Origin of the sequence: Corynebacterium sp. HMSC072G08 (assembly GCF_001809185.1) — a bacterium.
Taxonomy (GTDB): domain Bacteria; phylum Actinomycetota; class Actinomycetes; order Mycobacteriales; family Mycobacteriaceae; genus Corynebacterium; species Corynebacterium phoceense.
The window spans coordinates 57,033-104,338 of the sequence record NZ_KV796429.1; the positions used below are offsets into that span (position 1 = coordinate 57,033).

At 64.7% G+C, this 47,306-nt stretch carries 49 protein-coding genes, 1 tRNA gene and 1 pseudogene (1 of these 51 only partly in view); 26 read left to right on the forward strand and 25 right to left on the reverse strand.

The features are described from left to right. Positions 1-107, reverse strand: the 5' portion of a protein-coding gene (locus HMPREF2559_RS08365) for a pyruvate dehydrogenase (RefSeq protein WP_070540284.1). It extends 1,630 nt beyond the left edge of the window; 107 of the gene's 1,737 nt are visible here — the first part of the coding sequence; the start codon lies at positions 105-107; its stop codon lies off the left edge, out of view. Positions 108-290: 183 nt separating this feature from the next. Here HMPREF2559_RS08365 and HMPREF2559_RS08370 point away from each other — a divergent pair, with 183 nt between their 5' ends. After that, positions 291-1,859 (forward strand): MFS transporter, encoded by a 1,569-nt coding sequence (locus tag HMPREF2559_RS08370; protein ID WP_255356872.1) that lies wholly within the window; start codon positions 291-293, stop codon positions 1,857-1,859. Beyond that, positions 1,843-2,388: a TetR/AcrR family transcriptional regulator gene (locus HMPREF2559_RS08375; protein WP_068801329.1), complete on the forward strand. Its 546-nt coding sequence runs from the start codon at positions 1,843-1,845 to the stop codon at positions 2,386-2,388. Before HMPREF2559_RS08370 ends, HMPREF2559_RS08375 begins: the two co-directional genes overlap by 17 nt. Before the next feature lie 156 nt (positions 2,389-2,544). On the opposite strand, the gene HMPREF2559_RS08380 is transcribed toward HMPREF2559_RS08375, so the two are convergent. After that, positions 2,545-2,620, reverse strand: a tRNA-Thr gene (locus tag HMPREF2559_RS08380). 292 nt (positions 2,621-2,912) lie between these two features. On the opposite strand from HMPREF2559_RS08380, the gene HMPREF2559_RS08385 reads away from it, so the two are divergent. From HMPREF2559_RS08385 to otsB, 5 genes are all read left to right on the forward strand, one after another. Beyond that, positions 2,913-4,670: a threonine/serine exporter ThrE gene (locus tag HMPREF2559_RS08385; RefSeq protein WP_231732307.1), complete on the forward strand. Its 1,758-nt coding sequence runs from the start codon at positions 2,913-2,915 to the stop codon at positions 4,668-4,670. 68 nt (positions 4,671-4,738) lie between these two features. Further along, positions 4,739-5,074, forward strand: coding sequence for a hypothetical protein (locus HMPREF2559_RS08390; protein ID WP_066490152.1), 336 nt, complete (start codon positions 4,739-4,741; stop codon positions 5,072-5,074). Positions 5,075-5,083: 9 nt separating this feature from the next. Continuing rightward, on the forward strand, positions 5,084-6,499 hold the full coding sequence (locus HMPREF2559_RS08395; protein WP_066509690.1) for an alpha,alpha-trehalose-phosphate synthase (UDP-forming): 1,416 nt from the start codon (positions 5,084-5,086) through the stop codon (positions 6,497-6,499). Further along, the gene (locus tag HMPREF2559_RS08400; protein ID WP_066490145.1) at positions 6,496-6,987 is read left to right on the forward strand and encodes an META domain-containing protein; all 492 of its coding nucleotides are present in this window, start codon (positions 6,496-6,498) and stop codon (positions 6,985-6,987) included. Before HMPREF2559_RS08395 ends, HMPREF2559_RS08400 begins: the two co-directional genes overlap by 4 nt. 21 nt (positions 6,988-7,008) lie before the next feature. Further along, complete coding sequence (gene otsB / locus HMPREF2559_RS08405; RefSeq protein WP_070540287.1) at positions 7,009-7,779, forward strand: trehalose-phosphatase; 771 nt, start codon at positions 7,009-7,011, stop codon at positions 7,777-7,779. A 74-nt stretch (positions 7,780-7,853) separates the two neighbouring features. Here otsB and HMPREF2559_RS08410 read toward each other — a convergent pair whose 3' ends face one another. Continuing rightward, positions 7,854-8,945 (reverse strand): LacI family DNA-binding transcriptional regulator, encoded by a 1,092-nt coding sequence (locus HMPREF2559_RS08410; RefSeq protein ID WP_066490138.1) that lies wholly within the window; start codon positions 8,943-8,945, stop codon positions 7,854-7,856. Between the two features lie 96 nt (positions 8,946-9,041). Here HMPREF2559_RS08410 and HMPREF2559_RS08415 point away from each other — a divergent pair, with 96 nt between their 5' ends. From HMPREF2559_RS08415 to HMPREF2559_RS08430, 4 genes are read left to right on the forward strand one after another with little or no spacing between them, the layout of a single operon-like run. Then, entirely contained in the window at positions 9,042-9,962 is a 921-nt protein-coding gene (locus HMPREF2559_RS08415) for a metal ABC transporter solute-binding protein, Zn/Mn family (RefSeq protein WP_066509695.1), read from the forward strand. Next, positions 9,952-10,665 (forward strand): metal ABC transporter ATP-binding protein, encoded by a 714-nt coding sequence (locus HMPREF2559_RS08420; protein WP_066490127.1) that lies wholly within the window; start codon positions 9,952-9,954, stop codon positions 10,663-10,665. Before HMPREF2559_RS08415 ends, HMPREF2559_RS08420 begins: the two co-directional genes overlap by 11 nt. Positions 10,666-10,679: 14 nt before the next feature. After that, complete coding sequence (locus HMPREF2559_RS08425; protein WP_066509697.1) at positions 10,680-11,627, forward strand: metal ABC transporter permease; 948 nt, start codon at positions 10,680-10,682, stop codon at positions 11,625-11,627. Positions 11,628-11,636: 9 nt separating this feature from the next. Next, on the forward strand, positions 11,637-12,473 hold the full coding sequence (locus HMPREF2559_RS08430) for a CE1 family esterase (protein WP_068801336.1): 837 nt from the start codon (positions 11,637-11,639) through the stop codon (positions 12,471-12,473). Here HMPREF2559_RS08430 and HMPREF2559_RS08435 read toward each other — a convergent pair. The 7 genes from HMPREF2559_RS08435 to HMPREF2559_RS08465 all read right to left on the reverse strand — a co-directional run bounded on the left by HMPREF2559_RS08435 (position 12,470) and on the right by HMPREF2559_RS08465 (position 18,284). Then, complete coding sequence (locus HMPREF2559_RS08435) at positions 12,470-13,114, reverse strand: AAA family ATPase (protein WP_066490112.1); 645 nt, start codon at positions 13,112-13,114, stop codon at positions 12,470-12,472. The two genes, HMPREF2559_RS08430 and HMPREF2559_RS08435, sit on opposite strands and share 4 nt — an antisense overlap. Next, positions 13,111-13,845: an AAA family ATPase gene (locus HMPREF2559_RS08440; RefSeq protein WP_066490103.1), complete on the reverse strand. Its 735-nt coding sequence runs from the start codon at positions 13,843-13,845 to the stop codon at positions 13,111-13,113. The genes HMPREF2559_RS08435 and HMPREF2559_RS08440 overlap by 4 nt, the downstream gene beginning before the upstream one ends. Before the next feature lie 18 nt (positions 13,846-13,863). After that, the gene (gene rlmB / locus HMPREF2559_RS08445; RefSeq protein ID WP_066490093.1) at positions 13,864-14,814 is read right to left on the reverse strand and encodes a 23S rRNA (guanosine(2251)-2'-O)-methyltransferase RlmB; all 951 of its coding nucleotides are present in this window, start codon (positions 14,812-14,814) and stop codon (positions 13,864-13,866) included. Positions 14,815-14,851: 37 nt separating this feature from the next. Then, entirely contained in the window at positions 14,852-16,312 is a 1,461-nt protein-coding gene (cysS, locus tag HMPREF2559_RS08450; RefSeq protein WP_066490085.1) for a cysteine--tRNA ligase, read from the reverse strand. 98 nt (positions 16,313-16,410) lie between these two features. Next, a complete protein-coding gene (ispF, locus tag HMPREF2559_RS08455) occupies positions 16,411-16,899 on the reverse strand; it encodes a 2-C-methyl-D-erythritol 2,4-cyclodiphosphate synthase (RefSeq protein ID WP_066490082.1) in 489 nt (162 codons plus the stop codon). 14 nt (positions 16,900-16,913) lie between these two features. Next, entirely contained in the window at positions 16,914-17,690 is a 777-nt protein-coding gene (gene ispD, locus HMPREF2559_RS08460; protein ID WP_066509702.1) for a 2-C-methyl-D-erythritol 4-phosphate cytidylyltransferase, read from the reverse strand. 3 nt (positions 17,691-17,693) lie between these two features. After that, positions 17,694-18,284 (reverse strand): CarD family transcriptional regulator, encoded by a 591-nt coding sequence (locus HMPREF2559_RS08465; RefSeq protein ID WP_066490076.1) that lies wholly within the window; start codon positions 18,282-18,284, stop codon positions 17,694-17,696. A gap of 247 nt (positions 18,285-18,531) precedes the next feature. Here HMPREF2559_RS08465 and HMPREF2559_RS08470 point away from each other — a divergent pair, with 247 nt between their 5' ends. Beyond that, positions 18,532-19,125, forward strand: coding sequence for a hypothetical protein (locus HMPREF2559_RS08470; RefSeq protein WP_066490073.1), 594 nt, complete (start codon positions 18,532-18,534; stop codon positions 19,123-19,125). 112 nt (positions 19,126-19,237) lie between these two features. Next, positions 19,238-20,641 carry a DNA repair protein RadA gene (radA, locus tag HMPREF2559_RS08475; protein WP_066509711.1) on the forward strand — a complete coding sequence of 468 codons (1,404 nt, stop codon included), beginning with the start codon at positions 19,238-19,240 and terminating at the stop codon, positions 20,639-20,641. Between the two features lie 84 nt (positions 20,642-20,725). Here radA and HMPREF2559_RS08480 read toward each other — a convergent pair whose 3' ends face one another. Then, positions 20,726-21,448 carry a hypothetical protein gene (locus HMPREF2559_RS08480; protein WP_070540290.1) on the reverse strand — a complete coding sequence of 241 codons (723 nt, stop codon included), beginning with the start codon at positions 21,446-21,448 and terminating at the stop codon, positions 20,726-20,728. A 54-nt stretch (positions 21,449-21,502) separates the two neighbouring features. Next, on the reverse strand, positions 21,503-22,129 hold the full coding sequence (locus HMPREF2559_RS08485; protein WP_066490053.1) for a carbonic anhydrase: 627 nt from the start codon (positions 22,127-22,129) through the stop codon (positions 21,503-21,505). Between the two features lie 25 nt (positions 22,130-22,154). On the opposite strand from HMPREF2559_RS08485, the gene HMPREF2559_RS08490 reads away from it, so the two are divergent. After that, entirely contained in the window at positions 22,155-23,024 is an 870-nt protein-coding gene (locus HMPREF2559_RS08490; RefSeq protein WP_066490417.1) for an HhH-GPD family protein, read from the forward strand. On the opposite strand, the gene HMPREF2559_RS08495 is transcribed toward HMPREF2559_RS08490, so the two are convergent. Both HMPREF2559_RS08495 and HMPREF2559_RS12790 read right to left on the reverse strand, forming a co-directional pair. Further along, entirely contained in the window at positions 23,021-24,298 is a 1,278-nt protein-coding gene (locus HMPREF2559_RS08495; protein ID WP_141759230.1) for a threonine/serine exporter family protein, read from the reverse strand. The two genes, HMPREF2559_RS08490 and HMPREF2559_RS08495, sit on opposite strands and share 4 nt — an antisense overlap. A 78-nt stretch (positions 24,299-24,376) precedes the next feature. Further along, positions 24,377-24,547, reverse strand: coding sequence for a DUF4236 domain-containing protein (locus HMPREF2559_RS12790; RefSeq protein ID WP_077210016.1), 171 nt, complete (start codon positions 24,545-24,547; stop codon positions 24,377-24,379). 39 nt (positions 24,548-24,586) lie between these two features. On the opposite strand from HMPREF2559_RS12790, the gene HMPREF2559_RS08500 reads away from it, so the two are divergent. Genes HMPREF2559_RS08500 through HMPREF2559_RS13010 form a run of 3 tightly spaced genes read left to right on the forward strand, consistent with a single transcriptional unit; the run spans position 24,587 to position 27,387 of the window. Then, positions 24,587-25,807, forward strand: a complete 1,221-nt coding sequence (locus tag HMPREF2559_RS08500) for a lipase family protein (protein ID WP_070540294.1) — start codon at positions 24,587-24,589, stop codon at positions 25,805-25,807. Between the two features lie 48 nt (positions 25,808-25,855). Further along, the gene (locus tag HMPREF2559_RS08505) at positions 25,856-27,169 is read left to right on the forward strand and encodes a lipase family protein (protein WP_066490043.1); all 1,314 of its coding nucleotides are present in this window, start codon (positions 25,856-25,858) and stop codon (positions 27,167-27,169) included. 59 nt (positions 27,170-27,228) lie between these two features. Beyond that, complete coding sequence (locus HMPREF2559_RS13010) at positions 27,229-27,387, forward strand: hypothetical protein (protein WP_154666885.1); 159 nt, start codon at positions 27,229-27,231, stop codon at positions 27,385-27,387. 54 nt (positions 27,388-27,441) lie between these two features. Here HMPREF2559_RS13010 and HMPREF2559_RS08510 read toward each other — a convergent pair whose 3' ends face one another. From HMPREF2559_RS08510 to lysS, 6 genes and pseudogenes are all read right to left on the reverse strand, one after another. Continuing rightward, positions 27,442-27,978, reverse strand: coding sequence for a hypothetical protein (locus tag HMPREF2559_RS08510; RefSeq protein ID WP_148138799.1), 537 nt, complete (start codon positions 27,976-27,978; stop codon positions 27,442-27,444). Between the two features lie 246 nt (positions 27,979-28,224). Next, complete coding sequence (locus tag HMPREF2559_RS08515) at positions 28,225-30,930, reverse strand: ATP-dependent Clp protease ATP-binding subunit (protein ID WP_070540323.1); 2,706 nt, start codon at positions 30,928-30,930, stop codon at positions 28,225-28,227. A 372-nt stretch (positions 30,931-31,302) separates the two neighbouring features. Then, positions 31,303-32,709, reverse strand: a complete 1,407-nt coding sequence (locus HMPREF2559_RS08520; RefSeq protein WP_070540299.1) for an MDR family MFS transporter — start codon at positions 32,707-32,709, stop codon at positions 31,303-31,305. Between the two features lie 371 nt (positions 32,710-33,080). Beyond that, the gene (locus tag HMPREF2559_RS08525) at positions 33,081-33,977 is read right to left on the reverse strand and encodes a hypothetical protein (RefSeq protein ID WP_066490036.1); all 897 of its coding nucleotides are present in this window, start codon (positions 33,975-33,977) and stop codon (positions 33,081-33,083) included. After that, positions 33,974-34,171 (reverse strand): annotated as a pseudogene (locus HMPREF2559_RS08530) (hypothetical protein); the annotation flags it as partial. The pseudogene HMPREF2559_RS08530 and the gene HMPREF2559_RS08525, both read right to left, overlap by 4 nt. A gap of 109 nt (positions 34,172-34,280) precedes the next feature. After that, a complete protein-coding gene (gene lysS, locus HMPREF2559_RS08535; RefSeq protein WP_066490021.1) occupies positions 34,281-35,876 on the reverse strand; it encodes a lysine--tRNA ligase in 1,596 nt (531 codons plus the stop codon). Positions 35,877-36,257: 381 nt separating this feature from the next. Between lysS and HMPREF2559_RS08540 the strand changes: the two genes are divergently transcribed. Beyond that, on the forward strand, positions 36,258-38,354 hold the full coding sequence (locus HMPREF2559_RS08540) for a PhoX family protein (protein ID WP_070540302.1): 2,097 nt from the start codon (positions 36,258-36,260) through the stop codon (positions 38,352-38,354). A gap of 137 nt (positions 38,355-38,491) precedes the next feature. Here HMPREF2559_RS08540 and HMPREF2559_RS08545 read toward each other — a convergent pair whose 3' ends face one another. Together HMPREF2559_RS08545 and HMPREF2559_RS08550 are read right to left on the reverse strand one after the other, a co-directional pair. After that, positions 38,492-39,382 (reverse strand): DMT family transporter, encoded by an 891-nt coding sequence (locus HMPREF2559_RS08545; protein ID WP_066489999.1) that lies wholly within the window; start codon positions 39,380-39,382, stop codon positions 38,492-38,494. A 3-nt stretch (positions 39,383-39,385) separates the two neighbouring features. Next, complete coding sequence (locus HMPREF2559_RS08550; RefSeq protein WP_066509966.1) at positions 39,386-39,811, reverse strand: OsmC family protein; 426 nt, start codon at positions 39,809-39,811, stop codon at positions 39,386-39,388. A 32-nt stretch (positions 39,812-39,843) separates the two neighbouring features. On the opposite strand from HMPREF2559_RS08550, the gene HMPREF2559_RS08555 reads away from it, so the two are divergent. From HMPREF2559_RS08555 to HMPREF2559_RS08565, 3 genes are read left to right on the forward strand one after another with little or no spacing between them, the layout of a single operon-like run. Beyond that, on the forward strand, positions 39,844-41,172 hold the full coding sequence (locus tag HMPREF2559_RS08555) for a C1 family peptidase (RefSeq protein ID WP_070540306.1): 1,329 nt from the start codon (positions 39,844-39,846) through the stop codon (positions 41,170-41,172). Positions 41,173-41,184: 12 nt separating this feature from the next. Then, positions 41,185-42,498: a C1 family peptidase gene (locus tag HMPREF2559_RS08560; protein WP_070540309.1), complete on the forward strand. Its 1,314-nt coding sequence runs from the start codon at positions 41,185-41,187 to the stop codon at positions 42,496-42,498. A 4-nt stretch (positions 42,499-42,502) separates the two neighbouring features. Continuing rightward, a complete protein-coding gene (locus tag HMPREF2559_RS08565; RefSeq protein ID WP_070540312.1) occupies positions 42,503-43,045 on the forward strand; it encodes a GNAT family N-acetyltransferase in 543 nt (180 codons plus the stop codon). Between the two features lie 249 nt (positions 43,046-43,294). On the opposite strand, the gene rplL is transcribed toward HMPREF2559_RS08565, so the two are convergent. Next, positions 43,295-43,681 carry a 50S ribosomal protein L7/L12 gene (gene rplL, locus HMPREF2559_RS08570; RefSeq protein WP_066490407.1) on the reverse strand — a complete coding sequence of 129 codons (387 nt, stop codon included), beginning with the start codon at positions 43,679-43,681 and terminating at the stop codon, positions 43,295-43,297. Between the two features lie 79 nt (positions 43,682-43,760). Beyond that, positions 43,761-44,282, reverse strand: a complete 522-nt coding sequence (gene rplJ / locus HMPREF2559_RS08575; RefSeq protein ID WP_066509750.1) for a 50S ribosomal protein L10 — start codon at positions 44,280-44,282, stop codon at positions 43,761-43,763. A 376-nt stretch (positions 44,283-44,658) separates the two neighbouring features. Between rplJ and HMPREF2559_RS08580 the strand changes: the two genes are divergently transcribed. The 5 genes from HMPREF2559_RS08580 (at position 44,659) to HMPREF2559_RS12795 (ending at position 46,516) form a co-directional block, all read left to right on the forward strand. Next, positions 44,659-44,943, forward strand: a complete 285-nt coding sequence (locus HMPREF2559_RS08580; protein ID WP_070540315.1) for a hypothetical protein — start codon at positions 44,659-44,661, stop codon at positions 44,941-44,943. Between the two features lie 177 nt (positions 44,944-45,120). Then, the gene (locus HMPREF2559_RS08585; protein ID WP_233423533.1) at positions 45,121-45,348 is read left to right on the forward strand and encodes a YgaP family membrane protein; all 228 of its coding nucleotides are present in this window, start codon (positions 45,121-45,123) and stop codon (positions 45,346-45,348) included. Positions 45,349-45,376: 28 nt separating this feature from the next. Further along, complete coding sequence (locus HMPREF2559_RS08590) at positions 45,377-45,622, forward strand: hypothetical protein (RefSeq protein WP_070540318.1); 246 nt, start codon at positions 45,377-45,379, stop codon at positions 45,620-45,622. Positions 45,623-45,697: 75 nt separating this feature from the next. Further along, a complete protein-coding gene (locus HMPREF2559_RS08595) occupies positions 45,698-46,165 on the forward strand; it encodes a hypothetical protein (protein WP_141681457.1) in 468 nt (155 codons plus the stop codon). 12 nt (positions 46,166-46,177) lie between these two features. Further along, positions 46,178-46,516, forward strand: a complete 339-nt coding sequence (locus tag HMPREF2559_RS12795) for a hypothetical protein (RefSeq protein WP_141681458.1) — start codon at positions 46,178-46,180, stop codon at positions 46,514-46,516. 27 nt (positions 46,517-46,543) lie between these two features. Here the strand turns inward: HMPREF2559_RS12795 and HMPREF2559_RS08605 are convergent, their stop codons facing one another. Continuing rightward, entirely contained in the window at positions 46,544-47,065 is a 522-nt protein-coding gene (locus HMPREF2559_RS08605) for a DUF1990 domain-containing protein (RefSeq protein ID WP_230384086.1), read from the reverse strand. Positions 47,066-47,306 lie beyond the last annotated feature (241 nt).

Below are 47,306 nucleotides of genomic sequence, written 5' to 3' on the forward strand. Positions count from 1 at the left end.
ACCGCGTCGACGATGGGGTTGAGCGAGTCACCCACCAGACCATAAATGCGCTCGACGCCCTGGGCTTCGAGCACGGCGACGAGTTGTTCGGCGTAATTGCGTGCCATAAGAATAATCCTCGTTTTCTTCGTATTTAAGACCTAAATTTGCCTACGCCCGATTGTCCCCGTCTGTGATTGGAAAAGCCACTATCAGCTCGCTTCTCACAACCGAACGGGCAGCGTGATCCACGAGACAATGCAACCGCTCAGGTTGATTACTGTAACGACCGTTCGCTAAAGTAATGCGTCATGACCGAAGAACTCTCGACGCCCCCGACGCTTACCGAACGGCGCCGTGTAGCCCGCACTGAACGCGCCGCACGCCGCCACGATCGCCGCACCGCCCTGCGCTATGCAGAGGACTCCACGCCCGCGCAGCGCTGGACATTTCTTGCCGTGGTATCACTCGGCCTGCTCATGATTGGTCTCGACAACTCGATCCTCTATACGGCACTGCCGCGGCTCACCCACGTGCTTCATGCCTCCGCGCTTCAGTCGCTGTGGATCATCAACGCCTACCCGCTCGTCCTCGCCGGCCTACTGCTGGGCACGGGCACGCTAGGCGACCGCGTGGGCCACCGACGCATGTTCGTCACGGGCCTCGCGATTTTCGGACTTGCCTCGCTCGCGGCTGCGTTCTCACCGTCCGCGTGGGCGCTCGTGGCTGCACGTGCGTTCCTCGGCTTCGCCGCGGCCGTCATGATGCCCGCGACCCTCGCACTTATCCGACTCACCTTCGCCGACGAGAGGGAGCGCAACACCGCCATTGGCATTTGGGGCTCCGTCGCCGTCGTCGGTGCGGCCGCCGGTCCTGTCCTGGGCGGCTTCCTGCTGGAGCACTTCTACTGGGGCTCGGTCTTCCTCATTAACGTGCCCATCTGCGTCATCGCGCTCGGCCTCACGCTGCTCATCGCGCCGCCCAACGTCCCGCACCCGGACAAGCGCTGGGACTTTATCTCCTCGCTCTATGCTCTGTTCGCGCTGGGCGGATTCACCATGACCATCAAGGAACTTGCGCGCGGCTCCTGGACGCTCGCGGGCGTCGCGCTGCTCGTCGCGATATGCGGCGGCTGGGTCTTTGTCCGCCGCCAAAACAAGCTGGTCGACCCGCTCCTCACCTTCGATATCTTCCGTTCGCGCATCTTTGCTGGCGGCGTTGCTGCCGCAGCCGGCGCCATGTTCGTTCTCGCGGGCGCGGAGCTCACCACGACGCAAAAACTGCAGCTCGCCGATGAATGGACCCCGCTCCACGCGGGACTCGTGGTCGCCATCGCAGCGGTGTGCGCCATCCCCATGTCCGCCATCGGTGGCGCGGTGCTCCACAAGGTCGGCTTCCTGCCGCTCATCTCCGGCGGCTTCCTCTCCATTACCGCAGGCGTGTTGCTTGCCGCATGGGCGACGCATACGGGTCTGCAGCCGGCGCTGTATGCCGGCATGATGCTCGTAGGCCTGGGCGCGGGCTCGGCGATGTCCGTGTCCTCGACCGCGATCATCGGCGCCGCCCCGCTTAACCGCTCGGGCATGGCAGCGGGCGTGGAGGAGGTCTCCTACGAGTTCGGCACGCTTATCGCGGTCGCGCTCACCGGTTCGCTACTGCCCATGTTCCTCAGTGCCTACTTGCCGGAGGAGCTGCGCAGCCTGGGCCTTGCCATCATGGATTCGGCGGAGCATGCCTCCGTCGCGGCGCCGGCCTATGCGCAGGCCTACGTCTCAGTACTCATCATTCTGGGCGTCATCGCCGCCGCTTTCGCGGCATACACCGGCTGGGCTTTCCGCGATAATCCCACATCAGGAGGCAACGGTGGCACGCACGAGTAAAAAGAACGAGGCGCTCGTCGCCGCCCTCGACATCGTCCAGGACGCTGGCGTCAACGCCGTGACCTACGACTCCTTGTCGCAGGCGACCGGGATGACGAAGTCCGGACTCATCTACCACTTCCCCACTCGCCACGACCTGCTCGTGGAGATGCACCGCTTCTGTGCGCAGCGCTGGGAGGCCGAACTAGAAAAGCTCGGCGGCGGGCGCGCCGAAGAGCTCACGCGCACGCAGCGTCAGCGCGCGCTTGTGCTCTCCTTGTCGAAGAACGATCCGCTCGTCGAGCTACTCATGTCCATCCATGCGCAGTCCCACCCGGAATTCCAGGCCATCTGGAAAGAGGTCGACGATGAGTGGATGCCCGATCCCTCGCGCGACGTGAGCGACGAGGCCGAACTACAGGAGCTCATCGTCGCCGTGCTTAGCATGGGCTTGTGGGTTCACGACCACGTCTCAGAAACGCACCTGTCCGCGGGCAATCGAAAGAAGATCCTCGAGCACGTGCTGCGGATCCTCGACGCGGACGCCTAAAGGCCCGCCCCGAACACGTCGCGACGTCACTTTCGGGCGCTAGAGCTCTTTCCGCGCCAGAACTGCGCGCAACGCGCCCGAAAATACAGCAAAGACGGGCTCCACGGGCGACAAAGTTGAAGCCCCCTACCCGTCAGTGCAGGTAGAGGGCTTCTGTGGGGCTGGAGACGAGACTTGAACTCGCAACCTACGCATTACAAGTGCGTTGCGCTACCAATTGCGCCACTCCAGCCTGTGCGCGCGAAGCGCACTAGGGCTAAATCGTACAATATGGCGCCCGCTGGAACCTAAGCGGCGCGAGCATGGCGCGGCACAGGGGTACAGACACAGGGGTGCAGGTGCAGGGGTGCGCGGCGGTGGGCACTACGGATAGAGTTGCAGGCTAGATACGCATACGCAGTTATTCGACTCTCGACACACGCGGTGGTCGCGCCGGCTCACGGACGCGACCCCCATTTCAACGCAAGGCACACGTAGACACAGTGACACATGTAATAGATCAGTTCCGCGGCTGGGCTGGCAAGCTGGGCGGCGGTTTCTTCGGCGACGCCCGCACGCGCATCGCCACGATTGACGCGGCCCAGGCCGCACCCCCGCCGTCGCCGCTGGCGCCGGTCGATCTCACGGACCCGGCTCAGGTGACGGGCGTGATGGAAATCGCCGCGCGCATCGGCGAAATCCTCATCTGCGCGGGTTCCTCGAACGCGGACGCGCGCTCCCAGATTTACCTCGCGGCGGCGTCCTATGGCCTGCACTACTGCCACGTCGATGTCGTCATGAACACGATCACCATCCACACCAACGTGGGCACGGGCGCGGACCGCCGGCCGATCACGGTATTCCGCGTGGCACCGGGCATTGACGTGAACTTCTCCAAGCTCTCGGCCGTGGATAAGCTCATCCGCTCCATCCACTCCGGCGCCACGCCGCCCGCGCTGGCCGAGCGCATCCTCAACGAAATCGATCAGATGCCGCCGCCGCGCGGTATCCGCTCCGTCCTCGTCGGCTGGGGCGTCATGGGCGCGGCCTTCTCGGTCGTCCTCGGCGGCGGGCTGCTGGCCGCGGCGCTGACGTTTATCATCACCATCCTCATCATGGGAGTCAATGCTCTCCTCGCGCGTTATCGGGTTCCGACGTTTTATCAAAACATCGCCGGCGGATTCATCGCCGTATTCCCTGCCGCGTTGTCCTATAACCTGGCGGCGACGCTCGGCATCCACCTCGTTCCGTCACAGGTCATTGGTTCGGGGATCATCATCCTCGTGGCGGGGCTGACGTTGGTGCAGTCCCTTGTCGACGGCATCACCCGTGCGCCCGTCACCTCCACCGCGCGCTTTTTCGAGGCAGTGCTGGCGACCGGCGCGATCATCGGCGGCGTCGGCTTAGGGATTCAAACTGCCGATGCCCTGGGCTTCCCGCTGCCGCCTCTGGAAACGATGGCAGCGCCGGTCTATCACCAAATCCCACTGCTTATCACTATGGGCGCCATCGGCTCTGCCGCATTCGCGTACTCGCTGTATGCCGCGTGGAAAGAAGTTATCGTCTCCGGACTAACCGCCGGCGCCGGCATGGTCTTCTACTACTTCGTGGTCATCCCCTTCGGCGTGGGCACCGTCGTGGCCTGCGGCATCTCCGCCATCGCGGTGGGACTCGCCGGCGGTCTACTTGCTCGCCGCTACTACATCCCGCCGCTCATTACGATGATCATCGGCTACACGCCGATGCTGCCGGGTCTCATGCTCTACCGCGGCATGTACGCCACGATCAACGAGCAGGTCATCACCGGTTTCACCAACCTCGCCACGGCGATCGCCATAGCGGGCTCGCTGGCCGCGGGTGTCGTGCTCGGCGAGCGCGGCGCACGCCGCCTGCGCCGCCCGCAGTACTTCCGTCCGTACGAAGCCTTCAAGCGCCTGGGGCGCTTCTCCGCGCACCAAGCCCGCGCGCTGCGCCACCGCACCCCGCGTATTCCGCGCGTGCCGCTTTCCCCACGTGCCCCGCGCGTCGAGCGCCCCGTGCCGCCGCCCGTGCAGGCGCCGCAGCCAGCTCCGGCCGAGACCACGGGGGCATCGGAAAGCCCGAGCGTGGCACAGGTCCGTATGGAGCAGGACAAGACGGTACGCGAGCAGCTCAAACAGCTCAACAGCCACGAGGTGCTCGACCTCCTCGAGGCTCTCGACCCAGCCACGGAAACGTGGGAGGCCATCTCCAGCCCGTTGGCGGACGGCTCCTCCTCGCCGGACGACCCAGATTTCCCGCCCCGGATTCCTCACGGCGATTGAGCGGCCTGTCGCGCAATAGCGTAGAATTGCAAGGTCTAAGAACAATCCCGTCAAGCAGGAGGACATTCGTGCCACCCAAGGTCACCGACGTTCAACCCAGTGCGGATAACTCGCACGTCCTCGAGGAAGAGACCGCCCGCGCCGCGCGCCGCATTGTCGCGACGTACGCGGAAGACTTCCTCGACGGCGTCACCCTGATGTCCATGCTCGGTGTGGAGCCCAAGGGACTCATCCACCGCAAGGTCCTCGCGGAGCACGAAGAAGCGCAGCCGAAGAAGGCCACGCGCAAGAAAGCAACGAAGAAGGCCACCAAGAAGGCGACGAAGAAGTCGACCAAGAAAACCGCCAAGGCTGCTAAGAAGACCTCGAAAAAGGCCGCCAAAAAGACCGCGAAGAAGTCTTAAAGCGCAGGTATGAGCGACAACAACTTCGTCGTCGTAGCCAACCGGCTGCCAGTCGACCTCCACACCGCCCCCGACGGAACCCGGACCTGGACCCCGTCGCCGGGCGGTTTGGTCGCTGCGCTCACCCCCGTGCTCGAGAAGCACAATGGCTGCTGGGTCGGCTGGCCGGGCGTCGTGGGGGACGCGCCCGAGCCCTTCCGCACCGAGCGCGGCGTGCTACTCCACCCCGTCAAGCTCTCCCAAGCGGATTTTGAGGGCTTCTACGAGGGCTTTTCCAATGCCACGTTGTGGCCGCTCTACCACGACCTCATCGTCACCCCGGTCTATGACCGCGACTGGTGGCACGTCTACCGCGAGGTCAACCTCCGTTTCGCCGACGAGGTCGCTGCCGTCGCCGCCGAGGGCGCGACCGTGTGGATTCAGGACTATCAGCTCCAGCTGCTGCCAGGCATCCTGCGCCAGCTGCGCCCGGACCTCACCATCGGCTTCTTCCTCCACATTCCTTTCCCTGCGCCGGATCTCTTCGCGCAGCTGCCCTGGCGCATGGAGCTCGTCCGTGGGCTCCTCGGCGCGGACCTCGTGGGCTTCCACCTCGAGGCCAACGCCCGCAACTTCCTGGCGCTGGCCCGCCGCTTTGGCATCGAGGTCTCCGGCGAGATCTCCACGCGCGAGGTCACCGCGCACCTGGAACTGAACAACGGCCGCCGCGTGGGCGTGGGCGCCTTCCCCATTTCCATTGACGCCGCCGCCATGAACGAATGGTCCGCCGCTGACTTGGGCGGCGCGGAACGCCTCCACGCGGACCTCGGCCACGAGCGCACCGTCATCCTGGGCGTCGACCGTCTCGATTACACCAAGGGCATCCTCCAGCGTCTCAAGGCCTTCGAGGAACTCCTCGAGACCGGCGCGCTCAACCCGGAAGATGTCTGCCTCGTGCAGATCGCCACACCCTCGCGTGAGCGCATTACGAGCTATCGCAAGACCCGCTCCCAGGTCGAGGAGGCCGTGGGCCGCATCAACGGACGCTTCGCACAAATCGGCGCACCCGTCGTCCACTACCGCCACACGAGCGTGCCCAAGGACGAGCTTCGCCGCTACTACCGCATGGCAGACGTCATGCTCGTTACGCCGTTCAAGGACGGCATGAACCTCGTGGCCAAGGAATACATCGCCTGCCACGGGGACGACTCGGGCGCGCTCGTGCTCTCCGAGTTCGCCGGCGCCGCCGTCGAACTTACCCAGGCCTACCTGTGCAATCCTTTCGACATTGAGTCCATTAAGAAGGCCCTGCGCGACGCAGTGGTCGGCCTGCACAATCAGCCGGAGGTCCTCGCTGAGCGCATGCATGCCATGCACGCCCAAGTCATGGAGCACGACGTCGACCTGTGGGCGAATTCCTTCCTCGACTGCTTGGAGAAAAAATGAAGAAAATCCTCGCTCCTCTCCTCGCTCTCACGCTCGCGGCCTGCGGCACGCCGGAGGACAACGCCGCGCCCGGCGACCAGGTCCGCTTGAATAAGTCCTGGCAGGTCGTCGGCATCTACACGGCTGCCGATGCCCCCAGTTCTATCCCTGAGACTCTCCACCCCGCGCCCAGCCTCACGCTCGGCACGCAGGGTCTCGTGGGTACGACGGGCTGCGCCCAGTTCCGCGCGGACGCCACGTACCTCAACGGCGAGGAAGAATCCAACGTCGAGGACGCGGACGGCGTGCGCATCGACTCCGTGCAATTCGACGACACGCGCGCCGACTGCACCGGCGAATCCCTATGGGCACACAACCAGCTCACGCGCCTGCTCGCTCAGAATCACGAGTTCACCCTCCGCGTCGACGAGAACAACCAGATGGTCTTCACCCTGCACGACGGCCGCGTGGACTCGCCTGCCATCCGCTTCGTGTCCCTCGCTGCCTAGAAACGCTTAAAAGGAGCATTTATGACCGACCAGCCTGCTTTCATCAACGAACTCGCACGTACCCCGCGGCTCGCGGTCGTCTCCGACTTCGACGGCACGCTCGCCAGTTTTGCCACGGACCCCTACGCGGTCCAGGCCGATCCCCGCTCGCTCGCAGCGCTCGAGCGCCTCGCCCAGCTCCCCGACACGTGGGCCGCGGTGCTCAGCGGTCGCCACCTCGAGGGGCTCGCCCGCGTATGTCCGCTCCACGATCCCGTCATCTTCGGTGGCTCCCACGGCGCGGAGACCGCAGGCCCCGCGGGCGCGACCCCCGTCACGCCCGAACAGCAGGCCTTCCTCGACGACGTCGAAGCTCAGCTTCACCCCATCCTCGCTCAGTTCCCAGGCGCCGAGATCGAGTACAAACCCTTCCAGCGCGTGCTCCATGTGCTCAAGCTGCATCTCCAGGATCCCGCAGCCGCACGCGCCGCGCTCGATGCCGCGCTTGCCCTCGACCTTCCCGGCGTCGAAGGCAAGATGGTCGTGGAATTCTCCGCCTCCTCGGCGACGAAGGGCTCGTGGATTCAGGCCCTGCGCGAGCGCCTGGGCGCCACGGCCGTCGTCTTCCTCGGCGACGACGTCACGGACGAGACCGGCTTCGCCGCGCTCACCCAGTTGCCCGCTGGCCCGGACCTGGGCATCAAGGTAGGCGAGGGCGAGACCACCGCCGTCCACCGCGTGCCCGGCGTCGACGCCGTGGCGGACTTCCTCACGGACCTCGCCGCCGCTCGCGCGGAGTTCCTCGGCCGCTAAATGCCAAAAGTGCCGCACTGTGCGCACAACCAAAAATCCTCGCCCGCCGCGCAGGTTTTCACAATTTTCGGTAGTTAGCGCGGCGGGGCGATGGTCGTGCCGCGCTCGAAGGTCGTGGGCAGCAGGCGGCGCGGGCTCTCCTCGGGCGCTTCGGCCTCGCCGCGCGCGATAAGCGAGGAGAGCATGTGGCCCGCGGCCGCGCCTTTCGCCTTATTCGGCTGCACGACGGTCGACAGGCCGCGCAGGCGGGCGGTCTGAATGCCGTCGAAGCCGGTGACAGAGAGCTCGCCTGGGACGTCGATGCCGCGCTCACGCGCCACTGTGAGTACCCCTAGCGCCATGGAGTCCGTGGTGCACAGGACGGCGGTGAGCTCGGGGTGGGCATCGAGAAGCTCAGTAGCTGCCGCGTGCGTAGTCTGCGCATTGTTGAGGTGGCGCGTCAGCACCGGAACGTCCGTAATGCCAGCCTCGTGGAAGACCTGCAGCGCGCCCGTCACGCGCGAGCGCTGCACGTGCATGTCAGCCTCGGCCAGGCGCTCCGGCGAAACGAAACCGTCCACCGGTTCGCGGAAGAGACGGATAGCGAGGATGCCGATCTGCGTGTGGCCAGCCTCCACGAGCGCACGCGCCGCTGGCTGAATGGCCGCAACGTCATCAATGCCCACGAAGGGCAGCCCGGCGTCTGTGGGCTGGTCGCAGACCACCACGGGCAGGCCGCGGCCGCGCACGGCCTCGAGGTACGGGTCGTCTGCGGCGACGGAGTAGACGACGAAGCCGTCGACGGCGGCGCGAGCGACGAGCGAGGGGCCATCGGCAGGCGAGCTGGTGCCGGGGCCGGCGGGGATGAGGGTCAGCGTCGTATCCGCGCCGGCAGAAGCCTCGGCCATGCCCGCCAGGAAGTCGACGGAGGCCTGGTCCTCGAAGGCGTAGGAGAGATGCTCGGTGAGCAGGACACCCACGGAACCAGCGTGGCGGGTGCGCAGGCTGCGCGCCGTGGGATCGGGCCCCGGGTAGCCCCGCGCGGCCGCCGCGGCGAGGATGCGCTGACGCGTAGCTGCGGAGAGCTGATCCGGGCGATTATAGGCGTTCGAGACGGTGGTGGGAGATACCCCCAACTCGGCGGCGAGCGACGCCAGCGTTTTGCGTTGTGGGGTGCGTTTTACCATAAGTGCTACCCTACCCCACCCACCCGCGTCGACCTCCCCTGATTTTCAATTGGTTATCAATTGACATTGAGTTGCAACAACGGAAAACTGGAGCGCATGCTGTACTCGCGTTCCCTGACTCTTGTGTCCGTCGCGGCACTGGCTCTCACGGCCACCGCCTGCTCCTCTGGCTCCTCTGACTCGTCGGCCTCTGGCGACGAGACCATTAAGATTGTCGCCTCCACGCCGATCTGGGCTGACGTCGCCAACGTCGTCGCCGAATCCACGGACGCGGACGTCGAGGTCTCCTCTGTGATTACGGACCCGAGCGTGGATCCGCACCACTTCGAGCCCACTGCAGCCAATATCGCGCAGGCCAACGAGGCAGACATGGTCGTCGTCGGTGGCGGCGGCTACGACGCATGGCTCTACGAGACGGTCAAGGAGCAGGACAAGGTTGTCACCGCCCTGCCGCTTATTGAGCACGGAACGCTCGACGAGCACATGAATGACGAGGGCCTTAAGGTCACGATCATCGACGGTAACGAGCACATCTGGTACGACGTCGAGGCCATCAACATCGTCGCCGAGGAGATCGCGGACGCCATCAACGCCAAGGACCCAGAGGCGGGCGCCTCGGCCGACGGCCTCGAGGAGAAGACGAAGGGCTTTGCCGACCGCATCGCCGCGCTGCCCGCCAAGAAGTACGCGCAGACCGAGCCGATTGCGGACTACCTCCTCGCGCCGTCGGACTCCTGGACTGACAACACGCCGGAGAAGTACCGCGCCGCCACCCTCGACGAGGGCGAGCCGGCCGCAGCTGACCTCGCGCGCTTCCTCGGCGTCATCAAAAACGGCGACATCGACGTCCTCATCTACAACCCGCAGACCGAGACGGATATGACCACGCGCATCCACGATGCTGCGGAGGCCGCCGGCATCCCGGTCGTCGAAATCGGCGAGACCCCGGTGGACGGCGAGAACTTCTTCGATTACTACGAGTCCGTTGTCTCCGCGCTGGAGTCCAATGCCAAGTAAGTCGCTCGTCTCCTTCTGCGACGCCGCGGTCGATCCGCTGTGGTCGAACATGTCCTTCGACATCGAGCCCGGCGAGTTCATCGCGGTGCTCGGCCCCAACGGCGTGGGCAAGTCCACGCTGCTCGGCACCATCTTGCGCACGCGCCAGCTCACCGACGGCCGCGTAGACGTCAATTGCCGCGTGGGCTATATCCCTCAGCAGCGCATGTTCCCGCCTGAGCTGCCGATGCGCGCCCGCGACCTCGTCTCCCTCTCCCTCGCCCATGGCGTGGTGAAGAACCGCCGCGCCGCGCGCGCTCGAGTGGACGAGCTCCTCACCGAGGTCGGCGCGACCGGCATCGCGGACCGCCGCGTAGGCCTGCTCTCCGGCGGCCAGCAACAGCTCATCCGCCAGGCTCAGGCCCTCGCTGCCGACCCGCAGCTTCTGCTCGCGGACGAGCCGCTGCTCTCGCTTGACCCGGCGCGCCAGCAGGCCACCGTGGACAAGCTCGATTTCTGGCGCCGCGAGCGCGACCTGTCCATCGTCTTCGTCACCCACGGCATCAACCCGGTGCTCGGCGTCGTCGACCGCGTGCTCTACATTGCGCCACATGGCCACATCATGGGCACCGTCAACGAGGTCATGCGCAGCGACGTGCTCTCTGAGCTCTATGGTTCGCGTGTCAACGTCATCGAAATCGATGGCCGCATGATCGTCGCGTAGAAGGGGAATCATCCATGCAGAAATATATTGAGGACACCCAGTACCTCCTGAGCATCGACTTCGTGCAGCAGTCGCTTATCGCCTGCGCCCTGCTCGGCATCCTCTCGGGCGTGATGACCTCGCTCATCGTGTTGCGTCAGATGTCGTTTTCCGTGCACGCCACCTCGGAGCTCGCCCTTATGGGCGCCTCGGCCGCGCTCCTCTTCGGCCTCAACATCGGCTTCGGCGCGGTCGCCGGCGCCATCGTCGCTGCCATCGTGCTCGCCGTCCTCGGCTTCAAGGGCCAGCAGGACTCCGCCATCGGCGTCGTCATGAGCTTCGGCCTCGGTCTCTCCGTGCTCTTCTTGCACCTCTACCCCGGCAACTCGAACTCCGCGATGTCGCTGCTAACCGGCCAGATCGTCGGCGTCTCGAGCGCCTCCGTCTGGCTGCTCGCCGCGACCATGGTCATCATCGTCGGCGCTGTCGCGCTGTTCTGGCGCCCCATGCTCTTCGCCTCCGCGGACCCCATCATGGCGCAGGCCGCCGGCGTGCCCGTGCGCGCACTGTCCGTCGTCTTCGCCATCCTCGTCGGCCTCGCTGCCGCACAGTCCGTGCAGATCGTCGGCTCCCTGCTCGTCATGGCGCTGCTTATCACCCCGGGCGCCGCCGCCGTGCACATCACGTCCTCGCCGGTGCGCGCCATTATGTGGTCCACCATCTTCGCTGAGGTCTCCGCCGTGGGCGGCCTAGTCCTCTCCCTGGCTCCCGGCCTGCCCGTCTCGGTCTTCGTCACGAGCATCTCTTTTGTTATTTACCTGGTCTGCCGCGGTATCGGCGCGGCCCGCAGCCGCAAGGCCGTCCGCGACGACGTCGCCGCCCGCCGTGCCTCCCAGAAACACTTCGGCGCCGCCACCGATCGCGCCGACGCCGAGGCACACCACACCTCAACGCACGACGAGAGCTGCACGCACCAGGACTAGGCTAGATGCGTGACTTTGGAACGCCGTAGCCTCGAATTACAAGACCGCACCCGCAAGTACCTCGTGTACCGCCCCGACACCGTCGCGGCGAAGCCCGATATCCTCATGTTCTTCCACGGCTCCCTGCAATCCGCGAATGTCATCCGTCGCTTTACCAACGGCACGTTCGATGACCTTGCCACCCGCCACGGCATGCTTGCGGTCTACCCCACCGGCGTGGAACAGCACTTTAACGATGCCCGCGCCACCCTGCCCGTCGCCGCGCGCGAGCTGGGCATCGATGACGTCGCCTTCACGCGCGCCATCCTCGACGAGCTGCGCGCGGAGCAGGAGATTGGCCGCGTGTTCCTCTGCGGCTTCTCCAACGGCGGGCAGATGGTTATCCGCTTGCTCTTCGACGCGCCCGGGCTTGCCGATGCCGCCTGCGTCTTCGCCTCCACTCTCGGCGCCGGCACCAACCATGCGCCCACCAATCCGGACTCGGCGTACCAGCCCACCCCGGTCATGTTCGTCCACGGCACGGGCGACCGGCTCGCGCCCTATAAGGGCGGAACGGCGGGCATTGACCCGAAGCGCACCCGCGGTGCCGTCTCCGGCGCGCAGGAGAATGCCGCACGCTTCGCAGAGCTCAACCATGCCGCCGGCCCGGCGCGCACCCAGCTTTTCCCCGACACCGTTGTCGACCACTGGAAGCCAGCAGATAGCGACGGCGCACCGGTCGAGCTCGTGAGCGTCGAGGGCATGGGCCACGTCATCCCGTCGGGCAACGAGCTGGACCCACGCCTGGGTAAAAACACGGATTCCTTCATCGCTGCCGAGCTCGTGGAGGACTTCTTCGGCCTTTAAACCCGCCGCATCACTTCGGCGAGGGACTGAAACGCCAGCGTCTGTGTCACGTCGCGCATCTCTAAGAAGAACCCATCTTCTGTAATTTCAACAATCCGCGCACCGGGGATGGCTGCCACGATCGGCGAGTGCGTCACCACGATGAACTGCGCACCCGCCTCCGCGGCACGATGGATTTCCGCCATGAGCGTCATCTGCCGCACGAGCGAAAGCCCCGACTCCGGCTCGTCGAGGATATAGAGCCCGCGCCCATCAAAGGAACGCTGCACGACGTCCATGACGGATTCGCCGTGCGACATCGCGGTCGAACCGACGTTGTAGTGCGTCTCCGCGCGCAGGAAGTAGCCGTCCTTCGCCGCGTTACCCAAGCGCAGGCTCGCCCACCCCCGGAGGGGATTGATGGGACCGGCGGAGCGCTGCACACCCCATATCCCGCCGCGCTCAGGAAAGCCGTACTCGAAGGCAATGCCCTCGGCGAGCGTCGACTTGCCCACCCCGTTGTCCCCGGTCAGCACGGTCACCGGCGCACGCAGGTCCAGTCCCTGGCGTCGCAGCGCCACGAAACCAGGAACGGAGGACACCCACTCAGGTCCGTGGCCGCCGTCCACCGCGGCATAGGCGTCGACATAGAAGTCCCTCATTCGCCCTCCCCAATTAGAAACGCGGCGGTCCCCAATGGATCGGCGAGGAACTCGCGCGCGGCGTGAACAGCCTCCGTCGCTTCGGGAGCGACGGGCGCAATCCCATTGTCGCCGAACGCGTAGACGGTCGCGCCTTGCATGCTGAGGAAGACTGGTGAGTGCGTCGCGAGGATGACCTGTGCGCCTTGGGCGGTGAGGCGCTCGAGCTGCGTGGCAACCTCGACCTGCCGGGGATAGGACAAGCCGTCTTCCGGCTCGTCGAGAATGATCATTCCGTCAGAATGGAAGCGTCTCTCGACGAGGGCGAGCAGACCCTGGCCGTGGCTGAGAAACGGCAGGTCCCTGAGCGGATCGGGATTCTCCGGGCTATGGATCTGGTGGTGATACTCGCTCAAGTTGAGGAAGGTCTCGCCGCGCAAGAAGTACACGTCGCGCGGGTTGTGCGCCCGCGAGCAGATGAGCCACTCGGGATAGTCCTCGTCGCCGGTGGCAAAACGGGCGTGGCGCGAACCGCCCTCGGGATTGACGCCAAGCCCCACGGCGATGGCCTCTAGCAGCGTGGATTTTCCGGCGCCGTTATCCCCCACGACGACGGTCACGGGCGTAGGAAAACGCAAGGCGCCGCCGGGCAGCGCTGCGATGAGCGCGCCCAGGCGGCGCATGTGTTCCGGCACATCGGGCAGTCCCTCCCCGATAAGCTCCGGGGCGGGACGCACGCTCGTGAGAAACATGGCGGCGAAAGCGTGAGCCTATTTCTGGGCCACGCGGCGCTGGCGGGCGAACTCGGACAGCACCGCGCCGGCCGCGACGGAGGCGTTGAGCGACTCGACCCACGGGGTCATGGGGATGGACATGACCTCGTCGCAGTTCTCGCGCACGAGACGGGAAATGCCCTTGCCCTCGGAGCCGATGACGATGACGACGGGATCCGTGCCGCCGTCGTAGGTGTCGAGCGTGTGCTCGCCGCCGGCGTCGAGGCCCACGACCTGGTAGCCGTGCTTCTGGAAGTACTGCACCGTGCGCGTGAGGTTCGTCGCACGCGCCACGGGCAGGCGCGCTGCGGTGCCCGCGGAGGTACGCCATGCCACGGCAGTGACGGAAGCGGAGCGGCGCTCCGGGATGATGACGCCGTGGCCGCCGAAGGCCGCGACGGAACGAATGACCGCGCCGAGGTTACGCGGGTCCGTGATGTTGTCGAGGATGACGAACATGCCCGGCTCGGGCTTGGCCGCCACGTCAGCGACGAGGTCCTCAACCTGCGCGTATTTGAACGGCGGAATCTGCAGGCCAATGCCCTGGTGCATGCCGTTGCCTGTCATGTTGTCCATCTCGTGGCGCTGGACCTCGAGCACCGGCAGGTTGCGGGAGTTCGCGATGGCAACGGCCTCGGAGAGGCGTTCGTCCATGCGGGTGCCCTGCACAATGTAGAGGGAGGTCGCCGGGACCTTCGCGTGGAGGCATTCCACGACAGGGTTGCGGCCCACGACCATCTCTGCGGTCTCCTTGACGTGGCGCCCGGAGTTGCGACGTTCGCGAATCTGCTTCGCCTTGTACTTGGCGTGGTAGACGCGGTCCTCCGCCTTCGGGGTCGGGCCCTTGCCCTCCAAACCCTTCTTGCGCTGTCCGCCGGTGCCCTTGAGCGCACCCTTCTTATTCGACTTGCGTGCGCCTGCGCCGCCACGGCCGTGAGTTCGTGCCATAAAAATCTATCCTTCTAGAGCGTGTGCAACGTGTAATTTAAGCCAGCGACCAGGTGGGGCCGTCGGGAGTATCGGTAATGGTAATGCCCGCTGCTGCGAGTCGGTCGCGCACGGCATCCGCTGTGGCCCAGTCCTTCTCGGCACGTGCGGTGGTACGTGCCTCGAGCTCGGCGGCGACGAGGACCTCGAGTGCCTGCTCGGCCGCACCCGAATCCGCAGCGGAGCCAGACGCCCACTCGATCGGGTCGAAGCCCAGCACCGCAGCCATAGCGCGCACAGACTGTGCGAGATCCAGCGCGCGGGCTTCGTCCCCCTCGGCGAGCGCCTTGTTGCCAGCGCGCACCGTGGTGTGAATTTCTGCCAGGGCGCGTGGAACGGCGATATCGTCATTCATCGCGTCCTCGAAGCCCTGCGTCCACTCACCCACCTCGACGGTGTCGAAGCGCGCGAGGAAGTCCTCGATGCGCCGGTAGCCCGCGGCAGCCTCGGTGAGCGCGGCCTCGGAGTACTCGAGCACGGAACGGTAATGCGCCGAGCCCAGGTAGTAGCGCAGCTCGACTGGGCGGACGAGCTCCAGCATGGTGGGCACGGAGAGCACGTTGCCCAGGGACTTGGACATCTTCTCTCCGGCCATGGTGACCCAGTGATTGTGCATCCAGTAATGCGCGAAGCCGTCGCCCGCCGCGTGGGACTGGGCAATCTCGTTCTCGTGGTGCGGGAACTGCAGGTCCAGGCCGCCGCAGTGAATGTCGAACTCGGAACCCAGGTAGTACGTGGACATCGCCGAGCACTCCAGGTGCCAGCCCGGGCGACCCTTGCCCCACGGCGTGGGCCACGAGGGCTCGCCGGGCTTCGCGCCCTTCCACAGGGCGAAGTCTTGGGCGCCGCGCTTGCCACGGTCGAGGGCGTCCACGCCCTCCCCTTGGTCCATTTCCTCGACCTTGTTGCCGGACAGGGATCCGTAGTCAGAACCCTCGGCCGCGACCCAAGCATTGACGTCGAAGTAGACGGAACCTGCTCCTTCGGCTTCACCGTCGGTCTTGCCGACGGCATAGGCGAAGCCGCGGTCCATGAGGCGCTGCATGTAGTCGACCATCTGGGTGACGAAGCCGGTCGCGCGCGGCTCGACGGAGGGCGGAAGAACACCGAGCGTGTTGTACGCCTTGGTGAACTCGCGCTCATACGTGGAGACCCACTCCCACCAGGGACGGCCGTTGTCCGTGGCCTTGGTGAGAATCTTGTCATCGATGTCGGTGACGTTGCGGACGAAGGCAACGTCGAAGCCCTGAGCAATGAGCCAACGACGCAGGATATCGAAGGCGACGCCGGAACGCAGGTGACCGATGTGCGGTTGGGCCTGCGGGGTCGCGCCACACAGATAGATAGACACGTGACCGGGCCGGATGGGCTCGAACGGGCGCTGCGTACGCGCCGCCGTGTCATAGATGTGAAGCTGCGTGGTCGGGGTCTGCTTATCGTTGGAAGTCACGCAGCCCATTCTAGGGGACGCTGGGCTTTTCTTTGCTACCCACCGACATCGGTGGAGGGCACGGCTGCCTGCGGAGCACGAGTTTAGGTGCTGGCTAATGCGGTGGCTTATGCGGTGGCCTTCCACACGACAGCGGTCGCGACGGCGGCGCGGCCTTCCGCGCGACCGGTGAAACCGAGGTGATCGGTCGTCGTCGCGGAGATGGACACCGGGGCGCCGAGGATCTCGGTGAGCACGCGCTCGGCTTCCTCGCGTCGCGGGCCCATCTTCGGGGTCTGGCCTACGAGCTGTGCTGCGGCGTTGCCGATAGTAAAGCCGTTCTCCTCAAGCAACGCGCGGCATTCTTTGAGCAGCTGCGCTCCGGAGACGCCGGCGTATTCCTTACGGCCTACGCCGACGAAGGAGCCGAGGTCACCCAGCTGTGACGCGGAAAGCAATGCGTCGACGACGGCGTGGGAGACAACATCGCCGTCCGAGTGTCCCTCGCAGCCGTCCGCGCCCTCGAAGAGGAGACCCGCGATCCAGCAGGGCTTGCCTTCTTCGATCTGGTGGGCATCCGTGGCGATGCCCACGCGCGGAATAATCGGCTGTTTCATGATGGTCTCCTTATTTATTTCTCGTCGCGCGCCGCAGGCTGCGCGGCGAGGACGGCGCGGGCGAGGGTGAGGTCGAGCGGGGTCGTTATCTTGAACGCCATCGCGTCGCCGGGGACGGTCACGACGGTGACGCCGAACCATTCCATGAGGCTTGCGTCATCCGTCGCGATGAAGTCCTGCTTTCTTGCGAAGTAGGCCTCGTTGACGCAGATGAGCGTCGCGAGATCGAAGCCCTGTGGGGTCTGGACGGCGCGTAGGCGGGAACGGTCTGGGGTCGCGAGAACGGTGTCGCCGTCGACTTCTTTGATCGTGTCGGCGACGGGCAGCACCGGGATGACGGCGGACGCACCGGCCGCGACGCGGTCGACAATGCGCGCGACCATGTCCGGCGGGGTGAGCGCGCGGGCGGCATCGTGGACAAGGACGATGGCATCCTCATGACTCGCGTCGGCGCTAGCCGACGCGCCAGCCGACGCGGCAGTTGACGCAGCATCGGCAGCCGCGGCCCGAAGGCCGGCCCAGACGGAGTCGGCGCGCTCGCCGCCGCCGTGGACGAGGCGCACGGGGGCATCGGCAAGCTGGGCGTCTGCAAGGACCCGCGCAGCGGTGTCCTGCATGTCGGGGCTCACGAGAACGATGACCTCATCAACGCGGCCGGAGTCGAGCAGCAGACGCACGGAACGCGCGAGCAGCGGGACGCCGTCGAGTTCGACGTAGGCCTTAGGGATCGGCGCGCCGAGGCGCGTGCCTTGGCCGGCCGCAGCCACGAGCGCAATGACGCGGCGCGACATTATTTACTCTTCGTCGTCAGAATCGTCGAAGTTGAGGTCTGCGAGGTCCTCATCATCACCGCCAGTGACGACGGTGGTGTCCTCAACGAGGCCTGCTGCGCGGTGGCGCTCGATGGTGGCCTGGATTTCCTCTTCGAGGGCATCAGCCTTCTTCTCATCGACCGGGGTGGCAAGGGCCAGCTCACCCACGAGAATCTGGCGGGCCTTGGCGAGCATGCGCTTCTCACCGGCGGACAGGCCGCGATCCTGGTCGCGGCGCCACAAGTCACGAACGACCTCGGCCACCTTGTTGATATCCGAGGAGGCGAGGCGCTCCTGGTTGGCCTTGAAGCGGCGGGACCAGTTGCCAGCCTCTTCGACGTCGGTTTCGCGCAAGACGGAGAAGACCTTCTCTAGGCCTTCCTTACCCACGACGTCACGGACGCCAACATGCTCGGCATTCTTGGAAGGAACGCGCACGACGAGATCCGAGTGCTTGATCTGAAGCACGAGGAACTCCAAGGTCTCCCCGCCCATCTCACGCTGTTCGATGGCAGTAATCTCTGCAGCACCGTGGTGCGGGTAAACGACGACCTCGCCGACCTTGAACTCCATGTTTGTCCAGTCACTCCTCGTTCGGGTTCGTTGGCGCGCATCGCACGACGCGACACACGCATATATGGTGAGAAATTTTACCACGCTGGACGGGGGCGGCGTTTGCACCCCGGGTTTACCCCCGGATACCCCCATGTTACGCATGTGGCGTAGCCCCCAATGGGCCCAAAACTGTGTACTTCCCGCCGCTAACGACTAGGCTAAGTCGTTGATAAACGCCTGATCTCTTAATTGGAGGACGCTCGAAGTGAAGTCCCTGAAGTCTGCCGCACGTCGCGGTGCCATCATCTCTGTTGCTGCTATGTCCGCGCTTTCTCTGGCAGCCTGCTCCGCGGGCCAGATCACCCAGACCTCGCAGAAGGTCATCGCAGTGGATGGCACCAACGCCAAGACCGAAGACGGCGCCGTGGCCGTGCGTGACGTCACCATCCAGCTGGAGCCGAACGACGGCACCGCATCGCTCAAGTTCAGCGTCATCAACGACGGCTACGCCGACGGCAAGGTCACCCTCCAGTCCATCGACGTCGACGGCCAGTCCGTCAACGTCTCCTCCGCACAGCCCATCGGCCGCGGCCAGTCCATCATCGGTGATTCCAAGGCCAACCTCGACGCCGTCCCGCAGGACGAGACCTCTAATTCCGTGCAGTACATCACCACGGATCTCACCAACGAGGACTACGCCTTCGGCGGCACCCGCCCGGTCACCTTCACCTTCAACAACGGTGAGCTCACCGTGGACGCTCCGGTGTCCGCCTCCCCGCTGACCTCCGGCCAGTACAACCGTGACTCCTCCTCCACCGAGGGCTACACCACGGAGACCGCTAAGGCTGAGCACCACTAATTCTCTCCGTGTGCGCCCCTGCCGCACACGCCTTCGAGCCATTCCCCCGCCCGCGCTGCTGGTCAGCGCCGGCGGGGGTTTCGTGTTGAGGGGCTGGTTTAGAGTAGGCAGCATGGCTAAGAAAGTTCGTCCCATCCACACCTGCTCCGAGTGTGGATACGTCTCGCCTAAGTGGCTGGGGCGCTGCCCCGAGTGTGGTTCGTGGGGCACACTGCAGGAATCCATGCCCGCCGCGCCCGCGTCGGGTGGTGGCCTGGGCGGCGGGGCCGCGGCGCAGGCGGCCGTAAGCGGCCAGCTGGCCAAGGGGCTTACTCCCACGAGTCCGGCGCAACCCATTACGAAGATTGGGGCGTCGGCGACAAAGACGCTGCCCACGGGCATTGGGGAGCTTGACCGCGTGCTGGGCACCGGCATCGTGCCGGGATCCGTGGTGCTCATGGCGGGCGAGCCGGGCGTGGGCAAGTCCACGCTGCTGCTCGAGGTAGCCTCGCAATGGGCGCAGCTGGAGCGAACGGCGCTCTATGTGACGGCGGAGGAGTCCGCGGGCCAGGTACGTGCCCGCGCGGAGCGCACCGGAGCGCTGCATGACACGCTCTATCTGGCGGCGGAGTCGAACCTCGACGTGGTGTTCGGGCACGTGGAACAGCTCAAGCCCTCGCTCATGATTGTGGACTCGGTGCAGACCATGCATGCCGCGGGCGTCGAGGGCGTGGCCGGCGGCGTCGCGCAGTCGCGCGCGGTGACGGCGGCGCTCACCACGCTGGCGAAGACGACGGGCATTCCCATCCTGCTCGTGGGCCACGTGACGAAGGACGGCAATGTCGCGGGTCCGCGCGTGCTCGAACACCTCGTGGACGTCGTCCTCAACTTTGAGGGCGACCGGCAGTCCAGCTTGCGCATGCTGCGCGGTATTAAGAATCGCTTCGGCGCCACGGACGAGGTAGGTTGCTTCGAGCAGACCGCCGGCGGCATTCGGGAAGTCTCAGATCCGTCGGGGCTCTTCCTCTCCCACCGCGGGGCGACACCGGACGGCTCGGCGGTGACGGTGGCCATGGACGGCGTGCGGCCCATCTTGGCAGAAGTTCAGGCGCTCACGGTGGATCCGGTCTCGAAGAACCCGCGCCGCGTGGTCACGGGCTTGGACAATAACCGTGTGCCCATGGTGCTCGCCGTGCTTCAGGCGCGCGCGGGCCAGAAGTCGAATGAGAAGGACGCGTACGTCGCGACGGTGGGCGGCGTGCGCATCAACGAAACAGCGACGGACCTGGCGGTGGCGCTCGCCACGTGGTCCTCGTTGCATGAGAAGCCGCTGCCCGCGAAGACCGTCGTCATCGGCGAGGTGGGCTTGGCCGGGGAGCTGCGCCGCGTACCCGGCGTGGAACGGCGTCTCGCGGAGGCTGCGCGCCTAGGCTACAAGCAGGCCATCGTGCCGGCGGGCTCAGACGCGAAGGTCGCGGGCATGCACGTCAAAGAAGTCGCGACGTTGGGGCAGGCCATCGCACTCGTCGACGCGTAGCGGGGAGAAAAATGCGCACGCCCCGCGCGGCGCGTGTGTGCTGGCGGGGGCGGAAAGCGAGAGCGACTCGGGGTAAGCGCTTGGCTAGTTCAGATTGAACGTGTAGCCCTCGGAGTAGTTATCGCCAATGATGCCGTGGGCGAAGTAGTGGCCAGCCTCGGCGACGGGGCGGTCGGAGCATTGCCCAGGCTCGGAACCCTTGCGCGACCACGTGGCCTGGAATTGCTGGGTGGCACCGGCCTTGAAGGTCGTGCGACCGGTCTGGACGGAGGGGTAGCAATCCGTGTCCGCCCACACGCGGGCGTTCGTGCCCATCTTGTAGACCTCGAAGCGGAGCTTGTTCTGGTCCAAGTCGATATCGCAGTCCACGGCGGTGGGGTTTTCGACGTCCATGACGAAGACAGGCAAGGCGCCGTCCTTGTAAGACGCCTCCACGGTTTTCACGCCCACCTTGAGATCATCCACGGTGCAGGAATTCTTCGGGGCTTCGGACGCTGCGGCGGAGTCGGACGGCGCGGCGGATTCGGACGGCGCGGCTGCAGAGGACTCAGCGGACGGGGCGCCGTCGGAAGCGGGAGCCTCCGCGGCGGAGGACGTGGGAGCCGCCGACGGTGCGGAGGAGGGGGCATCGGCAGGCTGGGCCAGCGAGGAGGTTGCGGCGGCCTGTTGCGACGCATCATCCTTACCGCCTCGGCCCACGGTCCAGGCGATGATGAGCGCGGCGACCACCACGAGGATAAGAATCAGCGCGGCCGCACGGCGGCGCTGATAAATCACGGGAGGCAGTGGCTTACGCGGAGTCGACATGCCCTTATTTTAGGGCGTGACCGGCGCGACCTGCGCCACTGCGGGCCCGCGTGTCTACTGCACGCCGTGCAGGACGAGGGGTTCGACCGTGCCGTCATCAAGGAGGTAGCGAATGCCAGCAATGCCGAGCTCCCCCGCTTCAACCTTATCGGCGAGATGCGGAATGCGCGCCATGAGCTGCTTGACGGTCTCCACAGTGTTACGACGCTCGAAGTCGTCCGTGGTGTCCTTGCCCTCGGCCTGGGAGGCGATGGCGGCGAGCGCAACCCTTTCCACGATGGTGCGTTGGAAGCCAGCCGGAATGGTGGAGTCGTCCTTGAGGAAGCCCGAGGTCGCCTTCACAGCACCGCAGGACTGGTGCCCCATGACGACAAGGAGGTCGCAATCGAGGTCATCGACGGCAAACTGCACGGAGGCGAGCACGGAGTTGTCCACGATATGGCCAGCATTGCGAATGATAAACGCGTCGCCAAAGCCCATGTCGAAGACAAGTTCCGCGGGGACGCGAGAGTCGCCGCAAGAAAAAATTGCAACGCGCGGGGCCTGGCCGGTGCGCAGGGCGTCGCGGCGAGCAATATCGGAGTGAGGATGTTCCGCCTGGTCAGAGGCGTAACGTTGGTTTCCAGCCAGCAGGGCGTCCCAGACGTCCTGAGGGGTCTTGAGCTCAATGTTTTTAGCCACGGTACATAAGTTTAAACTATCCCTGATGAACTTCGAAGCACTTCTTGCATGGTTTGACGTCAACGAGCGGGATCTCCCCTGGCGCCGACCGGGTACCACTGCCTGGGGCGTGCTGCTCAGCGAAGTGATGAGCCAGCAAACTCCCGTCGCGCGCGTCGCCCCCATCTGGAAGGACTGGATGGTGCGCTGGCCCACGCACGTGGACTTCGCGGCAGCCTCCCGCGCGGACGTCCTCAAGGCGTGGGGCACGTTAGGCTATCCCCGGCGCGCGCTGCGGCTCTGGGAGTGCGCGCAGGCTCTCGGCTCGTCACCCGTCCCCTCTGATGTCGATGCTTTATTGGAATTGCCTGGCATCGGGGATTACACCGCCCGAGCCGTGGCGTGTTTCCACTACGGGCTCAACGTGCCCGTCGTCGATACGAATGTGCGGCGCGTCTATGCGCGCGCTATCACAGGGACCTTCCTGCCACCCACGCCGCGCAAGCGGGAGCTTGCCGATGTTGCCTCGCTCCTCGAGGCCGCACCCGCTGGGCGCGGGCCGCGCGTCTCTGCCGCGCTCATGGAGCTAGGCGCCCTGGTGTGCACGGCGAAGAATCCCTCCTGCGAGGCGTGCCCGCTCAAAGCCGAGTGCGCGTGGCAGCTCGCCGGGTGCCCGGAGCCCTCGGAGGAGGAGACCGCCAAGGCGAAGAAGCGCGTCCAGAAGTTCACGGGCACGGACCGCCAAGCGCGCGGGCGGCTCATGGCGGTACTTCGCGGGGCGACCGAGCCAGTCTCACAGGCGGCCCTCGACGCCGTGTGGGAGGACGCCCCGCAGCGCTCCCGCGCGTTGGCCTCGTTGCTCGCGGACGGACTCGCGGAGCAGGATCCGGACGGGCGGTTCCGGTTGCCTTCCTAGAAGTCTGGGTTCCCCGCGCCCGGGCGGTGGTGCGAGAAGTCGATGAGGTGGCCCAACGCCCAATCCTTATCCGTGAGCAGACGGGCGAGGATGAGCCCCGCGCCGATGGAGATGACCACCATGGCCGCCGTCGCGGCGAAGGTGAGCGCCTGCGTCATATCGCCGGCGTTGAGCTGGTAGACGGAGCGGAACATCGCGGTGCCGGGAATCATGATGACGGAGGCCGGGACCGTCGTCGTAATGCGGGGCAGATGCACCTGCTTTGAGGCGACGGCGCCGAGTAGGCCCACGATGAGCCCGCCCACGAACGCCGCAAAGTAGGCCGTGGTGCCAGCTTCCACAAGCAGCAGGCGCACGAGGTTGGCCACGGTGCCCACGCACGCGGCGACGAGCACCATGCGCCGCGAGGAATTAAAGAGGAAGGCGAACCCCGCGATGCCGCAGAAACTTGCCACGGCCGCGAGCAGGAACCATCCCGGCGTGAAGTCCGCCTGCGCCGGCTCCGGCTTGAGATCCGTCAACCAGCTCACCATCGTCACCGTAAACGTCGCCGCAAGGATGACTGTGAGCGCATACGTCAAGCGCGCGAGCCCCGCGTCGAAGTCGAAGCGGCCTAAATCAATGAGCGCGGAGAAGAGCGGAAAACCCGGGATGAGGAAGAGCACCGCAGCAACATAGCCGGAGGAGAACCCCGCGGGGTCCGCGAGCCCCGCCGCAGCGAGGGATTCCGTGGTAGCAAAGAAGACGAGCGAGGACACGAGCCCCGCCGCGACGATGCCGCCCAGCTGGTGAACGTGTTGCTTGGCTAGGGTGTGGCGCGTGAGCTGCCCGCAGAAAGCAGCCAGGGCCACGAGCGCGATGGCCACCCAGGAGAAGTAGTTGAGCACCGCAAAGGACGCGCACGCCACGGCCGCAGCAGTCGAGAGAATCCACACGTTCCAGCGCTTCGTCACGCCATGCTCAATCGCATCAAGCTTCGCCGTGAGTTCTTCCGCCGTGGTCCCCCATGGCACCCCGTGGTGCGTGAGGTCCTCAAGCGCCTCGATGCGCGAGGCGTCCACCGCCGGCGAATGTTGCTGCGCAATGATGGTTCGGAAATGCTCACCGCGGTGGAACGTGCACACAATCTGCGTCACGCCCACGGACAGGTCGAGCCGGTCAAAACCCATCGCGCGCGCCGCGCGCTTCATTCCACGCATGACGCGGTAGCCGGATGTGCCCGCGCCCATGAGCAGCATGCCCAAGCGCAGCACGACGTCGGCCTCGACGCCCATCTGCCGATATTCTGCTTGCGACATGCCCATAGGCCGTCGCTCCCTTCGCCCATCTTTTCTCGACTAAAACCGCGTGCTTTAGCGCCAGCGACCGCGGAAGTTGAGTCCGCCGGGCAGGTTGACCCACATGCCACCACGCGAGTTGAGGGTCACGGGACCGATTTTCGTGGACATCGAAGCACCCGAGCCGGAGATATTGATCCAGCTATTCTTGCCCGTCTTCTTGCGCTTGCGGAAGTAAATACCCATGCAGCAAAGTCTAGCGTCCCGCCCCAATCCGGGTAATCTATGTTCGTGAAAATCCGCTTTCTTCTCTCCTCGCTTGCCCTTGTCGCAAGCCTTGTCCTTCCACCCGCCACGGCTGTCGCCGCGCCTGCCGGTGCTCCCTCTCCCGGCACCGTCACTGCCAGCGCGCCCTTCCAGCACCTGCTGCCCGCCAACTCCTCCGCCCGCGTGCTCACGTACTCCACGACGCGCGAAGATGGCTCCCCCGTCGCGGCTACCGCGACGCTTTACGAGCCCACTGCCGCCTGGACGCACGGCGGCCCGCGTCCCACCATCGTCTTCGCCCCAGGCACCCGCGGTCAGGGCGACCAGTGCGCGCCCTCGCGATCCTTCCTTGGCGTGTCCTCCGCGTGGCCCGGCTCGGTGAATTTTAACTACGAGTACCAGTTCCACCAGGCTGCCGCCGCGGCCGGCATGCGCGTCATCGTGCCGGACTACATCGGGCTCGGCACCCCGGGAGCGCACACCTACGTCAATAACATCGAGGAAGCCCACGCCGTCATCGACGCCGGCCGCGCTGCGCTCCAGGCCTCCGGCGCGCCTGCCGATGCCCCCATCGCCTTCGCCGGCTACTCCCAGGGCGGCGGCGCGGCGGCCGCAGCTGCCGAATTCGCCGAGGCGTATGGCCCCGACCTCAACGTCCGCGGCACCTACGCCGGTGCCCCGCCGGCTGACCTCGAACGCGTCATGCATGCCGTCAACGGCTCCGCCATCGCGCACGTGCTGGGCTACGCCATCAACGGCTTCGCGGAGCGCGACCCGCAATTCCGCGACGCCATCCTCGCCAACTTCAACGACCGCGGCAAGGCCTTCCTGCGCGACGCCGCCACCTCGTGCATCGGCGAATCCGTTGCGACATGGGGCTTTACCCGCACCCAGACGCTCACGGCCCACGGCGAATCCCTGGAGGAACTCTCCCTCAAAGAGCCCATTATCGGCGAGACGCTGCGCCACCAGAAGCTCGGCCAGCACACCCCCAACGCGCCCATCTACATCGCGAACTCCCCCACGGATGATCTCATCCCCTACGGTCAGGCCCGCGCGCTCGCTGGCGCCTACTGCCAGGCCGGCGCGACGGTGAACTTCGTGGCGGAACCCGGCACGGCACTCGCCCCCGGCGCGGCCCTCGGCCACGCGGTGCCTCTCATGGCCTCCGTACCGAAGGGCTTGGTTTACCTCTTCGACCTGTTCACGCATAAGCCCGCCCCGAACAACTGCGCATAGACCCAGGTCACACCGCCCATGCCGGCGCCACGCGGTAGTATTTTCACCGTGAAACTTCTCTCCCTCTCTCCCCTGCGTGCGGGCCGTATTCTCGCCGCTTCGTCCCTCGCCGCCCTGACCGCGGCGGCGCTGTGCACTGCCCCTCTCGCCACCGCGGCCCCCGCGTCGGCCTCATCCCTGTCGAGCGTCGGATCCAGCTCCGGTTCCAGCTCCGGTTCCAGCACCGATTCCAGCTCAGCCGGCGAGGACTACGACTTCTACATGACGCCGCCCTCGGCCGTGGGCTACGCCCCGGCGGGCACGCTCCTGCGAGAGAGCACCGTGGGCGTGGGCCGCAGCCGCATTCTCTACTCCTCCACGCTGGAGGATGGCACGCCCACGTACGTCTCCGGAGCGGTCCTGGAGCCCACCGGCACCTGGCACGGTGAAGGGCCCGCCCCCACCGTCGTCATGGCACCGGGCACCCGCGGCCTCGCGGATCACTGTGCACCCACCAAGGGCCCGGGCTTCCGGGGCCAGATCGCCCCGCTCATGTCGTCCATGGGCATTAACTATGAGCTGCCCTATTACGCAAAGTTCCGCGCGCGCGGCATGCGTCTCGTGCTCACTGACTACATCGGTCTGGGCACGCCCGGCGTCCACACGTATGCCAACCGTGTCGAGCAGGCCCACGCGGTGCTCGACGCCGCCCGCGCCGTCGTCGGTGACTCGGGCCGCCCCGTCGCTCTCTTCGGGTACTCCCAGGGCGGCGGTGCCGCTGCCGCCGGCGCTGAGCTCGCGGAAGCATACGCCCCAGAGCTCAACCTGCGCGCCACCTATGCGGGCGCTCCCCCGGCTGACCTCATCGCCATGCTCGGCGGTTCGCCGAACTTAGGCCCGAATCTCGCTTACGCCATCGCGGGATTCTCTGCGCGCGACGAAGGCTTTGCCACCGCTGTCAACGGCTACCTCAACTCCAAGGGCCGGTACTGGCTCGCGGAAAACTCCCGCTCGTGCATCATCGACTCCATGCTGCGCTGGGGTGCTACTCCGCTGTCATCGCTCACGGATACCGGCATGTCCATGGCCGAGTTCATCGCCTCGGACGAGCGTGTTTCCTCCGTCCTCGCCCAGCAGAAGCTGGGCACCGTAGCCCCCACGGGCCGCGTCCTCGTGGGCAGCGCTCCCAACGATGACATCGTCAATCATGACCAGGCCATGCAGCTGGCCTCGGACTGGCAGAAGCTCGGCGCGGCGGTGGAGACCACCGAGGTTGCTGGCTCGCCGTTCTCGTCCCGCGTCTCCGGCGGCCACGCCGCAGGCCTCATCGCGCAGTTCGATCCCGCCCTCGACTGGTTGGAGCAGGCTCTGTTGGCGGGCTAGACTCGGTCTCCTTACATGCGGCGAGCCGCGCCGTGTGCCGGAACAAGGAGCTTTCACGCATGCCGAAATTCAGCAATATCAAGACCCAAGATCTTCTCTCCCTCATCATGGCGCTGGCTACGCTCGTGAGCGCCATCATCGGCATCACCGCCAGCAACAACGATGATTCCTCGAGTGGCTCGCTGAGCTCCGAGTCCGCCGCCACCTCGTCGAAGTAACCTCGGAGTAACCCGCGCACTCAGTACACGCCGCGCGGGCTCATCTCCCCTGCGCTAGCCCTGCGCGCGCCAGCTCTCCGTAAATTCTCCGCCCGCCACACGGGCACCGCCCTGGCGCACGCCGAAGCCGCCGTCGCTCACCGTGATGAGTGAGCCGTCCGTGGGAACATAGAACGTTGGGCCTTCCAGATAGGCCGTGTTTGTCAGCGATCCGCCAAACAGCGCGCTGTGATAGATGTACTCGCCGCCAGATGCACACACGACCGCCGCGCCATCGGGGCCACGCCCGGCAAAGGCAAGCGTCTCGCCATCACCGCAGACGGCAGTAGTCCCCGACCATCCGCTCTGCGTAAGTCCCTCCGGCATGCCTGTCTCAGCAGACGCTTCCACCGTTGAGGTCGGCACCACCGACGTCGCGGATGGCGCCGAGGACTCGCTCTCGGGTTCGTCAGTCGGCACCGCCGCCTCCTCGCCCTGCCCCGACGCGGTCTGCGTGACCACAACGGTCGAGCGCTCCGCATTACTGTTCTTACCGCCACCCCACACGGTCCACGCTACGAACCCCACTGCGGCGAGCACAATACCCGCCAATAGGACAACCCCAGCGATCAGCGGCCAACCGGACTCACTCGAGCGGGCGGTTGCAGATCCTGTCTTCTTCGACGAAACCATAGTTTTCCTTTCGGTGAGCGAGGATTACACGGGGCTATAAGAGCAACCGAGTTCAGCCTAGAAGACTGCAGCATATCTGGAATAGACCTCCGCAGGCATACAAAGAACCCGCATGCAATGACTGCATGCGGGTTGTGTTGCTCTACACCTCGAGCGGGCTAGGGCTTAGAGCGCCTGGCCTGCACCGGCGGTCGGCGGGTTGTTGCCGTCGTCGTTCGAGTCGTCGTCGAACGGCAGCTCCGGCTCGGAGGACGTGGACGGCACGTCGGCGGTGACGACCTCTTCGGTCTCACGCACCTCGGCGTCGGCCTCCTCGTCGGTGAAGGTGCCAGCCGGCAACGGCTTCGGGCTCGGCGAGAAGGTGAACGTCGCCTTCGAGTTGTCCTTGGACTCGCCGTCCCAGTTCTCCACGTCGACCGTCACGAGGTCGCCGGCACCAATCTCGCCGAAGAGGATCTTCTCGGAGAGCTGATCCTCGATCTCGCGCTGGATGGTGCGGCGCAGCGGACGAGCGCCGAGAACCGGGTCGAAGCCACGCTTGGCCAGGAGGTCCTTGGCCTTCTGCGTGAGCTCGATGCCCATGTCGCGCTCGGTGAGCTGCTTCTCCACGCGGGCGATGAGCAGCTCGACCATCTGCACGATCTGCTCCTGCGTGAGCTGGTGGAAGACCACAATCTCATCGATACGGTTGAGGAACTCGGGGCGGAAGTGCTTCTTCAGCTCGTCGTGAACCTTGTTCTTCATGCGCTCGAATTGGCCGTCGGCATCCTGCGACGCGGAGCCGGAGAAGCCCAGGCCCACGGCCTTGGAGATGTCCTGCGTACCCAGGTTCGAGGTGAAGATAAGAACGGTGTTCTTGAAGTCGACCACGCGGCCCTGGCCGTCGGTAAGGCGGCCGTCTTCGAGGACCTGCAGGAGGGTGTTGTAGATCTCCTTGTGGGCCTTCTCAATCTCGTCGAAGAGGACGACGGAGAACGGCTTGCGGCGCACCTTCTCGGTGAGCTGGCCGCCCTCCTCGTAGCCGACGTATCCCGGAGGAGCACCGAAGAGACGCGACGCGGTGAAGCGGTCGTGGAACTCGCCCATGTCGATCTGGATGAGGTCATCATCCGAACCGAACAGGAAGTTCGCCAGGGCCTTGGACAGCTCCGTCTTACCAACACCGGACGGGCCAGCGAAGATGAAGGAACCGGAAGGACGACGCGGGTCCTTGAGACCTGCGCGCGTACGGCGGATAGCGCGGGAGACGGCCTTGACGGCTTCGTCCTGGCCAATGATGCGCTTGTGGAGCTCCTCTTCCATGTTGAGCAGGCGAGAGGATTCCTTCTCCGTGAGCTTGAGAACCGGGATGCCGGTCCAGTGAGCCAGAACCTCTGCAATCTGGTCCTCGCCGACCTCGGCGATGTCCTCGAGCTCACCCGAGCGCCACTGCTTCTCCTTCTCTGCGCGCTCTTCGCCGAGCTTGCGCTCCTTGTCGCGCAGGCCAGCAGCCTTCTCGAAATCCTGTGCGTCGATGGCCGCTTCCTTTTCCTTGCGGACCTCAGCGATACGGTCATCGACCTCACGCAGGCCTTCCGGAGCGGTCATGCGCTTAATGCGCATACGGGCGCCCGCCTCGTCGAGGAGGTCGACGGCCTTATCCGGCAGGAACCGGTCATTAATGTAGCGGTCAGACAGGTGAGCAGCAGCCTTGAGGGCCTCGTCCGTGTAGGAAACACGGTGGTGTGCCTCGTACTTGTCGCGCAGGCCCTTAAGGATAAGAACGGTGTCCTCAAGCGAAGGCTCGTCGACCTTCACCGGCTGGAAACGACGTTCCAGGGCGGCGTCCTTCTCAATGTGCTTGCGGTACTCATCGAGCGTGGTCGCACCGATGGTCTGCAGCTCGCCACGGGCCAGCTTCGGTTTAAGCAGCGAGGCCGCGTCGATAGCGCCTTCTGCAGCGCCCGCGCCGACGAGAGTGTGGATCTCGTCGATGAACAGGATGATGTCGCCGCGCTGATTAATCTCCTTGAGGACCTTCTTCAGGCGTTCCTCAAAGTCACCACGGTAACGGGAACCAGCAACGAGGGAGCCCAAGTCGAGCGAGTAGAGCTGCTTGTCCTTGAGGGTCTCCGGAACCTTGCCGTTGACGATATCGAGAGCCAGGCCCTCGACGACGGCGGTCTTACCAACGCCCGGCTCACCAATGAGCACCGGGTTGTTCTTGGTACGACGCGAGAGCACCTGCATAATGCGCTCGATTTCCTTGTCGCGGCCCACGACCGGGTCGAGCTTGCCTTCCTTGGCAGCCTGGGTCAGGTTGCGACCGAACTGGTCAAGCACGAGCGAGTTGGAACGGTCGCCACCGTTGCCGCCGCCGGTGCGGCCGCCCGGGGCAGCGCCGGCGCCGACGGGGCCGGAACCCTGGCCCTCGCCGCCTTCCTGTTGGTTGCCCTCGTAACCGGAGAGCAGCTGGATAACCTGCTGGCGCACGCGCGGCAGATCGGCGCCGAGCTTAATAAGGACCTGTGCGGCCACGCCTTCACCCTCACGGATGAGGCCGAGAAGCAGGAACTCGGTGCCAATGTACTTGTGACCCATCTGCAGGCCCTCGCGCAGGGACAGCTCGAGCACCTTCTTGGCGCGCGGGGTAAACGGGATGTGGCCCGTGGTCGGCTGCGTGCCGTGGCCGATAATCTCTTCCACCTCACGGCGGACATCCTCGAGCGAGATGCCCATGGACTCCAACGCCTTGGCGGCGACACCCTCACCCTCGTGGATCAGGCCGAGCAGGATGTGCTCCGTGCCGATGTAGTTGTGGTTGAGCATGCGTGCTTCCTCTTGCGCCAACACGATGACGCGTCGAGCACGGTCCGTAAACCTCTCAAACATGTCCATAACCTCTTTCGCTCTAATAGTTCTTTGCCCACTCTAACGCGCACCTCCTCCCCGACATTGCCCGCTGCCTCCACGTGTTCGCCCCGAACCCTCGTTCCCGCAGCTCACAGGGGTGTACGCCGGTAGCGAACAGGGCCTTTTCTGGCCCTGCTCGAAGCCTCAGTGTTGTCTTCTGAAGGCGGCCCCACACGGCTCTGCGTCGCCTGTACCAACCCGCCCCGCTTTCCGATGCCCCCTCTCATCGGCTCCCCTGCGATCGCCGCGTCGGCTCCCCTCAACGCACGTGTCCCCGCCGCGATGACCATCGTGGCGGGGACAGGCGTGTTTAGGCACGCTCAGCTGCAGCAGCCCGAGCGCGAAGGACTCCTAGTGGGCTTCCTCCGTGGTCGGGATGCGCTTGACCATCGGCGCGAGGACGCACGCGACGATGCCCACGGCGCCAGCAAAGAGGAAGGCCCAGTGTGCGCCGTGGGCAGTGGCGGCATCGGCAGCCTGGCCTGCGGCCATGCTGGACTCGGTGCCGCGGGTGAGGAACACGACGAGGAAGGCCGTGCCGGCCGCGCCGGCGAGCTGCTGCAGGGTGTTCATGATGGCGGAGCCGTGGCCGTAGAGGTCGCACGGCAGGGAGGACAGCGCCGAGGTCATCAGCGGGGTCATCATAAGACCCATGCCGAAAGCAAGCAGAATGTGCATGGCGACGACGTGCCAGATGGCGTCATTCTCATCGAGGGTGGACATGAGCCACAGCGAGGCGGTGAGCATGATGACGCCGGGGATAAGCAGCGGGCGCGGACCATAAGAGTCGAAGAGGCGGCCAACGAACGGCGAAATGAGGGCCTGGAGGATGCCGCCGGGCATGACCACAAGCCCGGTCATCGCCGCGGTGGCGCCCAGCGAGGTCTGCAGGTAGATGGGCAGGACGGTGACAGTGCCGAGCATCATGCCGAAAGAGAGCAGCATGATGGCGATGGCGAACGTGTAGTTGCGCACGCGGAACGGACGCAGATCCATAAGCGCCTGGTTGTCCTTCGCGAGGGCGTTCTGGCGGCGCACGAAGATGATGAGCGAGATTAGGCCCACGACGGTGATGATGATTTCCGTGGTGCCCTCGCCCTTGAGGATCGCGTTGATGGAGGACAGGCCGTAGACGAGGCCGCCGAAGGCGAGGACGGAAAGGACGACGGAGAGGACGTCGAGCGGGATGGTGCGCTGCTCGCCGACGTTGGGCAGCTTAATGAGGCCGAAGACGAGGAGGAGCACGACCAGCGGCACCATAGCCCAGAAGATGAAGTGCCACGTGAGCGAGTTAAGAATGAAGCCGCCCACCGTCGGACCGAGAGCGGGTGCCACGGAGATGACGATGGAGATAACGCCCATGACGGAGCCACGGCGCTGCGGCGGCACGAGGGTCATGGTCACCGTCATGAGCAGCGGCATCATCAGCGCCGTGCCGGAGGCCTGAAAAATGCGGCCGAGCAGCAACAGCGGGAAGACCGGAGCCGTGGCGGCGATGACGGTGCCGACGAGGAACACGACGACCGCGAAGAGGAAGATCTGGCGGGTGCGCAGTCGCTCCAGCAGGTAGCCGGTCGCGGGGATAACCACGGCCATGGTGAGCATGAAGCCCGTGGTGAGCCACTGTGCCGAGGTCGCCGGAATGCCGAAGTCCGCCATAATGGCAGGCAAGGCAACGGACAGCGAGGTCTCGTTGAGGATCATGATCATCGCGCCGAGGACGAGCACGGCCAGCGTCATGCCCGTGCCCTTCGGCATGGTCTGTGGTTCAGCCACGAAGTGTCACAACTTTCTTCTCACGCATTAAAAAGGGCGTATCCACGCACAAGGCGCAGATACGCATATTAAAAAGACAAGCGTCTACCTTAACCAGCGACAGCTACCGCTCGTAATTCGAGAATGTGAGTTTGTGAGCAAATCCACAGATAACCGCGGGAGTTAACAGGGTCCACGAGCTTCGCTGGGTAAGGTCACCAGCCACGAAAGCGATACCTGAGGTGAAAGCGTTTCATCGGAATTGGCGTGGCATATGACTCCAAGGGCGACATCTGGGTCGTCCAACGCCGTGGCGCCCCTGCGGCCTACAAAGACTTCAGGGACGCCATCGGCAGATAGCTGCGGCGCCGCGTCTACTTGATAAGGACGACGCGCTGCTGGCCGTTATCGGCCGAGCACGTAAAGTGGCGATTTTCCGGAGTGTCAGGCTGGCCGTCGAGAGCCGAAACCGAGCAGCCCCAGCCGTTGCTCACCGGCGCGATAAGTGCCTGACCGCCCTTTTCGGCATCCTTGTACTCGTCGAGCGCCGCCATCGCCTCGTTACAGTTGGTGCCGTCCTGGGCGACGTAGACGAGGAAGTCCTGGTTGCCCATGGGGTTCGCCTGACCACAGACCGTGCCCACACGCGCAGTGCCGTCAGCCGCAGGCTTCGGCGGGAAAGTATCAGAGTGGTACTCGCCGCTGCCCGAGATGGTGAACTCGTGGCCGTCCTTCGTGCCCTTGAGGCCGCCACCAACAAGGGCTTCGAAAGTCACGCCCTCGATGTCGACCGACTCGCCCGGCTGCAGCGCGCCGGCCGTGCGGTACTCGCCGCCCACGAATGCGGCTGGACTAAAACCGTAGTCGGACTCGTACTTCAAGCCATTGGATTCCCAGATGGGCATGCCCACCTGGGGGACGAGCGGCGGGTCATTGAAAGCCAGGCGGCAGGAGACGTGGTCATTGTCCGGGATGACCATGCACCCCGAAGAGCCGTCAGCGTTCGTCACGCCGTAGGAATCCATAGTCGAGTGGTCGAGCGGGGCGTTGAGGAATTCGTCCGCGGAGCGCTGGCCAGACTTGTCCTTGGACGTGGCGGAGGCGGCCTCTGCCGTCGAGCTGGGTGCCGGCGCGGACTCGCTGGACGCGGAAGCGGACTGGGACGGCTGGACGACGACGGTCGAGGTGACCGGCTCGCTGGTTCCGGACGAGCAGGCGCTCACAACGAGCGCCATGCCGATGACTGCACTAGGAAAGAGCAGGGATTTCATACGGTCATCTTTGCACACGCCCTCGACATAAACGGGAAAGCAGCGTTGTAGACCCGGCGGTGGGGGTACTCCCCCACGACCGCCGCACCGAGCGAGTCGACGTCCGGGGCCACGACCTTGCCTCCCACGCGCGCGGCCAATTGATTGTGGAAGCGCACGAGCCCGGGCTCCTCGTCGAGGTGGAAGAAGGTCACAATTCTTGCGCCTTATTCTCTTGCGCCTTATTCGGACGTTGCGGCTATTTTCCTCAAGACACACGAAACCCGCCCCGGCACATGGCCGTAGACGGGTCGGCGTCGAAGACTAACGTGCCTCCGGCTTCACCAGCGGGAAGAGCACGGTCTCGCGGATGCCCAGGCCGGTGACGGCCATGAGCAGGCGGTCGATGCCCATGCCGGTGCCGGCCGTCGGCGGCATGCCCTGTTCCATGGCGGCAAGGAAGTCCTCGTCGAGACGCATGGCCTCATCATCGCCGTTGGCGGCCAGACGGGCCTGGTCCTCGAAGCGCTCACGCTGGATGACCGGGTCAATGAGCTCGGAGTAGCCGGTGGCCAGCTCGAAGCCGCGGACGTAGAGGTCCCACTTCTCGGTCACGCGCGGCTGCGAGCGGTGCTGACGGGTGAGCGGCGAGGTCTCGACCGGGAAGTTCTTCACGAAGATCGGGCCTTCGAGCTGGTCCTCGCAGAGCACCTCCCAGATTTCCTCGACGAGCTTGCCGTGGCCCCAGCCACCGTCCTTCGGGACCTCGAGGCCAATGACGTCAGCGATCGCCTTGAGCTCCTCAACAGTGGAGTCGATGGTGACCTCCGGCTGGCCCGGGAACTTGCGCTGAAGTGCCTCGTTGAGCGAAGGATACATCTCGATTTCCTTCCACTCGCCGCCGAAGTCGTACACGGTGCCGTCGGCAAGCGTACGAGTGAGATCCTCCGGATCCTTGCCCTCAGCCTTATTGAGCTCACGGACGATGTACTGGATGGACTCGCGCGTGGTACGTGCGCAGTCGTTGTAGTCGCCCCACGCGGCGTAGGTCTCGAGCATGGCGAACTCCGGCGAGTGCGACTTGTCCACGCCCTCGTTGCGGAAGTTGCGGTTGATCTCAAAGACGCGGTCGATGCCGCCCACGACGGCGCGCTTGAGGAAGAGCTCCGGCGCGATGCGCAGGTAAAGGTCAATGTCGAGCGCGTTGGAGTGCGTGACGAACGGACGGGCAGCCGCACCGCCGTGCAACGTCTGCAGCATGGGCGTCTCGATTTCCACGAAGTCCTGGCTTTCCAGGTAGTCGCGCAGCGCGCGCAGGACTCGGACGCGGGTCATCGCGTTCTTGCGGGCCTCCGGGCGCACGATGAGGTCGTTGTAGCGCTGGCGCACGCGAGTCTCTTCGTTCATGTCCGCGAACGCAACCGGCAGCGGACGCAGGGACTTCGCAGCCATCGTCCACTCGGTGGCCATGACGGAGAGCTCACCGCGACGCGAGGCAATGACCTTGCCGGTCACGGAGATGAAGTCGCCCAAGTCGACGTCAGACTTCCACGCGGCCAGCGCCTCCTCGCCGACCTCGGCGAGGGAAAGCATGGCCTGCACCTGCGTGCCGTCGCCATCCTGCAGCGTCGCGAAGCAGAGCTTGCCGGTGTTGCGCATGAAGATCAGGCGGCCGGCAATGGAGACGACATCCTCGGTCTCGTCGCCCGCGGCCAAGTAGGTCACGCCTTCCTGGGCACCCTTTTCCTCGCCCTCGGCGACCACGACGTACTTGGCGCGCAGGTCAGCCAGGGAGGTAGAACGCGGCACGGTGACCGGGTAGGCCTCCACGCCAGAGTCGATCAGGCGCTCGCGCTTCTCGCGGCGGATGCGCAGCTGCTCCGGAACGTCATTTACTTCAGTATTCTTCTGCTCACTCACGCAGACAAGGATAACCCATCGCTGCCGCAGCGACCGTGTTGAGGACAGGCTTCTCACGGTCCGAGAACCACAACGTACCCCACGACGCTCAGCGTTACGACGACCCGGATCGAGACGCACGCCGCCCCTCCCCACCGCACGCCAGCACCCCGACCTGTCGCTCGAAGACGCCACGGACGAGCACATGGCCCTCGCGGATGAACTCTTCTGGCGCGAACACCAACAGAACTCACAACACTAAGACGCGGGGTTTACGGAGAATTCACGTATCCGACACCTTGTTTCCATGCGCTCGAAACTCACCCCTCCTTTAATAGATGCGTTCTACCCACGTCCCGCGCACCTCCCCACCGCGCGGGCAATAATTTTTGGAGCGCACCCATGGCCCTGCTTGGCAAGAATCTCTTTACTAACCGTTTTACGTCCTCCCGTTCCTCGCTCACCTGCACCTACAAATGCGGTAACGCCTGCTTCGGGGAATGCGAGAACCCCTCGAGCAACGCCTACTTCGGCGACCAGTTCACTACTCCGTTCTCGCGCCGCTCCGCCCTGCGCGCCGGTGGTCTCACCGTCGTCACCGTGGGCGGCGGCGCGGCCCTGGCGGCCTGCAGCCCGGCGGAGGAGGGGGCATCGGCAGGCTCGGGCTCCACGACGACGGCAAAGGTGGAGCTCACCTCGGCCGAGGGCATGCGCTTCGAGGCCGTCCAACCGAACACCAAGGACGAGGTCGTCATCCCGGCCGGCTACGCGCAGTCCATCCTCATCGCCTGGGGCGACCCGGTCATCGAAGGCGCGCCGGAGTTCGACGTCAACAACCAGACGGCCGAGGCCGCAGAGAAGCAGTTCGGTTTCAACAATGACTTCGCGGGCCTTATCGAGCACCCGGATGACCCGAACCGCATGATCTACATGTGCTCGCACGAGTACACGACCGAGCCGATGATGTTCCCGAACTACGACGCAGACAACCCGACAGAGGAACAGGCCAAGATCGGCTGGGCAGGCCACGGCCACACCATCCTGGAGGTCTCCAAGGTCGAGGGCACCGGCGAGCTCAAGCGCGAGTTCGGCCCGCTCAACCGCCGCATCACGGGCACGACGGAATTTAAGCTGGTGGGTCCCGCCAAGGGCACCGACCTGGTAAAGACCACAGCAGACCCGGCTGGCGAGACCGTCAAGGGCACCTTCAACAACTGCTCCGGTGGTGTGACCCCGTGGAACACCATGCTCTCCGGCGAGGAGAACTTCGATCAGTACTTCGCCGCGGACGAGAATATGAAGGACGAGAAAGCGAAGAAGTCGCTCGAGCGCTTCGGCATCAAGGATCCGGAGACCGACCGCAAGTGGGAGCGCTTCGACGACCGCTTCGATGTCGCCAAGGAGCCCAACGAGCCCAACCGCTTCGGCTGGGTCGTAGAAATCAACCCGCTCGACCCGCAGTCCACCCCGATTAAGCACACTGCGCTGGGCCGCTTCAAGCACGAGGCCGGCAATATCCATATCACGAAAGACGGCACCGTCGTGTGCTACTCGGGCGATGACTCCCGCTTCGAGTACATCTACAAGTTCGTCTCCACCAAGAAATTCGAGGAAGGCAACATCGAACACAACCTCTCCATCCTCGACCACGGCACCCTCTACGTAGCCAAGCTCGAGGGCAACTCCCCGGCAGACGAGATTGACGGCTCCGGCGTCCTGCCCGAGGACGGCGCCTTCGACGGCGAGGGCACCTGGGTCAAGCTGCTCACCTCGGACACGGAGAACAACACGTTCGTCTCCCACGTCGACGGTTTTACCGCCGAAGAGGTTGCGGTCTTTACCCGCGAGGCTGCCGATGCCGTCGGTGCGACCAAGATGGACCGCCCCGAGGACATGGAGGTCCATCCGGACACGGAGAAGGTCTACGTCGCGCTCACCAATAACTCGTACCGCGGCGCGACGGGCGAGAACGCCAAGAAGAACAAGGAAGAGCCCATGGAGTGGGCACCGGTCAAAGAAAACAAGAACGGCCTCGTCATGGAGTTGACCGACGACCACGCCGGCGAATCCCTCAAGTGGAACCTCTTCCTCGTCTGCGGTGACCCGAAGGAGGCCAACACCTACTTCGGCGGCTTCGACAAGGAGAAGGTCTCCCCCATCTCCTGCCCAGATAACCTGGCCTTCGATAACCACGGCAACCTGTGGATCTCCACCGACGGCAACGCGCTCGACACCAACGACGGCCTCTACGCCGTGACCACCGAGGGCGACACCCGCGGCGAGCTCAAGTGCTTCCTCACCGTCCCCGCCGGCGCGGAGACCTGCGGCCCCATCGTCGACGACGACCGCGTCATGGTCAACGTCCAGCACCCAGGCGAAGCTGACGATGCCACCTTCGAGTCCCCCACCTCCCACTGGCCCGACGGCGGCAACTCCACCCCGCGCCCGGCCGTCGTGGTCGTTTGGAAGGAAGACGGCAAGATCGGCACCGACGCCTAAATCGACGCCTCACACCGCTCACACACAACACAAACCGCGCACCCGAATCGTCGGGTGCGCGGTGTACTGAACTTAGTGGCCTGATGACCCCACGCCGGAGGGCACACAGTTCACACAACTACAGCGCAGCGACCGGTTCAGACCAACCGAATAAGCACGACGCCCGCGAGAACGAGAGCGAGCCCCACACACTGCCGGACCGCCACGGTCTCGCCACGGGCGCGCTCGATAATGACAGACCCGACCATGGAGCCCAACAGCGTGGCGACGACCGTGAGCCCCGTGCCAATCTGCGGCACGAGCGAGGCCGTGGAGAAGACGAAGAGCGCGCCCAACACTCCGCCCAGCCACATCCACCACGGATTACGCTCCCCGTGCGGACGGTCAAAGTGTGGACGCCACCGCAGCACGGCATTGATGAACAGCAACGTCGCGGTGCCAATAGCAAAGGACGCGAACGCCGCGGACAGGGCCGAGCCTGCCAGCTGCCCCAGATGCCCATTGATGGCGGCCTGGCACGCGTTCAGGCAGCCGAAGACGAAGCCGGCTATCTGCCACGGCAGCAGGCCCCAGCCTGTCTCTTGGGCGCGCGGGCGCCCCACGGTGAGCATGACGCCGGCGAGCACGATGAGCGCGCCCAGCAGGCGTACCCACGTCAGCCGAGCGACCGGCGAGCTAAACAGCCCACAGTGGTCGATGATCAGGCCCATGAGGATCTGCCCTGCGATGGGCAGCACGACGGTCTGCACCGCACCCAGGCGTGGAAAGAGCAGGATATTGCCGGTAAGAAACACCACGCCCAGGAGGCCACCGGCCCAGATCCACGGCGGGGCACCCCACGCGGCCGAGAGCCCAAAGTTCCCGCGCTGGAGCACGAGTACCGCCGTAAGCAGCGTTGCCGTGCCCACCGCAAACGAGATCATGGACGACGAGAACGGCGTGCCAGTCGACTCACGCAGGCGCGTATTAATGACAGTCTGGACCGGCACGACCAGCCCCGCCACGACGCCGAGTAGGATCCACAGCACGCGCTAAACCTTAAACGTCACGTTCGTGGGGTGCTCCACCGTGCGCGAGACGGTGCAGTCCTTGTCGTGGCTTACCTGCACCAAGCGTCCCACCATGGCCTGCGCCTGGCGCCCCTCCGGCGTATCGGGGAAGGTGACGTCGAAGGCGAGACGGACATCGGAAAGCCGGGACGCCCCGGCCTCGTTCACGCGGTCGCCCTCCGCGGTAATACGGAATGTCGAAGGCTCACCCCGGCGCGAGGTCACCACGTCCACGTCGACAGCGGTGCAGCCCGCCACCGCGGCGAGCAAGAGCTCCACGGGACTGAGCAGTCCCTCGCCCGCACCGAACTCCAGCGAGGCGCCCGCGGGGTTGGTTGCGCGGTAGTGCGTCTGGGCGAGGCGTTCGACCTCGACGCCGTAGGTTTTTACAACATTGGGTTCACTCATGCTCATCGAGCCTAGTATGTTAGAACGGTTCTATGACCCACATAACATCAGACTTACTCGCCGAGTTGCGTCACCAGGCAGTAAACGACCCGCAGCTGCACGCGGCCCGCAATGCCGTCACCCAGGTGGGCGTCGGCCGTGCCGCCCTCGATTATGACAAGCTCATCGCCGTCCAGCAGGCCACGCAGATTAAGCTCGACACCCTGCCGGTGACCAACCAGAAGCGCTCCGGGCGCTGCTGGATGTTCGCGGCGCTCAACGTCTTCCGCCACCGCGCGGCCAAGGAATTAAACGTCGAGAACTTCGAGTTTTCTTTTATCTACCTGCAGTACTTTGACAAGCTCGAGCGCGTCAACCTGGTGCTCCACGAGCTCATCGAGCACAAGGACGCTGACCTCGACGATCGCGTCGTCGCCCACATCCTGGACGACGCGAATGCGGACGGAGGCTGGTGGAACTTCTTTACCAGCCTCGTCGCCAAGTACGGCGCCGTGCCCGCCGAGGTCATGCCGGAGACCCACGCCGCCGGCGATACCCGCGAGATGAACCGCACGCTCGCCACCATCGTGCGCCGCGCCGCCCTCCAGGTTCGCGCGGGCGCGGACGCCCAGCAGGCTGCCGATGCCGCCATCGCGGACGCCCAGCGCGTCCTCGCCGTCTACCTCGGCTTCCCGCCCACCGAGTTCGAGTGGTCGTACCGTGATAAGGACACTGAGTTCCACCGCTTGACCTCGGCCCCGCGCGAGTTTGCCGCGAAGTTCCTGCCGGACCTCGACGACTACGTCATGCTCGGCGCTGACCCGCGTGAAGAAGCGCAGAACAACCAGCTCTACGTCTCCACCCCTAGCCGCAACGTCCTCGAGGACGAGGGCTACACGTACCTCAATATCGACGTCACGGAACTGCGCGCCGCCGCCCGCCGCAGCCTCGAGGCAGACGAGCCCGTCTGGTTCGCGTGCGACGTCAACCGCAACTTCTCGTTCAACGACGGCGTCTGGGATGAGGGCCTTCTCGCTATCGATCTGCTCTATGGCATCGACACCTCAACGACGAAGGCCGAACGCCTCGCCTCCGGCGACTCGACGCCCACGCACGGCATGGTGCTCACCGGCTTCGATGAGGACGCAGAGGGCCGCGGCCGCTGGCGCGTGGAGAACTCCTGGGGCACGAAGGTTCACGGACTGCACCGCTCCATCGATAACAAGGAGATCCCCGGCAAGGGCTACGGCACCGCCACGGATGCCTGGGTGGACAATAACGTCTTCAGCGCCATCGTGCGCAAGAAATACCTCACGGAGGCTCAACTCAAGGGCCTTAAGACCCAGCCCATCGAACTGCCCATCGACGACCGGATGATCTAGGAGACCACCCTCATGAACAACGCACAACTAGATCCCCAGTCCATTGCCGCTCGCAACGCGGAACTGGCCCAGGACCCGACGCTCACTCTGCTGCGCAACGCTGCCGCTGGCACGTCGCTCGACCAGGTTCTCCTCGACCACACGCTCGCCACCGAGCTCACTCCAGCCGTGGAGACCAAGGTGGACAAGTGGTCCGCCGCCAACCAGAAGCAATCCGGCCGCTGCTGGATCTTCGCTGGCCTGAACTCCTTGCGCGGCCCTGTCATGGATACCGCCAACATCAAGGACTTCGAGTTCTCGCAGACCTACATCCACTTCTTCGACAAGCTGGAGAAGGCCAACTATTTCCTCACGGCCATGGAGGAGCTCGCAGACCGCGACATCAATGACCGCACCATCAAGCAGCTTCTCGACTCCCCCATCGATGACGGTGGCCAGTGGTCCATGTTCATTGCCATCGTCGAGAAGTACGGCGTCGTGCCGCAGTACGCCATGCCGGAGACCGCCTCCTCCAACCAGACGCGCCTGATGAACCGCAACCTCGAGACCGTCCTCCACCGCGCCGCGATGCGCCTGCGTGCGGCCGCCGAGACAGAGCGCGCCGGCATCCATGAGCAGGCGCTGCGCGACTGCTACCGCATCCTCGTCACCAACCTCGGTGTCCCGCCGGAGAACTTCGAGTGGGCTTATCGCGACAAGGACAATGAGTTCCACCGCGAGGGCACGTTTACCCCGCAGGAGTTCGCCGCACGCATGCTGCCTGCGGATCTCTCTGAGTACGTCTGCGTGGTCAACGACCCGCGCAACGCCTACGGCGAGCTCTACACCGTGGACCACCTGGGCAACGTCGTGGGCAAGGACGTCACGTACCTGAACGCCCCGAGCGATGTCCTCCGCCAGGCCGCACTCGACTCGCTGCAGGACGGCGCCGCTGTGTGGTTCGGCTGCGATACTGACCAGCAATCCAACGGCGACGCCGGTATCTGGGCTGCGAAGCTCTACGACTATGAGTCGGCCTTCGGCATCAAGCTCGACATCGACAAGGCTGACCGCCTGCGCACGCACGAGTCGCTCATGACGCACGCCATGGTGCTCGCCGGCGTCGATGCCCCGAACGGCCAGCCCACCCGCTGGCGCGTGGAGAACTCCTGGGGCACGGACAAGGCGGACAAGGGCTTTTGGACCATGCGCGACGACTGGTTCGACGAGTACGTCTTTGAGATTGCCGTCCACCCGTCCCGCCTGCCGGAGGAGTACCAGAAGGCGCTCTCCAGCGAGCACGTGAATACATTGCCTGCTTGGGACCCCATGGGTGCGCTAGCATAATTTTGTGATTCGCCCCGCCCGTCCCGAGGACATTCCAGAAATCCACGAGCTCATCTGTGAGCTCGCCGACTACGAGATGGAACCAGGCGCCGTGCGCGCCACGCCCACTGACCTGGAGCGCGCCCTCTTCGGCGCGACCCCGCAGGTCTTCTGTCATGTCGCGGAGACCCCTCGGGGCGGGCATCAGGACGGCGCACGCCGCGGCGAGCACGACAGTTTCTCCACTGGCACCTCGCTCGATGGCTTCGCATTGTGGTTCATTAGCTACTCCACGCGGGAAGGCGTCCACGGCATCCACCTCGAAGACATCTTCGTGCGTGAGAATCGCCGTGGCCGCGGCATCGGCGGCGACCTCCTCCGCGCACTCGCCCGCGTCGCCCACGAGCGGGGTTACGCCCGCATCGAGTGGTCCGTGCTCAAGTGGAACAAGCCAGCCATCGGCTTCTACGAGCACATCGGCGCCGAAGTCCAAGATGACTGGGATACGTACCGTCTCACCGGCAACGAGCTCAAGGCCTTCGCGCGCTCCGCTGACGCCGCGTTCTAACGCAGGTCAACCCGGCAGCGACAACCGTTTCGATTACTAGCTTCGACTCAGTCTCTGCCGGCAATCCCTGCCCGAGTTTCCCCAAACGCTCACCATCGTGACATCACTGTCGCGCTCCCCCGCCGCGCGATAAGGCCCCATCTCCTCACGGGACATCCCCACGGGCGGCAAGAAAACGGGAACGACCCCCATCCAACAACAGTCGGTGGGGGTCGTGGCATTTAAGCCACAAGTAAGTCCGAAAGGAAATTACTTGAGCTCGACGGAAGCGCCAGCCTCTTCGAGCTTAGCCTTAGCGGCCTCAGCGTCGTCCTTGGAAGCACCCTCGAGGATAGCCTTCGGAGCGGACTCAACGAGCTCCTTGGCTTCCTTCAGGCCCAGGCCGGAGACGATCTCGCGGACAACCTTGATGACGCCGATCTTCTTTGCGCCAGCGTCGGTCAGAACGACGTCGAACTCGGTCTTCTCTTCCTCAGCAGCGCCGCCGGCAGCCGGGGCACCTGCAGCTGCAACTGCAACCGGAGCAGCAGCCTCAACGTCGAAGACCTCTTCGAATTCCTTGACGAACTCGGAGAGCTCGATGAGGGTCATTTCCTTGAAAGCTTCAATGAGCTCGTCCTTGGTGAGCTTAGCCATGATGGCCATCCTTTCTGTGCGGAACGCCGTGCGTTCCAAAGTGTGTGTGTTTTAATTGTGTGCGCGAGTATTCGCGACTTTAAGCCTCGGCAGCCTTCTTGTCCTGCAGGGCCGCAGCGGTGCGGACCATCTTGGTTGCAGGAGCGTTGAAGACTGCAGCAGCCTTTGCCATAGAACCCTTCATGGCACCAGCCAGCTTTGCGAGAGTGGTCTCGCGGTTGTCCAGCTCGGCGATGGCGTTGACCTGGTCGGCAGACAGTGCGTTGCCGTCCATGTAGCCACCCTTGACGACGAATGCCTTGTTATCATCAGCGAACTTCTTGATAACCTTAGCGGCATCCACTGCCTCGCCCTTAATGAACGCAATAGCGGTCGGGCCGGTCAGCAGCTCGTCAAGACCTTCGATGCCAGCTTCAGCGGCAGCGATCTTGAAGAGGGTGTTCTTGGCGACGGAGTACTCAACGTCAAAGCCAAGGTTGTTACGCAGCTCCTGGAGCTGAGCAACGGTCAGACCACGGTACTCGGTGAGCACGACGGAGTTTGCACCCTCGAGCTTCTCCTTCAGAGTAGCCAGGTCAGCGGTATTCTTCGGGTTTGCCATTTTGTTCTCTCGCCTCCTTTCGAAACATCTCTTAATATTTTCCGCCGGAGCTTTTTGCGCAAACAAAAAGCCCCGTGCAAGAGCACGAGGCGCACGGCTTTAAGGCCATGTATATCGCAAGTGTCTCCTGCGTGGGCCGTCCCTTTAAGCGGGAACCTTCGGCCTATTTCTAGGCGACCAACGGTCTTCGGTGAAACTTGAGCTCGACCAATCGGTCGTTCAAACTTCTGGGATTACACTACACCTGCTGCTCAAAACAACAAAATTCCGTTCCATTGCGCTTGCCGATGCCGCCTTTACTCCACCGTCGCTCCCTCCCTGCGCTGGTCTTGTTGGATATCGTTGCCCCTACACAACCTCATATCAAGAAGCCTCCATGGCCCATACTTCGTGCCGACTCCTCGGCGTCAAAGTCACCTGCGCAGTTACCGTGAGCACCGCCGGCATCGTGCTCGGCGTCGTGGGCGGACTGGCCGCTTACGACCTCATCGCGACGGGTATTCGCTACCGCGATGAGAGTGCAACCACTGACCAATATGCCATCGCAGCGACGTACACGAGCTCCGCTGCCAGCCAGGCTTTCACGCTGAGCGCGCTGCCCATCGTGAACCCGCAGGGATTCTGGTACTACATCCACAACATCCTCCCGCTGCGCACATGACACAGCGCAAGTTGCGCGCAACTGCGTTGCACGACAGGCGGACGGTTGACACCGCCAAGATCACATCTCATGTGGTTCCGCCCGTTCCTCCCGCGGCCTAATCTAGATGAAGAGGTTGTCTGTACAGCATCGTTTATGTAATTCCGGCGTCTCTTTCATTCTTTAACTCTTTCTTCTGTGAAAGGTCTCGTCATACAACGCAACGAGTCCATCACTGATCGCTCCGTACGCGGCGCAGGCGCCGTTGTCGCTTTCTTGCTTGCGTTCTTCGCAGTCAAGCCCAAGAGCCCAGCAGGAATCGCACTCATCGTCATGGGCACCATCCTCGGTGCCACCGCAGCACTGGGCTTCTGCCCGCTTTACAGGCTCTTTGGCCTCAACACCTGCCCCATCAATCAGCGTTAAACCCACCCCTCACGAAAGGCTCATTCTCATGCGACGCATCTCTCAAGCGCTTACCGCTACCATACTGGCCACTGCACTCACGGTCTCATCGCCAGCGCTCGCGCATGCACAGACTGCCCCTGTTATCCAGTCCGTAGAGCTCAAGGCCGACAACGACGCAAGCTCAGCCGCCAAAGACACGGCCATCGGTATCGTTGCCGCCATTCTTTTCATCGGCGCGCTCTTTTTGGGCGCCCACGCGAATAACGCCATGCTCGCTCGCAACGCTCAGTAAATCTTCACGCTACAGCCGGTTCACCCAGCTGGCTCGACCACGTCTCTCCCATCTCGCATCTTTCAAGGACCTTCCATGTCACTTCATCTCCCCCGCCGTATCACACTGCTTGTAGCTGCAATGACCGCCACGGCAAGCCTCACCACCACCGTCGTAGCTCCGGCTCCGACAGCCATCGCAGTAGAGGCGCACGCATACGCCACCGTAGAGGCAGCCCAGACCGCCGCGCACCAGGAGGCAGGCACGTCGCCCCAGACTGACGGCAAGAAGTCGGATGAGAGCTCAGACGGAAGTTCCGAGGCCGGTGCCGTCATCGGTTATGTTCTCCTCGGCCTCGTTGTCATGGACGTCTCGCTTAGCGGTCTGGCCTACAACACGTGCTACGCCGGCAACCCCGATGCCCAGTGCGACATCAGGTCGCTCACCAGCAGCTTCATCGGCTCGAGTCTGCTTGGCGGCTATAGCCTCGTCTCGGGTCTCGCCACGATGGCCAATGACTCGCTCGCTGCCAGCTCCTCGCGTCTCGGACTCGGCGCGCGCTAAAAAGGACCCCGCATGCACTACTCCTCACGCTTCGTCACGGTCGCGACCGCCACAGCACTCGCATTAACCGTCCCCACGGCCACGGCCGACGACTCCTCCGAGAATTCCTCGAACGCCACAGGCACACTGGGCATCCTCTCCGCAGGAGGCACTCTCATCGGAGTCATGCTGTCCTCAGTAAGCCGCCAATCCGCGTGTATGCAAGGCAACCAGGACGCCTGCGGTTCTTCCCTTTTAGAGCTAAGCTCGGCAGGCATGCCTCTCTCATCCGCAGCGATCAAGCCTGCTGTTGAGGGGATTGTCGCAGCCCGGGCACAACTGGAGAAACTCTCGTCCTCATTCCCACGCTGACGCGTGGCTCGAACCGCTGTCCCTTCGTTATTCCTGCTTCGCCATGCCCGCGAGATAGCGCCGGGTGATGAGGCTCTGAGCGGCTGCCGCGAGGTGCGGGGCCAGCCGCGCGAACCAGCGCTCGGGGCGGGAAAACGCGACACACCTGCCTACGACACTGCCATCGGCGCGATGCTCGATGAGGAACGCCTCTTCGCCACACTCGACGTGCCCGGGCAGCGTCCCGTAGACCAACGCGGTGCGCTGCGGCGTGCGCTCGACATGCAGAATGCGGCACGGCGAGAGCGTCGGACCCACGCGTAGCCACACCACGTCTGGGTCCACAGGATCGCGGCGCACGCGCACCCCGGCATATCGGTGCGCACGAAACTCAAGCAGGTTCGCACTCGCACGCTGGAAGCACTCCTCCCCTGTTCCCAGGACGCGTGACTCATCGACCGCACGCCACGACGCGTTAAGTCCGAGTTCCTCGCGCATCCCGCCGTCGGCGAGAGCTAGGCTCGATAGACGCAGATCAGGCGGATACGACATCGAAGATGTTGCTGCCATACCCACGAGTATCCCATACGAGATTAGACACTTTCGAGCTACGGCGTGCCGAACACGGTAGGAAAGTACAAACGCATCCATCAACTCAACGCACCTACGAAACCGCCTCCGCGCTGCGCGTTAGCTGGCGGATTCCCTGTCCGATGGCGCGCGCACCGCATTGTCCGGAAAATGTCGACCACGTTGCCATATTCATCAAACGGTGGCCGGGACCTGACCCCTGTTTGGTGGACACCTGATA

Coding starts and splice junctions, on each gene's coding strand:
- HMPREF2559_RS08370 (WP_255356872.1), top strand. CDS start 291: ATGACCGAAGAACTCTCGACGCCCCCGACGCTTACCGAACGGCGCCGT.
- HMPREF2559_RS08395 (WP_066509690.1), top strand. CDS start 5,084: ATGAGCGACAACAACTTCGTCGTCGTAGCCAACCGGCTGCCAGTCGAC.
- HMPREF2559_RS08400 (WP_066490145.1), top strand. CDS start 6,496: ATGAAGAAAATCCTCGCTCCTCTCCTCGCTCTCACGCTCGCGGCCTGC.
- otsB (WP_070540287.1), top strand. CDS start 7,009: ATGACCGACCAGCCTGCTTTCATCAACGAACTCGCACGTACCCCGCGG.
- HMPREF2559_RS08410 (WP_066490138.1), bottom strand. CDS start 8,945: ATGGTAAAACGCACCCCACAACGCAAAACGCTGGCGTCGCTCGCCGCC.
- HMPREF2559_RS08415 (WP_066509695.1), top strand. CDS start 9,042: ATGCTGTACTCGCGTTCCCTGACTCTTGTGTCCGTCGCGGCACTGGCT.
- HMPREF2559_RS08420 (WP_066490127.1), top strand. CDS start 9,952: ATGCCAAGTAAGTCGCTCGTCTCCTTCTGCGACGCCGCGGTCGATCCG.
- HMPREF2559_RS08425 (WP_066509697.1), top strand. CDS start 10,680: ATGCAGAAATATATTGAGGACACCCAGTACCTCCTGAGCATCGACTTC.
- HMPREF2559_RS08435 (WP_066490112.1), bottom strand. CDS start 13,114: ATGAGGGACTTCTATGTCGACGCCTATGCCGCGGTGGACGGCGGCCAC.
- HMPREF2559_RS08440 (WP_066490103.1), bottom strand. CDS start 13,845: ATGTTTCTCACGAGCGTGCGTCCCGCCCCGGAGCTTATCGGGGAGGGA.
- rlmB (WP_066490093.1), bottom strand. CDS start 14,814: ATGGCACGAACTCACGGCCGTGGCGGCGCAGGCGCACGCAAGTCGAAT.
- cysS (WP_066490085.1), bottom strand. CDS start 16,312: ATGGGCTGCGTGACTTCCAACGATAAGCAGACCCCGACCACGCAGCTT.
- ispF (WP_066490082.1), bottom strand. CDS start 16,899: ATGAAACAGCCGATTATTCCGCGCGTGGGCATCGCCACGGATGCCCAC.
- ispD (WP_066509702.1), bottom strand. CDS start 17,690: ATGTCGCGCCGCGTCATTGCGCTCGTGGCTGCGGCCGGCCAAGGCACG.
- HMPREF2559_RS08465 (WP_066490076.1), bottom strand. CDS start 18,284: ATGGAGTTCAAGGTCGGCGAGGTCGTCGTTTACCCGCACCACGGTGCT.
- radA (WP_066509711.1), top strand. CDS start 19,238: ATGGCTAAGAAAGTTCGTCCCATCCACACCTGCTCCGAGTGTGGATAC.
- HMPREF2559_RS08480 (WP_070540290.1), bottom strand. CDS start 21,448: ATGTCGACTCCGCGTAAGCCACTGCCTCCCGTGATTTATCAGCGCCGC.
- HMPREF2559_RS08490 (WP_066490417.1), top strand. CDS start 22,155: ATGAACTTCGAAGCACTTCTTGCATGGTTTGACGTCAACGAGCGGGAT.
- HMPREF2559_RS08495 (WP_141759230.1), bottom strand. CDS start 24,298: ATGGGCGTCGAGGCCGACGTCGTGCTGCGCTTGGGCATGCTGCTCATG.
- HMPREF2559_RS12790 (WP_077210016.1), bottom strand. CDS start 24,547: ATGGGTATTTACTTCCGCAAGCGCAAGAAGACGGGCAAGAATAGCTGG.
- HMPREF2559_RS08500 (WP_070540294.1), top strand. CDS start 24,587: ATGTTCGTGAAAATCCGCTTTCTTCTCTCCTCGCTTGCCCTTGTCGCA.
- HMPREF2559_RS13010 (WP_154666885.1), top strand. CDS start 27,229: ATGCCGAAATTCAGCAATATCAAGACCCAAGATCTTCTCTCCCTCATC.
- HMPREF2559_RS08515 (WP_070540323.1), bottom strand. CDS start 30,930: ATGTTTGAGAGGTTTACGGACCGTGCTCGACGCGTCATCGTGTTGGCG.
- HMPREF2559_RS08520 (WP_070540299.1), bottom strand. CDS start 32,709: ATGCCGAAGGGCACGGGCATGACGCTGGCCGTGCTCGTCCTCGGCGCG.
- HMPREF2559_RS08525 (WP_066490036.1), bottom strand. CDS start 33,977: ATGAAATCCCTGCTCTTTCCTAGTGCAGTCATCGGCATGGCGCTCGTT.
- HMPREF2559_RS08540 (WP_070540302.1), top strand. CDS start 36,258: ATGGCCCTGCTTGGCAAGAATCTCTTTACTAACCGTTTTACGTCCTCC.
- HMPREF2559_RS08550 (WP_066509966.1), bottom strand. CDS start 39,811: ATGAGTGAACCCAATGTTGTAAAAACCTACGGCGTCGAGGTCGAACGC.
- HMPREF2559_RS08555 (WP_070540306.1), top strand. CDS start 39,844: ATGACCCACATAACATCAGACTTACTCGCCGAGTTGCGTCACCAGGCA.
- HMPREF2559_RS08560 (WP_070540309.1), top strand. CDS start 41,185: ATGAACAACGCACAACTAGATCCCCAGTCCATTGCCGCTCGCAACGCG.
- rplL (WP_066490407.1), bottom strand. CDS start 43,681: ATGGCTAAGCTCACCAAGGACGAGCTCATTGAAGCTTTCAAGGAAATG.
- rplJ (WP_066509750.1), bottom strand. CDS start 44,282: ATGGCAAACCCGAAGAATACCGCTGACCTGGCTACTCTGAAGGAGAAG.
- HMPREF2559_RS08580 (WP_070540315.1), top strand. CDS start 44,659: ATGGCCCATACTTCGTGCCGACTCCTCGGCGTCAAAGTCACCTGCGCA.
- HMPREF2559_RS08590 (WP_070540318.1), top strand. CDS start 45,377: ATGCGACGCATCTCTCAAGCGCTTACCGCTACCATACTGGCCACTGCA.
- HMPREF2559_RS08595 (WP_141681457.1), top strand. CDS start 45,698: ATGTCACTTCATCTCCCCCGCCGTATCACACTGCTTGTAGCTGCAATG.
- HMPREF2559_RS12795 (WP_141681458.1), top strand. CDS start 46,178: ATGCACTACTCCTCACGCTTCGTCACGGTCGCGACCGCCACAGCACTC.
- HMPREF2559_RS08605 (WP_230384086.1), bottom strand. CDS start 47,065: ATGGCAGCAACATCTTCGATGTCGTATCCGCCTGATCTGCGTCTATCG.